The following is a 56,111-nucleotide window of genomic DNA, read 5'->3' as shown; positions in this document are numbered from 1 at the left end:
GTCGGCACCTCGTTTACCGTGCGTGAGAACGTCAAGCCGGCGCTCGACATGCTCTATGCGATCGCCGGCGGCGAAGAGAATTTTCGCGCGCGGCCTTTCGTCTCCAATTCGAACTGCTTCGTCGTGCCGCCGATGAAGTTTGCCGAGGACGCCTGCGGCGTGCTCGAAGTCTGCGTCGAGGGCGGCATTCCGATCCTGCTGCTGTCGGCAGGCCAGGCAGGTGCGACGGCACCGGCGGCGATTGCCGGTGCCGTGGTGCAGGCGGTCGCCGAAGTGCTGGTCGGCCTAATCTATGTCAATGCCATCAAGCCAGGCCACCCGGCAATCTTCGGCACCTGGCCGTTCGTCTCGGACCTCCGGACCGGCGCCATGTCGGGCGGTTCGGCCGAGCAGGCGGTGCTGACCGCGGCCTGCGCGCAGATGGCGCAATTTTACGACCTGCCGGGCGGGTCGGCCGCCGGCATGACGGATTCGAAACTGCCTGACATTCAGTCCGGGTACGAAAAGGGCATAACCGACGTGATGGCCGGTCTTGCCGGCCTCAACCTGGTTTACGAATCGGCCGGCATGCACGCCTCGCTGCTCGGCTTTTGCCTTGAGAGCCTGATCATCGACAACGACATGCTCGGCCACTGCCTGCGCTGCGTGCGTGGCATCGAGGTGACGGACGAGTCGCTGTCGATCGACACCATCGCCGATGTCTGCCTGAAAGGCCCGGGCCATTATCTCGGCAACGAGCAGACGCTGCGGCTGATGCAGACCGAATATTTCTACCCGGCCGTCGGCGACCGCTTTTCGCCGAAGGAATGGAATGAGAAAGGCAGGCCCGACATCTTGCAGCGGGCGATCATCGAGAAGAAACGCGTGCTTGCCGAACGCTTCCCGCGCCATGTGCCGAAGCCCGTCGACGACAAATTGCGCGCCCGTTTCGGCGATATGATCAAGCTGCCGCGCGGCAGAATGGGCGGCTGAGCGTTAGCCGCTCGCCGCCAGCAACAAGACGCCGGCCAGCGCCGATCCGGCAAGCGTCGGCAGCATGCCGATTTTCAGCTTCAGAATGGCGATCATCGAGGCACAGGAAAGCAGCGCCGCGCGCCAGTCTATCGATGAAAGCACCGGCACGTCCATTCCAAGCCCGACATTGCGCACTTCGCCGAAGATGACGTGCAAGCCGAACCATAGAGCGAGATTCATGATGACGCCGACGACGGCGGCGGTGATTGCGCCGAGCGCCGCCGACAGCGCCTTGTTGCCGCGCAGCGCTTCGATGTAAGGCGCGCCAAGGAATATCCATAGGAAACATGGGGTAAACGTCGCCCACAGCGTGAACAGCCCGCCAAACAACCCGGCAAGCAGCGGCGCCAGCGAGCCCGACTGGCGGAAGGCGGCGACGAAGCCGACGAACTGCAAGACCAGGATGAGCGGGCCCGGCGTGGTTTCGGCAAGTCCGAGGCCGTCGACCATTTCACCGGGTGCCAGCCAGCCGAAGTACTCGACCGCTGCCTGCGCCACATAGGCAAGGGCCGCGTAGGCGCCGCCGAAGGTAACGACCGCCATGACACTGAAGAAGCCACCGATTTGCGTCCAGACGCTGGCCGAGCCGGTGACAGCCCAGACCAGCAGAACAGGCCCGAGCCAGATCGGCAGCCAGATCGCCAAGATGCGCGGCGCGTGCCATCGCGTCGGCCTGACGTGGGTCAGTTCACCGCGCTCGAACATCAGATCGACCGCGCCCTTGATGTCGGGAACATCGCCCTTGCCATGCGAAGCGCCGGAAAAAAATGCCGGCGCACTACGGTTGCCGATCCAGCCTGCCAGGCCGGCAAGCAGGACGATCAGCGGAAACGGCACGTTCAACGCGTAGATGGCGATGAAGGCGGCGAGTGCGATCGACACCATGACGGGGTTTTTCAGCGCGCGTCTGCCGATCCGGATAACCGCCTCGATGACAATGGCGAGCACGGTCGCCTTGACCCCGAAAAACAGCGCCGCGACGAGTGGTACATCGCCGTAGAGCGCATAGAGGCTGCTCAGGACGAGCATGACAAGCGCGCCCGGCACGACGAAGAGAATGCCGGCAACAAGGCCGCCGACCGTTTTGTGCAGCAACCAGCCGATATAGATGGCAAGTTGCTGGGCCTCGGGGCCAGGCAGCAGCATGCAGTAGTTCAACGCATGCAGGAAACGCTGTTCGCCGATCCAGCGCCGTTCCTCGACCAATTCCTTGTGCATGAGTGCGATCTGCCCGGCCGGGCCGCCAAAGCTGAGCACGCCGATTTTCGCCCAGACTTTCACGGCCTGCCGGAAGCTCGGCACAACCGGCTCTTGGATCTCCGGCGGCCTTTTCGAAAGGACGGCGTTCACGAAGGTTTGCCCGCGCCGAGATTGCCCGTGCCGGCGGCCGGCCAGTTATGCGTCTCCTCGGTGGCATCGCGGCACCAACGGAAGAACGCATCGTAGAGCAGCATGCCGGCCTCGAGCTGTTCCAGGTCGTCGCGAAACATCCGCGACAGGCCAAGCGAGGCGGCCAGGAACCCGGCCGCCTGTGGGACAAGATCGAGGCTCGCAGTATCGGCAGCGCGTATGATCGTGGCGAGGCGATCGAGCGCTTCGGATTTTAGTCCGAACTCCTCGATCATGGTATCGAAGGTGCAGCGTTCGCCGCGGTGGCTCCAGAACACGTTCTCGATGTCGAAAGGCACGGCCTGAAAGCGATCGGCGACGGCCGCCACTTCGGCCGGCTCGACGAAGAGAAACACCGCGTGAGGATTGATGAAGCGCCGGATCAACCAGGGGCACGCGATGCGATCGACCTTCGGGCGCGTACGCGTCACCCAAACGGTGCGGCCCTTGGCATCGGCGGGCGGTATCTTGCCGGTGTGAACCAAAAGCCCCTTGGCATCGCGCCATGCCTCAAACCCGCCGTCGAGCGATTCGGCGGCAATGCCCTCGTGCCGCAGCCATGCGGCCACGCCTTGCGAGAGCTTTTTTCCCTGTTGGCAGACGACCGTCACTTGCTGGCCAGTGAATTCGCCAGCCCAGGTGGCGACAGCCTTGAAGTCACGCCGGGTTGAGCCCGGCAACAGGCGCGGATCGGCGTTGTAGTCATCATCGGTGCGAACATCGATGATTGCGGGCGCACCCGGCAGCCCAATCAGACGAGACAGTTGCGATACAGTGATAGCGGTTGTTGACGGCATGGCGTCCACCTCCTTGAAAGAGAAGCTTGGACGCGAACGTTGGGCTGACGCCTCACGGGGTCGTCGCGATGCACCCCTTACGATGATCGTGGATTTGTCACGCCCGCTTGTCAAGCATTCCCGTTCTCGCGGGAGCAATCGCTTTTGACAAATGACCGCGTCCAACTCTGTGGCGGGCATTTCTCCCCGTTAGCGGGTTGTTAACGGGGAGAAATGAGGTGACCGTTACGCTGGCGACCTGACGGCTCGTGCGACGGACCCTGGTCAGTGATTGTCCCTCGGCACGCCGCTTGTATGAGCCACATCCTGGTACTTCACCGCCGGCTTCAGCACCATGCCTTCGGAAAACTGGTCGACCATGCCGCGCTGGATTTCCTGCCACGGCGTCTGGTGCTTCGGATAGTGATAGCCGCCATTGTTCTGCAGCTCGGCGCGGCGCCGCGTGATCTCGTCGTCGCTGACGAGGATGTCGGCGGTACCCTTGCGCAGGTCGATGCGGACGCGATCGCCGGTCTTCAGCAGCGCCAGGCCGCCGCCGATGGCGGCTTCCGGCGAGGCGTTGAGGATCGACGGCGAGCCCGACGTGCCTGACTGACGACCGTCGCCGATACAGGCTAGCGCGTGGATGCCCTTTTTGATCAGATAGGCAGGCGGCTGCATGTTGACGACTTCGGCGCCGCCGGGATAGCCGATCGGGCCGGCGCCGCGCATGAACAGGATGGTGTGCTCGTCGATGCCCTGTGCCGGGTCGTCGATGCGGGCGTGATAATCCTCGGGGCCGTCGAAGACCATGGCGTTGCCCTCGAACGCTTCCGGGTCCTTCGGGTTCGACAGATAGCGTTCGCGGAATTCGGGCGAGATGCCACTGGTCTTCATGATCGCCGAATCGAACAGATTGCCCTTAAGGTTGATGAAGCCGGCATTGGCTTTCAGCGGCTCGGCAACCGTGCGGATGACGTCGAGGTTCTCGTTGACGGCGCCGCTGCAATTGTCGCCGATGGTCTTGCCGTTAGCGGTCATGGCTTCCGGATAGGGCAGCATGCCGCCCTTCATCAGTTCGGCGATCACAGCCGGCACGCCGCCGGCATGGTGATAGTCCTCGCCGAGATATTCGCCGGTCGGCTGCAGATTGACGATGAGCGGAATGTTGAGGCCAACCTTCTGCCAATCGTTGTTGTCGAGCGGCACGCCGAGGTGGCGGGCGATGGCGTTGAGGTGGATCGGCGCATTGGTCGAGCCGCCGATCGCCGAGTTGACGACGATGGCGTTCTCGAAGGCCTTGCGGGTCATGATGTCGGAGGGCTTCAGATCCTCATGCACCATGTCGACGATGCGCTTTCCAGTCTCATAGGCGATCTGGCCGCGTTCGCGATAGGGGGCGGGGATTGCGGCCGAGCCCGGCAATTGCATGCCGAGCGCCTCGGCCAGCGAATTCATCGTGGTAGCGGTGCCCATCGTGTTGCAATAGCCGGTCGACGGCGCCGAGGAGGCGACGATGTCCATGAACTCGTCATAGCCGATCTCGCCGGCCGACAGGCGCTGGCGCGATTCCCAGACGATGGTGCCGGAGCCGGTGCGCTTGCCCTTGTGCCAGCCGTTGAGCATCGGGCCGACCGAAAGCGCGATAGCCGGAATGTTGACGGTAGCCGCGGCCATCAGCATGGCCGGTGTCGTCTTGTCGCAGCCGATGGTGAGCACCACGCCGTCGAGCGGATAGCCGTAGAGCACCTCGACCAGGCTGAGATAGGCAAGGTTGCGGTCGAGCGCAGCTGTCGGCCGCTTGCCGGTTTCCTGGATCGGGTGGCAAGGAAACTCGAAAGGGATGCCACCCATCGAGACGATGCCTTCGCGCACGCGCTTGGCCAGTTCAATGTGATGGCGGTTGCAGGGCGACAGGTCCGAGCCGGTCTGGGCGATGCCGATCAGCGGCTTGCCGGACATCAGTTCGGCCCGCGTCAGCCCGTAATTCAGGTAGCGCTCCAGATAAAGTGCCGTCATGCCCGGATTGTCGGGATTGTCGAACCACTCTTGCGAGCGAAATTTTTTCTTGCTGGTGGGGGCGCCTGCCATCGTGGTCTCCGTATTTGTATGACAAATCGATATGACAACGCGCGGGAGCAGGCAAGGGGCACGCGTCATCCGAATCCACACTTTGGTGCGATAGACATACATCTGCCCCCGCGCCAGACGGGATCGTGGTTTGTCAGTCCGCTATCCCGGAAAAGTTGGAGCGTGTCGCCGCGGACCCCGCCCGGTCCTTCGGGCCACCCTCCGCTCAAAGGGGAGGGATATCCGCATCACTCGAACACGATGCTCGGCACTGCAGCCTCGGCCGCGCCGCGCTCTTCATTGACGCGGTGCCAGACCTTGGCGGCGATGTCGCGAAAGATTTTCGCCTCGGCGCTATCGGGCTTCGAGACTACCACCGGCGTGCCGGCATCGGAGCTTTCGCGGATGCCCATCTCGAGCGGCACTTCGCCAAGGAAGGTGACGCCGAGGCGCTCTGCCTCACGGCGCGCGCCGCCATGGCCGAAGATGTCGTAGCGTTTCCCCGTATCGGGGGCGAGAAAATAGCTCATGTTTTCGACGATGCCCAAAAGCGGCACGTCGACCTTTCTGAACATGTTGAGGCCTTTGCGCGCATCGATCAGGGCCAGGTCCTGTGGCGTCGAGACGATGACGACGCCGGCCAGCGGCACCTGTTGGGCCATGGTCAGCTGGGCGTCGCCGGTGCCGGGCGGCATGTCGACGACGAGCACGTCGAGCGGTCCCCATTCGACTTCGCGCAGCATTTGCGTCAATGCCGACATCACCATCGGCCCGCGCCAGATCATCGGCGTCTCCTCATCGACGAGGAAGCCCATCGACATGACCTTGAGGCCATAGTTCTGCATTGGCTTCAGGATCTTGCCGTCGACGGTCTGCGGCCGGCCATGAATGTTGAGCAGGCGTGGCATGGACGGGCCATAAATATCGGCATCGAGCACGCCGACCCGCAACCCGTTGGCGGCAAGGCCAAGGGCGATGTTGACGGCGGTGGTCGACTTGCCGACGCCGCCCTTGCCGGAAGCAACAGCGATGATGGCGTCGATGCCTGGTACGCCGCGCTTGCCCTGGCTGTGCGAGGCGGGCGCCTGCGGCGCTGGACGAGCAGGTGCGGCCGGCGGAGCGGGCCTCTGAGCCGGTCTTTGCGGAACCGGCGCCTCCATGCCGCCGCCCTTCTTTTCCGCCGTCAGCGCGACCACGGCGCCGGCGACACCGGGGATCGCCTTGACGACACGCTCGGCGGCCGCACGCAGCGGCTCCATCTCCTGGGCACGCGCAGCGGGAACGGTGATCGAGAAGAACACCTTGGCATCGGCAATGAAAATCTCGGAAACCATGCCGAGGTCGACGATGTTGCCGGTGAAATCCGGCCCGTTGACCGTCTTCAGGCGTTCGATGACGATTTCCTTGGTGACGGACATCAGATCTTCCTTATGCAAGCTCGCGCCTGAGATAGTGCAGTTTCCGGAGAGAACCAAGTCGTGGCGCAACAGCCGGCCTGGTGTGCCCCGGAAAACGGAACCGACGCAGTCGGATTTGCCTGATCGACGGTCGCCAACCATCCGTTACGACCTATCTGAGGGAGCAGCATGAGCACGACATCAAGGGAAGGAGACGATCATGCTCGCAAACAGCAACGCAACGGCCAATCTCGCAGTGAAGGACCTGGCCAGGGCCAGGGCTTTCTACGAAGGGACGCTCGGCCTGAAAGAGGTGCACAATGAAGGTGGCGAACTGATCGTCTATAAAAGCGGCGATACCAGCATCAACGTGTACCGTTCGAATTTCGCTGGGACCAACAAGGCGACGGCAGTGACCTGGACGGTCGGCGACGAGCTCGGCAAAATCGTTGAGGCGTTGAAATCGAAGGGCGTGGCCTTCGAGCATTACGACATGCCCGGCCTGACGCTGGAGGGTGACGTTCATGTCGGTCAGGGCATGAAGGTCGCATGGTTCAAGGATCCGGACGGCAACATCCTGAACCTTGTGGACAGGTAGATACGGCGTTCACGCACCGCCGCGCAGTGCTGCGGTGCTGTCACCTTGCCAGGCCGACCGCGAGGTAGGTGAGAGCCGCAATCGCCGCGGTTGCCGGCAGGGTGATAATCCAGGCAACCACGATGTTGCCGGCAATGCCCCAGCGAACGGCTGAGACGCGGCGGGCGGCGCCGACGCCAATGATGGCGCCGGTGATCGTGTGCGTGGTCGATACGGGAATACCGAGCCAGGTGGCGGCGAACAGGGTGATCGCACCGCCGGTCTCGGCGCAGAAACCCTGCATCGGGTTCAGCCGGGTGATCTTCGAGCCCATCGTGTGGACGATGCGCCAGCCGCCGAGCAACGTGCCCAGCGCCAGCGCCGACTGACAGGTGATGACGACCCACAGCGGCACGTAAAAATTCGCGCCGAGCATGCCTTGCGAATAAAGCAGCACGGCGATGATGCCCATGGTCTTCTGCGCGTCGTTGCCGCCATGGCCGAGCGAATAGAGCGAGGCGGAAAAGAACTGCATGACGCGGAAGGTGCTGTCGACGGCGAACGGCGTCTGCCGCAGGAACAGCCAGGAGACCGCGAGGATCAAGACGAGCGCCAGCAGAAAGCCTGCCGCCGGCGATAGCACGATGGCCGCCGTCGTCTTGCCCAATCCGGCCCAGACGATGGCGCCGGTGCCTGCCTTGGCAACGCCGGCGCCGACCAAACCGCCGATCAGCGCGTGCGAGCTGCTGGACGGAATGCCGACGAGCCAGGTGACGATATTCCAGACGATGGCGCCGACAAGTGCTGCGAAGATCACTGCCGGCGTGACGATGCTGGCGTCGATGATGCCGGTTCCCAGCGTCTCCGCCACGTGAAGACCGAAGAACATGAAGGCGATGAAATTGAAGAAAGCCGCCCAGAACACCGCATAATGCGGCCTCAGCACGCGGGTGGAGACGATTGTGGCGATGGAGTTGGCGGCATCGTGCAGGCCGTTGAGGAAATCGAAGAACAGTGCGACGGCGACAAGGCCGACCAGCACCGGAAAGGCTATCGCGGCTTCCACTATACGTTCTCGATGACGATGCCGCTGATTTCGTTGGCGACGTCCTCGAAGCGGTCGACCACCTTTTCCAGCTGGCCGTAGATCTCGCTGCCGATCAGATAGGCCATCGGATCGCTGCGGCCGTGCCGCTTGAACAGGTCCTTCAGGCCCTGTTCGTGCAGGTCGTCGGCCCGGCCTTCGGCGCGCATGACCTCCTCGGCGATGGCGTTGAGGCGCACCGTATGCGCCCCGACCTTGCCGAGCAGTGGGATCGCCTCGGCCACCAACTTGGCGGCCTCGACGATGACGGCCCCCATTTCCTGCATCAGCGGGTCGAATTCCTTCTTTTCGAACAACCTTACCGTCTTGACGGTCTTGTGCATCATGTCGATGGCATCATCCATCGACTGGATCAGGTCCTTGATGTCGCCGCGATCGAAGGGCGTGATGAAGGAGCGGCGCACGGCCAGCAGAACTTCCGCGGTGATCTGATCGGCTTCGTCCTCGAGATCGATGATCGTCTGACACCAGCGGTCGATGTCGTTGCCCTGCAAAAGCTGCTGCAGTGCCTCAGCGCCGCCGACCACAGTGCGGGAATGCCGCTCGAACAGGTCGAAGAAGCGATCTTCGCGCGGCAAAAGCTTGCGGAACCAGCCCAGCATGTTTCGGTCTCCCGTCGTGTCCAGTCCACGACCCCGTCCCATCCACATAGCGCCGCGTTCCATCGCGGGAAACAGTAAGCCGGCTGAAAGATGTGGATGCGGGCGATTTGCACAGGCGGCTTGCGGCCGAAGGCGATTTCCCCGACCTTGCGCGCTAAGATCGGACATAGCGTCCGTGACAGGCTCCCGACGGCATGATCGACAAGCTGGAATTCTTCATAGCACTCGCCAGGGAAGAACATTTCGGCCGCGCGGCGGAGGTGTGCGGCGTCACCCAACCGACGCTTTCGGCCGGCATCAAGCAGCTGGAGGGCCAGCTCGGCGTGATGCTGGTGCTGCGCGGCTCGCGCTTCCAGGGGCTGACGCCGGAAGGCAAGCAGGTGCTGGTGTGGGCGCGCCGCATCGTCGGCGATAGCAGGACCATGCGCGAGGAGATGCGGGCGGCACGCCACGGCCTGTCAGGACGCATCCGCATCGCCGCGATCCCGACGGCGCTGGCCATGGTGGCGCGATTGACGACGCCGTTTCGGGCAAAGCATCCCGGCGTCACCTTCTCGGTGCTGTCGCGGACATCGATCGAGGTGCTGTCGCTGCTCGGCAATTTCGACATCGACGCCGGCATCACCTATCTCGACAACGAGCCGCTCGGACGCGTCACCAGCGTGCCGCTCTACGACGAGCGCTACCAGTTGATCACCGCTGTCGGGAACCCCTATTTCGACCGCGACAAAGTGACATGGGCGGAACTCTCCCAGCTGCCGCTCTGCCTGCTGACGCCGGACATGCAGAACCGCCGCATCATCGACCAGCATCTGGCCGAAGCCGGCGTGCAGGTGCGGCCGACACTGGAATCCAACTCGATGATCGTGCTGTTCTCGCATATCCGCACCGGCAAATGGTCGTCCATCATGCCGCTTAACCTTGCGGAAACGTTCGGCTTTTCCGAGCCGATCCGGGCTATCCCGATCGTCGAGCCGGATGCCAGCCACACCGTCGGGCTGGTGGCGGCGCCGCGCGAACCGCACACGCCGCTGGTCTCGGCGCTGTTGGACGAGGCAATGGCGCTGGCGGACGATTTCCGCGCCCGCCGCTAGGCTAGATAATGCTGGTGATCGAGATCGATAGAAAATTTCTATCGAGCAACGGATCGGCTTTATTGATTTAGCGGGTTTCCTCTGATTTCCTAAGCACTTAGCGGAAGACCGCCACGACCAGGGAGGGCGCTGCATGACGATGCAGCCTGCAAGTACCGAGATCGCATCGCGCACGGCGGCGATCATCCACGAGCTGAAAGGCCTCGAAGGCCCGCTGTTGCCGATCCTGCACGGCATACAGGAAGAGTTCGGCTATGTGCCGCGGGACGCGCTGCCGGTCATTGCCGAGGCGCTGAACATCTCCAGGGCCGAGGTGCATGGCGTCGTCACCTTCTATCACGATTACCGCAGCCAGCCCGCCGGCCGCCATGTGCTGAAGCTCTGCCAGGCGGAAGCCTGCCAGTCGATGGGCTCGGATGCGATTGCCGCCAAGCTCAAATCAATGCTGGGCATCGGTTTCCACGAGACAGCCCGCGACGGTTCGGTGACGCTGGAGCCGGTCTATTGCCTTGGCCTTTGCGCCTGCTCGCCATCGGCGATGCTGGACGGCGAGGTGATCGGGCGGCTCGACGACGAAAAGCTCAATGAAATCGTTGCCGAGGTGCGCTCATGATCCCGCGCATCTATATTCCCGGCGATTCCGGCGCGCTGGCGCTGGGTGCGGAAAAGGTCGCCAAGGCGGTTCGGGCGGAACTGGCCGAGCGCGGCATCGAGGCCAAGATCGTGCGCAACGGCTCCCGCGGCGCCTATTTCCTCGAGCCGATGGTCGAAGTGGCGACAGCCACTGGCCGCGTCGCCTACGGGCCGGTGAAGCCCTCCGACGTCAAAAGCCTGTTCGACTGCGGCTTCCTCACCGGTGGCCACCACAAGCGCTGGCTGGGCGCGCCGGACAAGATCCCGTTCCTGGCCAGGCAGACGCGGCTGACGTTTGCGCGCTGCGGCGTCACCGATCCGCTGTCGCTCGATCACTACAAGGCGCATGGCGGGCTGAACGGGCTGCAGAACGCGGTGGCGATGACGCCGTCCGACATCGTCAAGCAGGTGACCGAGTCCGGGCTGCGTGGTCGTGGCGGCGCCGGCTTCCCGACCGGCATCAAATGGAAGACGGTCCTCGATACGTCGGCCGACCGCAAATACATCGTCTGCAATGCCGATGAAGGCGATTCCGGTACGTTCGCCGACCGCATGATCATGGAAGGCGACCCCTTCGTGCTGATCGAAGGCATGGCGATCGCCGGCATCGCCACCGGCGCGACCAAGGGCTTCATCTATATCCGCTCGGAATATCCGCATGCGGTGGCGGTGATGCAGAAGGCCGTCGAGATCGCCCGCAGGGCCGGCGTGCTCGGCGTCAATGTGCTCGGGTCACCCAATTCATTCGACATGGAAGTGCGCGTCGGCGCCGGCGCCTATGTCTGCGGCGAGGAGACCGCCCTGCTCGACAGCCTCGAAGGCAAGCGCGGGCAGGTGCGGGCCAAGCCGCCGCTGCCGGCGCATAAGGGCCTGTTCGGCAAGCCGACGGTAATCAACAATGTCATCTCGCTGGCCTCGGTGCCGGTGATCATGGACAAGGGCGCCGCCTTCTACAAGGATTTCGGCATGGGCCGTTCGCGCGGCACCATCCCGATCCAGATTGCCGGCAACGTCAAATATCCTGGTCTCTACGAGGCGGCGTTCGGCATGACGCTGGGTGAGATCGTCGACGATATCGGCGGCGGCGCGGCGACCGGGCGTCCGGTCAAGGCGGTGCAGGTCGGTGGCCCGCTCGGCGCCTATTTCCCGCGCGCCCTGTTCGACACGCCGTTCGACTACGAAGCATTTGCCGCCAAGGACGGGCTGATCGGCCATGCCGGCATCGTCGTTTTCGACGACAGTGCCGACATGCTGAAGCAGGCACGCTTTGCCATGGAATTCTGCGCCATCGAGAGCTGCGGTAAGTGCACGCCCTGTCGCATCGGCTCGACGCGCGGCGTCGAGGTGCTGGACCGGCTCGCTGAGAACATCGAACCGGAAAAGCAGATCGCACTGGTCACCGACCTTTGCAACACGATGAAGTTCGGCTCGCTTTGCGCTCTCGGCGGCTTCACCCCATATCCGGTGATGAGTGCACTCAACCATTTCCCGGACGACTTTCGGCCGACGCCGGTCGCCGAAGCAGCGGAATAGGAGCGGACAGGCATGAACGCGGCATTCGACATCAAATCGCTGGTCCAGGAAATCGACTACGGCACACCCGCCTCCGAAGCGGAACAGCAGGTGACGCTGACCGTCGATGGCAAGCCGGTGACGGTGCCGGCGGGTACCTCGATGATGCGCGCTTCGATGGAAGCGGGCGTTGAAATCCCGAAACTCTGCGCCACCGACATGCTGGACTCGTTCGGCTCCTGCCGGGTCTGCCTCGTCGAGATCGACGGGCGCGGCGGCACGCCGGCCTCGTGCACGACGCCGGTTGGCGAAGGCATGGTCGTGCATACCCAGAGCGACCGGCTGAACGCCATCCGTCGCGGCGTGATGGAGCTCTATGTCTCTGACCATCCGGCTGCGTGGGGCGAGACGGCCGGCACCGGCGCCAGCGAGTTCGACAGGGTCGTCAGGACGGTCGGCCTGACCGAGAACCGCTATGGCGTGGACGGCCGCAACCACGTCGAGCAAGAAAACGGCGTGGCGCCCGGCCATGGCTCGCTGACCATCGACTACATCGCCCGCGATGAATCGAACCCCTATTTCACCTATGATCCGGCGCAATGCATCGTCTGCTCGCGCTGCGTGCGCGCCTGCGAAGAGGTGCAAGGCACGTTCGCGCTGACCATCGAGGGCCACGGCTTCGAATCCAGGGTCTCGGCCGGCATGCACGAGGCGTTCGTCGATTCCGAATGCGTGTCGTGCGGGGCCTGCGTGCAGGCCTGCCCGACCGATGCGCTGAGGGAGAAAACCGTGCTGGCGAAAGGCCTGCCCGAGCGCTCGACCGTCACCACCTGCGCCTATTGCGGCGTCGGCTGCTCATTCAAGGCCGAGGTCAAGGGCGACGAGGTCATTCGCATGATGCCCTACAAGGCAGGCAAGGCCAACCACGGCCACTCCTGCGTCAAGGGCCGCTTCGCCTATGGCTATGCGACACACAAGGACCGTATCCTGAAGCCGATGATCCGCGAGCGGGTCAGCGATCCGTGGCGCGAAGTGTCGTGGGAAGAGGCGCTCACCCATACGGCGAATGAATTCCGCCGCATCCAGTACCAGTACGGCCGCACGTCGATCGGCGGCATCACCTCGTCGCGCTGCACCAACGAGGAGACCTACCTCGTCCAGAAGCTGGTCCGGCAGGGCTTCCGCAACAACAATGTCGATACCTGCGCCCGCGTCTGCCATTCGCCGACCGGCTATGGCCTGGGCCAGACCTTCGGTACCTCCGCCGGCACGCAGGATTTCGATTCGATCGAGCAGACGGACGTCATCCTGCTGATCGGCGCCAATCCGACCGATGCGCATCCGGTGTTCGCCTCGCGCATGAAAAAGCGCATGCGCCAGGGCGCCAAGCTGATCGTGCTCGATCCGCGCCGCACCGATATCGTGCGCTCGGCCCATGTCGAAGCGCAGTTCCATCTGCCGCTGAAGCCGGGCACCAACGTCGCCATGCTGACCGCACTTGCCCATGTCATCGTCACCGAAGGCCTGTTCGACGAGGCGTTCATCCGCGAGCGCTGCGACTGGGACGAGTTCCAGGACTGGGCATCGTTCGTGGCACTGCCGGAAAACAGCCCGGAGGTCGTCGGTCAGCTCGCCAATGTCGATCCCGACGACATACGCGGCGCGGCGCGGCTCTATGCGCGCGGCGGCAACGGCGCGATCTATTACGGCCTCGGCGTGACCGAGCACAGCCAGGGCTCGACCACCGTCATCGCCATTGCCAACCTCGCCATGGCGACCGGCAATATCGGCCGGCCGGGCGTCGGCGTGAATCCGCTGCGCGGCCAGAACAATGTGCAGGGCTCCTGCGACATGGGTTCGTTCCCGCACGAACTTCCCGGCTACCGCCACATTTCGGGCGACGCGGTGCGCGCCATCTATGAGAGCCTGTGGGGCGTCAAGCTCGACGACGAGCCCGGCCTGCGCATCCCCAATATGCTGGACGCGGCCGTCGACGGCTCGTTCAAGGGGCTCTATGTACAGGGCGAGGACATCCTGCAGTCGGACCCCGACACCAAGCATGTCGCCGCGGGTCTCGCCGCGATGGAATGTGTCGTCGTGCACGACCTCTTCCTCAACGAGACGGCCAACTACGCGCATGTGTTCCTGCCCGGCTCGACCTTCCTCGAGAAGGACGGCACCTTCACCAATGCCGAGCGCCGCATCAACATGGTGCGCAAGGTGATGGAGCCGAAATGCGGCTATGCCGACTGGGAGACGACGCAGGAGCTCGCCAAGGCGCTCGGCCTCGGCTGGAACTACACGCATCCCTCCGAGATCATGGACGAGATCGCCAAGACGACGCCGAGCTTCTCCGGCGTTTCCTTCGACCTTCTCGACCGGGTGGGCTCGGTGCAGTGGCCCTGCAACGAGAAGTCGCCGGAAGGCACGCCGATCATGCATATTCGCGGCTTCGTGCGCGGCAAGGGCAAGTTCATCCGCACCGAATATGTCGCGACCGACGAGAGGACCGGGCCGCGCTTCCCGCTGCTGCTGACCACCGGCCGCATCCTGTCGCAGTATAATGTCGGCGCGCAGACCAGGCGCACCGAGAACGTCGTGTGGCACAGCGAGGATCGGCTGGAGATCCATCCGCATGATGCCGAAAATCGCGGCCTGCGCGATGGCGACTGGGTGCGGCTGACCAGCCGCTCGGGCGAGACGACGCTGCGCGCGCTGATCACCGACCGGGTGTCGCCGGGCGTCGTCTATACGACCTTCCACCATCCCGACACCCAGGCCAACGTCATCACCACCGACTTCTCCGACTGGGCGACCAACTGCCCGGAATACAAGGTGACCGCGGTGCAGGTGGGTGCATCCAACGGGCCGTCGGAATGGCAGCGCGACTATGACGAGCAGGCAAAGCAAAGCCGCCGCATCGCCTCGCTACAAGCAGCGGAGTAACGTTTTGGCGTCGTGCCGGAGCACCCCCCTCTGGCCTACCGGCCATCTCCCCCTCAAGGGGGGAGATTGGATGTCATCTCGGCTTTCGCCAATCACCAGCGTCGAAGGGTGCCTTACGTCTGAACTGCCAATCTCCCCCCTTGAGGGGGAGATGGCCGGTAGGCCAGAGGGGGGTGCCGCGTGATGCCCAAACGTCGTGCTGTCACCCAGATCAGCCGCCTCGCGCGCCGCGCCGGCGGCACCGCGGCCGCCAACCGCATGGTGCCGGAAGAGACGCCGGTAGCATTCTCCTTTGCCGGCACCACGCATGCGGTGATGATGGCAAGCCCGGCCGATTTCGAGGATTTCGCGCTCGGCTTCTCGCTGACCGAAGGCATCATTGCCTCGCCAGACGAAATCGAAGCCATCGAGGTCGAGGATCACGGCGCCGGCATCGATATCCAGATCCGGCTGAAGGACCAGGCCAACACCCGTTTCGAGGCGCGTCGCAGACGGCTCGCCGGCCCGGTCGGCTGCGGGCTGTGCGGCATCGAATCGATCGAGGATGCGATGCGCTCGGTCGATCCGGTCGGTGCGTCGAAACTTACACTTCAGGCCGATGACATCGTCCGCTCGGTCAAGCTTTTGTCGAAGGTGCAGCCGCTGCACGCCGAGACCGGCGCGGTCCACGCCGCCGGTTTTTACCTCCCCGGCAAGGGCATCGTCATGGCGCGCGAGGATGTCGGCCGTCACAATGCGCTGGACAAGCTGGCCGGCGCGCTGGCCAAAGCCGGTATCGACGGCAGGTCGGGGGCCGTCGTCGTGACGTCGCGCGTTTCGGTCGAGATGGTGCAGAAGACCGCGGCGATCGGTGCTGCCTTCATCATCGCCGTCTCGGCGCCGACGGCACTTGCCATCCGCACCGCAGACGACGCCGGCATGACGCTGGTGGCGCTGGTGCGCGGCGATGATTTCGATATTTTCACCCATCCTGACCGCGTGGTTTCCGGAGTTGCCAAGCATGTCGCATGACGAAGGCCACCTCATGAGCACCAGCGAAAAGCTGGTTCGCATGGCCAACCAGATCGCTGCCTTTTTCCACTCCAAGCCGCGCGAGCAAGGCATTGCCGGCGTCGCCGAGCACATCAACAAGTTCTGGGAGCCGAGGATGCGCCGGCAATTGTTCGAGATGCTCGACAGCGGCGGCGAAGGCTTCAACGAGCTTGTCGTCGCGGCCGCCCCACACATCAAGCGGCCGGGCGCGCCGGAGGGCGCAGGTTTTAGCGTCGGCGGAGCGAGCACCGAGACTACGGCTGCGTCACAGAAGTAGGCGCCGCGGGCCTACATTCACACCCTCTAAGGTTTCATCTGCCGCAAGTCTCGCGGCTCTGCTATGATCCGGCGATAAGAAATCGTCGGGTCGGGCGGACAAACCTCGTGAGGCCGATCGAAACTCGCTACGCGCTCAGCGGCGACGTGCGGATCGCCTATCAGGTGGTCGGCCAGGGATCGCTCAATCTCGTCTTCGTGCCGGGTTTCATTTCCAATCTCGACCTGCACTGGGAAGACGAAGGCTACAGCCGGCTGTTGGCGTTCCTTGCGGAACACCGCAGTCATACATCGTCTCTTATGCAAGGTGGCGGCAGCCGGGGCAGCGCAAGCCTCCATGACTACGGAGAGGGAAACCCCCTACTCGCTCTCACCCTCCAGCGCCGGCACCGACACCCCGGCAAGCTCCGCCGCCAGCAACCGCGCGGCACCGGCGCGCGCGATCCTCAGCATCAGCGCCTTGCGCGTCGCCGCCGCCATCCGGTGCTCGGGCGCATCGCGCAGGACCTCGGCACCATAGCCGTCGGAGAGAATGAAGCCGCACTCTTCCGGAAAGATCTCCGCGGGCACGCCGGGATGGGTGGCGAAGAAGAAGCGGTCGGAGTGCAGCCGGTAATCCGGCCATTTGCGGTCGACCCTGAAATCCTCGATCGAGGATTTGATCTCGATGATCCAGATGTCGCCCTGGCGGGTCAGCGCTACGAGATCGGCGCGGCGCCCGGTGGCCAGCGACAGTTCGGGCAAGACATGCACACCCATCTGCTTGAGCAGCCGCTGCACGCCACGCCTGACCAGCATGGCACGCTCCGACTGGCGACCGTCGATGAGCGGGTTGAGGGGTAGAGGTGAGATGATCGGCATGGCCGCACCATGCCAGATTTTGTTCACGGTTTGAACCCGGTTTTTTGGGGCGATTATCTGGTTTAGCAAACCCAACCAGAACGGGACACCGCCGGTGCAGAACCCTGAAGCGCAAGCGACCCACCGTGGGTGTTTTCCTACGGGTATTTACTGCCTGCAAGCTGTCTGGCACGACCCTCGGCAGTGGTTGCCTTGCGGGTTAGTGGGCCGCACATTACCCTTTCTCCACCTGGTGTGTTTATATAATACGCACGCACACAGTATTTATTTGGAGTGTCCGGAAGACAAAGTTCACGCTTGTGGCCTGACCCCGGCTCAACATAGATTCTACAGGTTTTTTTACTCGTGTCATAAGGAACGTTCGCCTGGCTAGTGCATGCCGATGCACTGACGGCAATGGCTATAACGATGGCTATGCGGATCATGTTTTCCCCCAACACAACCGCATTTGAATCATGTTTTGTCGCCGCTGCCAAGGCGGGTTGCCAACCAGATAATCGCCTTTGTGCTGGGGCCAGTGCTGGTCTAGGAGCTCTTGTCTGTCGGATTAAGCCACTCACGCGCCTTCCGGTTTTTCAAATCAAATCGGTATAAGGAAAAGGCGAGCACCGCTGGAAGACCAATGCCTCCGACAATAACCAGCGCGACAGGGCCAAACCAGCGGTAGGCTAGAACCCCAACCAAACTGAGGATCATGGCTCCAATGAAACTACTAATAGGCGCGGGCGTCACGGCTGATTTGTAGCGGAGCTTTGGTCAGCGGTCATCCGGGTTTGTCAAATATATAGCCGCCTTTTTTGGGGCGATTCTATGGTTGACAAACCCAAACCGGAGAGGTAGAAAGATTCCAACAACTTAGGAACTTTCGCCATGTCCATCCTGTCCCGCCCCGAATTCCACGACGAAGCCAAGGCTTTCGAACACGTCGAGGCGATCTTGTGGCCGAATGGTCCGGTTTGCCCGAAGTGCGGTTCCGTGGACAAGCACTACAAACTGAAGGGCGTCCGCACGAAGCCTTCCAAGAAGAACCCAAACGGCGTTGAGCGTCACGGCCTGTACAAGTGCGCCGCTTGCCGCGCACAGTTCACCGTCCGCATGGGTTCGATCTTCGAAGAAAGCCATTTGCCGCTGACCAAGTGGCTCCAGGCCATCCACCTTATGTGCGCCTCAAAGAAGGGCGTCAGCGCTCACCAGATGCACCGCATACTCGAATGCACCTATGAGGCCGCTTGGTTCCTGTGCCACCGCATCCGCCTCGCAATGGCGTCTGGCGATCTCTCCCCGCTCGGCGGCAACGGCAAGACTGTTGAGGTTGACGAAACGTACACCGGCCGTCTGTCTGGCACGACTGTCAAGCGCGGCGGTGCCGCTCACAAGAACACTGTCGTTACGCTTGTCGAGCGTGGTGGCCGCGCCCGTTCCTTCCACGTCGATTACTGCCCGCATTGGAACGATCATGCCAATCGTGCGCGCCAACATCGCCAAGGAAAGCGCGTTGATGACGGATGAGGCTGGCATGTACCGCCGCGTGGGCCAGGAATTTGGCTCGCGTGATGTCGTCACGCATTCCAAGGACGAATACGTTCGCTACGAAGGCGAAAAGACCATCCATACCAACACGGTCGAAAGCTTCTATTCGATCTTCAAGCGCGGCATGAAGGGCGTTTACCAGCATTGCGGCGAACACCATCTGCACCGCTATCTGGCTGAATTCGACTTCCGCTATTCGAACCGGATTGCCATGGGCGTTGATGATGGCACGCGCGCTTTCATCGCCTTGAAGGGTACCGCCGGTAAGCGCCTGACATATCATAGACCTGCTTGACGAGAAGCGGACGCACTTCCGAAAGCCGGTGCAGCTAGAGCTTCCATTGTGGCGAATATGCGCGCCGACGACGCGACACATGATCGCAAAGTGGCGCCCTTGCCCGGGAATGTCATTTCGAACATAACGTGAATAACCGGAGACTATCGTCCAGTGATAGACTCTGGTTGCGTCAGATGCTATATCAGACGACAGAATCAGAGAGCGACGGCCATGACTGACATCAAGGAACTTATGCTGCTAACTCAAACTTCGATCAATGCCGCGATAGAAGAGGCATTTAAGATCGGGTTTGAAGCCGGCAAGAAGACAGGGGGGCGCGAAGCGGCGCAGGGCTTCAAGTCCCGGCTCGCGTCGCTTTTTGACGAAGATGTGTCCGCTCCATCGGCATCTACGGAAATTAATAGTTTGTTCACCAATTCGGCAGATAGTGCTGATACAAGCGAAACAGAACGCGCCACACCTGGAACTGTCAAACCCGCCATTCTCGGCGTGGTAGCAAAGGCCAATCACGGCATATCCACTAAGGACATCGCGAGGGCGACCAACTTTAAGTACAACTCTGTGCGTGGAACCTTGTGGACGCTGCACAAAGAAGGCGCCATCGAAAAGAACGAGAATGGCAAGTGGGTAGCGGCTCCCCCCATTCATAAAGAGGCTAAGCAAGCCGAGTTGGATGATTATGAAGCCGCGCGGAACGCGGCCAAGGACCAACCGCCTGAAGGCGGAAACGAAAACAGCGGCTCCAGTGAGGAGTCCGCTGCTTAAAGCATCGAGTGTGTCGCGGCGCGCTGGCCAGCAAAGCGCGACACAGAACCCTAACGAGAGAAAGGAGAGTGCGTCATGTGGTTCATGACCCGGAGAATACCGGAAGCCGCCTGACGGCGGTTCACCCTGCCCCCTTCCATAAGGGGTAAGAACGAGAGCGACGGTGTGTCCATAGCACCGGCGCTTTCGTGCTATTTGGTATCAGATTCACTCGAATCCGTCTAGGTTTATCGCCATGACCAAGGAAAAATCTCAGATCGACAAGTTCCGCGAAGCGTCGCGCGAGTTTAAAATCGATCAGTCGGACGCGACCTTTGAGGCCGTGGTGCAGAAGATCGCCAAGGCCAAGAAACTCACGCCCGAACAGATAAAGGAGTTTGTGCGTAGGGAGCGCGAAGAGACCAAGCGCTAGGTTCAGGCGAAGGCGTGCACGCGTTTCGGAAGAACCGGCTCGATGCACTCTATATCCCAGCCAAACTGAACCTTTGACTGCGCGGTCAGCGCACCAATCTCACGAGTGGCATTGTCAAGTTCCTTGCGGAGGTACTTGATAAGCTGCTCTTGCTGCTTAATGACCCGTTCCGTCGCCTCATGACGTTCTTTCGCGGCAGCGCGAACATGTTTTGCCATGTCGCCAGGCGCCGGGACATCGCGTCCTAGCGATGTGGCCTCATCGACCCACTCCAGAATTGCTGAGGCAATCTCTGAGACAGCCTGCTCGCGCGTTTCTCCATCGGCCATGCACCCATGAAGCTCGGGAACCATAGCGAGGTAACCACCCCCGTCCTTTTTCGAAAGGGGGACGACAACAACGGAGTATGAAGCATGTTCAGCCATTTTCTTCATCCTTTGCCGCGGCGGCGGTATGCGACAGACATAGTGCTACAAACTTCCTAACGTACGGTGGCTTGATTGGTTTCGCAGCCGGAACCGTTAGAATTCCGGGCAACCGAGGGCTGGACACCTTATAGTGGCTGCCTCGCGTAGGAGAGGTCATCGTCAAACCAAGCCCATCCGCAACGTTCTGCAAATCCCCAATGGCCCAATCGCCTTGAGGGTTCTTTCTCATCTTTTGCAGAATTTTGTCTGCTTTGGAAGCGGCTAATTTGGCCGCGACTGCGGCTGCAACCGCTTTGGCGGTTTCTGGTCTCGCCGGAACGCCAGCGCGCCGTTTTTCCATTCGTTGCAGCCCCCAAGGGCCTAATAGAGCTTAAATAAGAAGGCTGTCAACTCGCCACAAGCCGCCGTGGGTCATTAAACGCTACAGCTCGTGTAGCCATTCCCCCTACGGCTGGCCATCCGGGAATTGACACAGGTTGACTAAGCGCTGATGGATTGGGCATAGAGGCACCAAGGGTCTGAGGGCGGGACGGTGACGCATCGGTCTGCAAAACCGAGGTAGTGGGTTCAATTCCCACTCAGACCTCCAGCCATAGTGATGCCGGCCTGTCAGGCATACATTCCTATTTTCCTTGGGTTTGTCAACCATAGAATCGCCCAACCCCCTCTAACTAACCGGCATCATGCCCTCCAGAGCAATGATCCTCGTCTTTGCACAGCGTTCGCGGATGGCTTTGAGGCGGCCGTATTCCGGAGAGTCGTACCATGCGAGGAGCGAGGCCATGTCGGGAAATTCGACGATGACAAGGCGATGAGGCTCCCAATCGCCTTCCAGCACTTTGGTGGCTCCGCCACGAGCGATGTACCTTCCCCCGTAGCGGGCTTCGGTTGCAGGCACGTCCCGGCGGTATTCCTCGAAAACGGCGGCGTCGGTTATGTCGACATCGGCAATGAGATATGCGGCCATTGACCTTACTCCCCTTGGGAAAGGCAATTGAAACGGGTCTATTAGCGGTCCCGCAACTAAGCCAGCGGTACTACGCCTCGGAAACGACTCGCGTTCTCCCGGATTGGGGCGCTTAACTGTCATGGTGGGGGCAGCTCTGGGAGGAGACGAACCATGCCGATGTATCTCACGCGATTCAGCTACAGGCCCGAAACCTGGGCGCGCTTGATGGATAATCCCGAGGACAGACGCGAGGCTGCCCGTTCCTACATCGAGTCGGTCGGCGGAAAGCTGCACGGGTTCTGGTATGCCTTCGGAGAGTACGATGGCTGGAACCTATGGGAGGCGCCGGACAACGTGTCCATGGCCTCTGTCATGCTCGCCATCGGTGCGGGAGGCGCGCTCAGCTCGTACGAGACCACCGTCCTGTTAAGTGTCGAAGAGACGATGGACGCGCTTGGGAAAGCGAAGTCGATCCGGTATCGCCCACCGGGATCATGACGGCCGCCCGTGCTTTGCGGAGTGTCGAAGGCTGGTAACGCTTGCTCTCGGACGGCGCACGTTCCTAAACTTTTGCGCAAAAGAGTCCGCTGCACCCTCTTGGCAGCGCCGGCAGCTTGCGCTTTCAATGTCGGCCACGGGATTTTTACGAGGAGCATTAGATGACGGACGATGACGGACGTAAATCGGCGACACCGGAGGAAATCCGCTCGGCCGTCAGAGGATGGGCGGTGCTTGGGGCAATCATCGTTGCCGTGTTTGGTGCCGCATACGTCATGATCGATAGTTGAATGGCCGACGATCCTGGTCGCCCCGATGGACTGCCTGAAAAGATCGGCACGGTCCTTGGTGCATTGGTGGTGATCGGCACGTTCGGGCTTCTGGCCTGGACCGTGCTTCGCGGCGTTCTTTATTGAACCCGGCCTATTGAACCAGGCTTGTCAGGATTATCTCCTGCAGCGGCCGCGTCTCAGGCCGGATCAGGCCGATCTCCTCGTAGTAACGGATGGTCTTGGCCGGCAGGCCAGAGCGCCGGGCAGCGTCACCGACATTCATGGTGATTTCCCCGTCTCGGGGTTCTTGTTCTTGGCCCATTGATTTTGCAGCATAATCCTGCGGGGGCTGTTGCCGAAATGCCATAGTCGCAGGTTTACCAGCACGCAAGCCCAAGGATATAGGCATCGCCCGCTTGGCAAGCAAAGCAAATGCCAGCATGAATGAAGATGAAAAAAGCGGCCGACTCGAGCCGCTGTTGTTTGGGCAGGCATCGGACCTTTTCATGCGCATGAAGTCACTTGCAATCGTCGCGGCCCTGGCGGTGTCGACGGCTGTCGCCGGTTGCAGCACCATCGGCTCGCAGATCTTCACCAACAACTACGGCGCGGTGACCGATGCCGGCTATCATCTGCCGCGCATCCCGATCGAAAAGGTGCCGTTCAAATACCGCCGCCAGATCGTCGACTACGACACCAGGGAAAAGCCGGGCACCATCATCGTCGATACGCAGAACAAGTTCCTCTATTTCGTCATGGGCGACGGCGAGGCGATGCGCTACGGCATCGGCGTCGGCCGTGAAGGTTTCGAATGGCACGGCACCGCCCGTATCGCACTAAAGCGCGAATGGCCGACCTGGACGCCGCCGTCGCAGATGATCAGGCGGCAGCCGGAGCTGGCCAAGTTTGCCGGCGGCATGGAGCCGGGGTTGAAGAACCCGCTCGGCGCGCGCGCCATGTACCTGTTCAACAAGGGCGGCGACATGGGCTACCGCCTGCATGGCAGCCCGGAATGGAATTCGATCGGCAAGGCGATGTCGTCGGGCTGCATCCGGCTGATGAACCAGGACATTATCGACCTCTACGACCGCACCTCGGTCGGCGCCAAGGTCATTGTGCTGTAAGACCATGATCCCGAAAAGCGGGACCCGGTTTTCGGACAAGATCATGGTCAAACAAGAAGAGCTTTATACGCGGACCGTCTAGGCAACACACAGACGTCGCAAACAGAAAACCGGGCACTTTGGCCCGGTTTTTTGTTGTCGATCGACGTTGACGATGGAACGGCGCGTCAGGAGACCTGTTCGACGTGCTGCACTTCCGGCACAAAGTGCCGGAGCAGGTTCTGGATGCCGTGCTTCAGCGTCGCCGTCGAGGACGGGCAACCGGCGCAGGCGCCCTTCATGTGCAGGAATACGGTGCCGTTCTCGAAGCCGCGGAAGGTAATGTCGCCGCCATCCTGGGCCACCGCCGGGCGCACCCGCGTGTCGAGCAACTCCTTGATGGTGACGACCAGCTCCTCGTCGGCCTTGTCGTAGAATTCGCCGGTCTGGCTGGTCTCGGCGGCGGGGCCGGCCTTGGCCATCACCGGGGCGCCGGACATGAAATGCTCCATGATGGCGCCGAGGATAGCCGGCTTCAGATGCTGCCAGTCGGGACCGTCCTTGGTCACGGTGATGAAATCATAGCCGAAGAAGACGCCGGTGACGCCGGGGATCTCGAACAGACGGCCGGCCAGCGGCGAAGCCGTCGCGGCGCTGTCGGCATCACGGAAATCGGCGGTGCCTTCTTGCAGCACTTCCTTGCCGGGCAGGAATTTCAGCGTCGCCGGGTTTGGCGTCGACTCGGTCTGGATGAACATGGCCATCTCCGTGCCCGTTTCGGGCAGCTAGTTTGGAATAATTCTAATTAGGCTTTATCCGCCCGACATTCAAGCGAAAGGCATCGCGGGGAACGGCTGGCTGGTGGAATGTTTTGCTAGCTCGCTGAAACAATTGGAGATGTGTTGAGATTCAGGTCAGGCCGAGCCGAAAATGATGGTTTCCGAGAACCGGAGCGGAGCGTACTTTTGGTACGTGAGCACCGGAAGCGCAGGAAGCCGCCATTTGTAGGCCGGCCTCACCTGAATATCGGCACATCTCAGGCGAGGCTGTCGATCTCCTCGTCCGACAGGTTCTGCGGCACCACAGTCACTGGAATCGGAAAGGCGGCGCCCTTGCCGGCAACCGCGCCGACCAGCGGCCCAGGCCCTTCCTTGCCAGCGCCTGCCGCCAGCACCAGGATGGCGATGTCCTGGTCTTCCTCGATCAGCTTGTGGATCTCTTCGGTCGGCTTGCCTTCGCGCACCACCAGTTCCGGCTCGATGCCGAGCTTCTGGCGCACCTTGTTGGCGTAGCTGTCGAGCGCGGCGCGCGCCGTGGCGGTCGCCTCCTCGCGCATGATCTTCTCGACGCCCAGCCAGTGCTGGAAATCATCCGGCTCGATGACATAGAGCAGCACCAGCACGCCGCCCGTGCTTTGCGCCCGCTTCGAGGCGTAGGCGACGGCGCGCTCGCATTCCGGCGTGTCGTCGATGATCGCCAGGAACTTGCGGCGATGACCGGCTTCGCGGCTGAGGCGTTTGGAGACCATATTCACCCTGCTCGATGGTTTTCGGCCGCAATCTGCCACCGCCACAGCCCGCCCGCAAGCGACCGGCGGCTGTGGCGATGTTGGTGCAGCTTAAAGCGCGTCGCGTTCGACCGGCCTCATGCGACGCGCTTCAGGTTCTTGTTTTATGCATGTCGTTATCGCAAAACCGCTGCACACTTTTGCGCGACATAAATTAGCCTTGCAGCAGGCCGATAATGTCGCGCACGGTCTTCATCGTCGCTTCGGCCAATGTGCCGGCACGCTCGCCGCCATCCCGCAGCACCGCGTCGACATAGGCGCGGTCGCCGGAGATGCGGCGCATCTCGCCGGCGATCGGCGCCAGCTTTTCCACCGCGAGATCGGCCAGCGCCGGCTTGAACACCGAAAACTGCTGGCCGCCGAATTCCTTCAGCACCGCCTCTTTCGATATTTCGGCGAGGCCGGCATAGATGCCGACGAGGTTTTCCGCTTCCGGCCGGCCGGCAAGCCCGTCCAGTTCGCCGGGCAAAGCCTCCGGGTCCGTCTTGGCCTTGCGGATCTTCTTCGAGATGGCGTCGGCATCGTCGGTCAGGTTGATGCGCGACAGGTCCGACGGGTCGGACTTCGACATCTTTTTCGAACCGTCGCGCAGCGACATGATGCGCGCCGCCGGGCCGCCGATGACCGGCTCGGTCAGCGGAAAATAGCCGTTCACCGTCTCTTCGCCCACCTGCATCTCGACGCCGACGCCAAGCGCCGCGATACGGTCCGAAAAATCGTTGTTGAATTTCTGCGCAATGTCGCGGGTCAGCTCCAGATGCTGCTTCTGGTCGTCGCCGACCGGCACATGGGTGGCGCGGTAGACGAGGATATCGGCGGCCATCAGGGAGGGGTAGGCGAGCAGGCCGAGCGAGGCGTTCTCGCGGTCCTTGCCGGCCTTGTCCTTGAACTGCGTCATCCTGTTCATCCAGCCAATGCGCGCCACGCAGTTGAAGATCCAGGCAAGCTCGGCGTGCTGCATCACCCGCGACTGGTTGAAGACGATGTGCTTGGTCGGATCGATGCCGGAGGCGAGAAACGCCGCGGTGATCGAACGCGTCTGGTCCTGAAGATCCTCATAGACGAGCTGCGCGGTCAGCGAATGCAGGTCGACGACGCAGTAGATGCAGTCGGAGGTGTCCTGCAGGGCGACGAATTTCTTGATGGCGCCGAGATAATTGCCGAGATGCAGATTGCCGGTTGGCTGGACGCCGGAAAAGACGAGTGGCTTGAAGGCGGGCTGGTTGAGGCCGGTCATGGTGTATCCCTGGCTTGTGGAGGGCCGTTTCGCGCGCGGCGAAAGTCTTGCGACGGCGCGCTTATGGACGAGAGCGAGGAGACGATCAAGAGGGGTGTTGGCTAGGCCGCGCGGGGCTTTGACCGTGGCCGAGCAAGACGCCACAGAAGGCTGTTTGAAGGGGATGGCGCCGACCAGAATCAAAAACCCGCCTTGCGGCGGGGTCGTCGGCGCGAATCAGCACCATACGCAAATTAGTAGCATAGCTGCAGGCACAAAGCAAGAACAAAATTGGACCTGACGAATTTTCCGCCTCACGAATCCGGAGATTGCTCCTTGACCGGCTGGGAGCCTTTACGCCCGATATTGCGGCGGATCATGCCGAAATCCGCACCCCCGGTGGCAAACGCAGTGACGAAGTAAAGCAGCGCCCCGCCGGCGACGAGCGCAAGCAGCGTTACCGCCTTGATCACCAGCGGCGAGCCCGAGCCGAGACTTGCGGCGAACCAGTGCTCGGCAAAATAGAGCGCCGCCGCCATCACCGCCGCCGACAGCACCAGCCGCGGGATGCGTTTCATGAGCGGCAAGTCGCGGCCCCAGTGGCCGCGCCGGATCAGCACGGCCAGCAGCATCGCCGCATTGACCCAGCCGGCGACGGCGGAGGCAACGGCAATGCCGGGCGCGCCCATCGTCGGAAACAGCGTCAGTGCCGTCGTAATGTTAACCGCCACCGAGATGGCGGCGAAAATCATCGGCGTGCGCGTGTCCTCGCGGGCGAAATAGCCTGGGGTGAAGGCCTTGATCAGCACGAAGGCCGGCAGACCGAGGCCGAAGATCGCCAGGATTGCCGCGACCGTCGGCGTCGAATTGTTGGCGGCGAAGGCGCCGCGCTCATAGACCAGCCGCACGATCGGCTCGGACATGACCAGCAGGGCGGCCGCCGCCGGCAAGGTCATGAACAGGGTGAACTCGACCGAGCGGTTCTGCAGATTGGCCGCCTCGACCAGATTGCCTGACTTCAGCGCCCGCGACAGTTCCGGCAAAAGCACGATGGCGACGGCGACGCCGACAACGCCCAGCGGCAGCTGGTAAACGCGGTCGGCATAGGCCAGCGACGACACCGCGCTGTCCTGCGCCGACGCGATCGCCGTGCCAATCAGCTGGTTGATCTGGGTGATGCCGCCGGTGATCGCCGCCGGCAGTGCCAGGATCAGCAGCCGCTTGACGCTGGGCGTCATCTTCGGCCGGCGGAAGCCGATCGAAATGCCGGCATGGCGCACCGCCGCCCAGACGATCGCCAGCTGCACCAAGCCGGCCGCCAGTACGCCCCAGGCCAGCCCGAAACCGACGGTGCGGGCGTCCGAACCCTTGTACCAGGCATAGGCAAGCACGGCGATGAGGATGATGTTGAGGAACACCGGCGCCACCGCGGCGGCGAAATAGCGGCGCAGCGAATTCAGCATGCCGGCCATCATGGCGCCGAGCGACATGCAGATCAGGTAAGGGAACATGACGGTCGCCAGTGCCACCGTCATCTCGAATTTTCCGGGCGTGTCGGCAAAGCCCGGCGCCACCAGGTAGCGCACGATCAGCGGCATCGCCAATTCCATGGCGATGGTCAGCGCCAGAAGCGCGGTGAACAAGACGCCGAACACCTCTTCGGAAAAACGCTTGGCGCCGTCGGTGCCGTGCGTCTCGATCTCTTTGGCGAACAGCGGCACGAAGGCGGCGTTGAAGGCGCCTTCGGCGAACAGCCGGCGAAAGGTGTTGGGAAACTGGAAGGCGGCGTTGAAGGCGTCGGCGATCGGCCCGGTGCCGAGTGCGGCAGCCATCAGCATCTCGCGGCCAAAGCCGAGGGCGCGGCTCATCAGCGTGCCGGAAGCGACCGTGGCGAATTTCTTGACAAGGCTCATGCGCTTGAAGACTGCCTGTGGGATTGGGGCAAATGGAAGGTAACAGTCACTCGGCGGCCGTTTTGGTCTTGCCGCGCTCGGACGCCGTGCCCTCGAGCACCGCGATCAGCCTGTTGCGGATGGTCGCCGTACGCGACGGGCTGTCGATCTTCTGGCCGGTGAGATCGGTGACGTAGAACGTGTCGATGACCTTTTCGCCGAAGGTGGTGATGTGGGCCGAGGCGATGTCGAGCGACAGGTCCGACAACATGCCGGTGATCTCCGACAGAAGGCCCGGCCTGTCCAGTCCTTCGACCTCGATCACCGAGAACCGGTTCGACAGGGTGTTGCGGATCTCGGCGCGTGGCGGGATGCGGAAGACCTTGGCGCCGCGCCGTGGCTTGGTGCGCTTCTCGATCATTTCGGGCAGCCAGCTCTTGCCCGACAGCACGTCCTCGATCAGCCGGCCGACGCGCTCGGCACGGCGACGCTCGTCCTCGTCGCGGTCGAACTCCCTGGAGATCAGGATGGTGTCGAGCGCGCGGCCGTCCGAAGTGGTGAATATCTGCGCGTCGACGATGTTGCCGCCGGCCGCAGCACAGGCGCCGGCAATCACCGAGAGCAGGCGCGGATGGTCCTGCGCCAGCACCGTGATCTCGGTCACCGCCTCGAACTGGTGGGTCTTGACCATGGTGGCGAGCTTCTTGCCGGCGTGATCGGCCTCGCGGATGAATTCGGCATGGCGCAGCTGGTCGGGAAGATCGACCGCCAGCAGATAGTTCTCGTAGTGCTGGCCGACATAACGCTTGCGGGCCTTTTCCGGCCAGTCGGCAAGTGCCTCGGCCAGTTGTTCGCGCGCCGCCGCAGTCCGCTTGGCGCGCGACACCTCCGAAAACCCGCCGGTCAACAAAAGCTCGGTCTCGTAGTAGAGCGTACGCAGCAGCTGGCCTTTCCAACCGTTCCAGACCCCCGGCCCGACGCCACGGATATCGCAGACGGTAAGCACCAAAAGCATCTTCAGCCGTTCGACCGACTGCACGATGGCGGCAAAATCCTCGATCGTCTTGCGGTCGTTGAGATCGCGGGTCTGCGCCGTCATCGACATGACGAGGTGGTTCTCGACCAGCCAGGCGACCGTTTCGGTGTCGGCCGGCGAGAGCCCCATATGCGGGCAGATGCGCCGCGCGATTCTGGCGCCGGCTTGCGAATGGTCCTCAGGCCTGCCCTTGGCGATGTCGTGCAGCAGCACGGCGACATAGAGCGCCTCGCGGCTCTTCTTCAGCCCCGGCATCAGCGCGTGGGAAAGCGGATGCACCTTTTCGCCGTCGCCGCGCTCGATCTCGGCCAGCACGCCGATGCAGCGGATCAAATGCTCGTCCACGGTGTAGTGGTGATACATCGAGAACTGCATCATGGCGACGATCTTGCCGAAGTCCGGGATCAGCTTGGCAAGCAGTCCGGCCTCGTTCATTCGCCGCAGATTGAGCTCGGCGTTGCGGTCCGAGGTCAAGATGTCGAGGAACAGCCGGTTGGCCTCCTCGTCGCGCCTGAGCGCCTTGCCGACGAGGCCGAGAGAGCGGGTCAAAAGCTTCAGCGCATCGGGGTGGAATTCCAGGCCGTGCTTGTCGGCAAACCAGAACAGCCTGAGCAGGTTGACCGGATCGCGCTCGAACACCTCGTCGTCGGCAATGTTGATGCGGTGGTTGTCGACGATGAAATCGGCCGTGCCGGCGAGCTTGCGCTTGCGCCGCGAGAAGGTGAGGAAGATGCGGTTGAAGCCCGGCACATGCTTGGCCTGCTCCTCTTCCAGCGCGGCGCAGAAAATGCGGGTCAGGTCGCCGACATCCTTGGCGACGAGGAAGTAGTGCTTCATGAAGCGCTCGACCGCCGACAGGCCGGGATGGGTGGTGTAGCCGAGCCGCTCAGCGATGTCGCGCTGGATGTCGAAATGCAGCCGCTCCTCCGCCTTGCCGGTGAGGAAATGCATGTGGCAGCGCACCGCCCACAGGAAGTCCTCGGCCTTCTGGAATTCCCTGTATTCGGCGTCGGTAAAGACGCCCTTGTCGACCAGTTCCTCGCCGGTGCGCACCCGGTAGAAATATTTGGCGATCCAGAACAGCGTCTGCAGGTCGCGCAGGCCGCCCTTGCCGTCCTTGACGTTGGGCTCGACCAGATAGCGGCTCTCGCCGGCCTTGGCGTGACGCTCGTCGCGTTCGGCAAGCTTGGCCTGGACATATTCGGGGCCGGTGGTGCGCACCACTTCGTGATCGAAGCGCTGCAGAAGCTCGTCATAGAGCTTTTGCTCGCCCCACAGGAAGCGCGCCTCCAGGATCGAGGTGCGGATGGTGATGTCGGTGCGCGACAGCCTGAGGCATTCGTCGATGTTGCGGGTGGCGTGGCCGACCTTCAGGCCGAGGTCCCACAGCATGTAGAGCATGTATTCGACGATCTGCTCGCCCCATGGCGTCTGCTTGTAGGGCAGCAGGAACAGCAGATCGATGTCGGACCCCGGCGCCAGCGTGCCGCGGCCATAGCCACCGACGGCGACGACCGCCATGCGCTCGGCCGACGACGGGTTTTTGACGCGATAGACATGGGTGGCGGCGAAGTCGTAGAGCGCGCGGATGATCTCATCCATCAGATGCGACAGCCGGGCGGCGCAGGCGGTGCCGCTGCCATCCTCCATCAGCATGCGTTCGGCGACCGTGCGCCCGTCGGCGAGCCGGCTTTTGAGAAGCTTGAGGACGCCGCTGCGCGCGGCCTTGCCCGAACCGTCGCCTGCCGACGCCTCGGTCAGTTCGGTCATCTCGCGGCGCAAGGCTTCGCCGTCGATCAGTTCCTCGAGCTTCAGGGATATTCTTGCCATAAATGCCGTTCGGCCTCGCCGTTTCGGCGGCGTCTATAGCGCGTTTTCGCGGCGCTGGGTATGGGGCGGACGGACGCGTTCTCCCCAGCGGTGGAACGGGACGATCGTCTCGCGCCCGCAGCCGGTTCGGTTTGGGCTTAGGCGCGAAAAATCGAAAACAGCCCTTGACCTTCCAGCTACTGGAAGCACTACCTCCGCCCCAACATCGAAACACAGAGGCTTTCGGCATGACGCATTCCGACCACCATCATCACGCCCATGGCAGCTGTTGCTCGGCAAAGGGCCCCTCCTCTGCTGCGGATGCCGTCATCCGCGATCCGGTCTGCGGCATGACCGTCGATCCGGCCGTCGGCAAGCCGACCGCCGGGCATGACGGCCATCGCTATCATTTCTGCAGCGAAAGCTGCCGTTCGAAATTCGTCGCCGAACCCCAGAAATATCTGACCGCAACCGATCCCGTCTGCGGCATGCGCGTCGATCGCGCCACGGCCAAGCACTTTTTGCGCCACGAGGGCCAAGGCTTCTATTTCTGCTCCGCCGGCTGCAAGGCGAAGTTCGGGGCCGAGCCGGCAAAATATCTCGGCGACAAGCCGGCGCCGCAGGCGATGCCCAAGGGTACGCAATACACCTGCCCGATGCATCCCGAAATCATCCGCGACAAGCCCGGCTCCTGCCCGATCTGCGGCATGGCGCTGGAGCCGATGGGCGTGCCGACCGGCGACGAGGGGCCCAACCCCGAACTGGTCGATTTCACCAGGCGCTTCTGGGTGAGCGCGGTGCTGTCCGTGCCGTTGCTGGTCATCGCCATGGCACCGATGCTCGGCCTGACATTCCAGGCCTTCATCGACGACCGCGCGAAGGTCTGGCTGGAGCTGGCGCTGGCGAGCCCCGTGGTGCTGTGGGCGGCATTCCCGTTCTTCCACCGCGGCTGGGATTCGATCCTCAATCGCAGCCCCAATATGTGGACGCTGATTTCGCTCGGCGTCGGTGCCGCCTATCTCTACAGTGTCGTCGCCACACTGTTTCCGGGCCTCTTTCCGCACCAGTTCCGCGGCCATGATGGCACCGTGCCGGTCTATTTCGAGGCGGCGGCAGTGATCGTTGCGCTGGTGTTCCTCGGCCAGGTGCTGGAATTGCGTGCCCGTGAGAAAACCGGCTCGGCGATCCGCGCGCTGCTCGACCTGGCGCCGAAGACGGCGCGGCTGATCGGCGCGGACGGTTCCGAAAACGACGTGCCGCTCGAAACGGTCAAAGCCGGCCACCGCTTGCGCATCCGCCCCGGCGACGCCGTGCCGGTCGACGGCATTGTGCTCGAAGGACGCTCCTCCATCGACGAATCGATGATCACGGGCGAGCCGCTGCCGGTCGAAAAGACCGAAGGCGACAACCTCACCGGCGGCACGCTCAACAAGAATGGCTCACTGGTCATGCGCGCCGAAAAGATCGGCGCCGAGACGACACTGGCGCGGATCGTCGAGCTTGTCGCCAAGGCGCAGCGTTCACGCGCGCCGATCCAGGGGTTGGCCGACCGCGTCTCGTTCTACTTCGTCCCGGCCGTCGTGCTGGTCGCGATCATTGCGTTTATCGCCTGGGCGATCGTCGGACCGGAACCCAGCCTGGTGTTTGCCATCGTCGCGGCGGTCTCGGTACTGATTATCGCCTGTCCATGTGCGCTGGGCCTTGCGACCCCAATGTCGATCATGACCGCTACCGGGCGCGGCGCGCATGCCGGCGTGCTGATCAAGGAAGCGGCGGCGCTCGAGCGCTTTGCCTCGGTCGACACGCTGATCGTCGACAAGACGGGAACGCTGACCGAAGGCCGGCCGCGACTGACCGACGTCGTTGCCGTCGAAGGCATGGCGCAAGACGAGTTGCTGGCGCTCGCCGCCGGGCTGGAAAAAGGCTCGGAGCATCCGCTGGCCGAGGCGATCGTTGACGGCGCCCGCGGACGCGGGGTGAAGGTCCCCGACGCGAGCGGTTTCGAGGCTGTCACCGGCAAGGGTGTTTCCGGCACGGTTTCGGGACAGAAGGTGGCGCTTGGCAATGCCGCGATGATGGCCGATCTCGGCATCGATACGGCATCGGTCCTGGCCAGTGCCGAGGCGCTGCAGTCCGACGGCAAGACCGCGATGTTCGTCGCTGTCGCAGGCAAGCTCGCCGGCCTCGTCGCCGTCGCCGACCCGATCAAGGCGACCACCGCCGAGGCGATCAAGGCGCTGCATGACAGCGGGCTGAAGATCGTCATGGCGACCGGCGACAATGAGCGCACCGCCAAGGCCATCGCCGCCAAGCTCGGCATCGACGCGGTGCATGCCGGGCTTTTGCCCGAACAGAAGAACGCGCTGGTCGAGGAGTTGCGCGCCGGCGGTGCCGGCGTCGCCATGGCCGGCGATGGCGTCAACGATGCGCCGGCACTTGCCGCCGCCGATGTCGGCATCGCCATGGGCACCGGCGCCGATGTTGCGGTCGAAAGTGCGGGGATTACGCTGGTCAAGGGCGATCTCAACGGTATCGTCAGGGCCAGGACGCTGGCCCGCGCGACGATCCGCAACATCCGCCAGAACCTGTTTTTCGCTTTTCTCTACAATGTGCTTGGCGTGCCGGTGGCTGCCGGCGTGCTTTATCCGCTCACCGGCACGCTGTTGTCGCCGATGATTGCGGCGGCGGCGATGAGCCTGTCTTCGGTTTCGGTCATCGCCAACGCATTGCGGCTCAGGACATTGAAACTCTGAGTAAAACTTCCAGATACACCCTGTTCAAAAAAGGAGACGATGAATGACCTTGGCCAAGAAGATCGTGCTGCTGATGATGGCGGCGGGAATGCTGCTTGCTGTTTTCCTCGATCGTTCCTGCACAAGCCGAGGAGATGAAGCACGACATGGGCGCCATGGGCGCGCAGAGCCCCTCGACCGAGGGCTACAAGGCGGCGATGGACAAGATGCATACCGACATGATGGCGATCGAATATTCCGGCAATGCCGATGTCGATTTCGCCCGCGGCATGATCCCGCATCACCAGGCTGCCATCGACATGGCCAAGGTCGAGCTCGCCAATGGCAAGGATCCGGAAATCCGCAAGCTGGCCGAAGCGGTGATCGCGGCGCAGGAAGCCGAGATCAAGCAGATGCAGGACTGGCTCGCCGCCCATCCGGTGAAGTAGGCGTCACGCTGTCGAGTAATCCAGGCGAGAGGCTTCACCTGGATTTCTGCTTCACCTGGATTTCGCTTGGCGGCTATGGTGCTATCCGGGCCTCGGACTGGAGCATGCCATGCCATCGACGATACGAACGACCACCCTGCCCTGCGGCGAAGCCGTGCCGGTGCTCGGCCAGGGCACCTGGAAGATGGGCGAAGACGGCCGCCGCCGTACCGACCAGGTCAATGCCCTGAAGCTCGGGCTGGATCTCGGCATGACGCTGATCGACACCGCCGAAATGTATGCCAGCGGCGGTGCCGAGGAGGTGGTGGCGGAGGCCATCGCCGGTCGCCGCGACGAGGTTTTCCTGGTCTCCAAAGTGCTGCCGTCCAATGCCTCGCGCGCCGGCGTGAAACGGGCCTGCGAGAACAGCCTGAGGCATCTCGCCACCGACCGCATCGATCTTTATCTGCTGCATTGGCCGGGCAGCGTGCCCTTGACGGAAACGGTCGAGGCATTCGAAGCGTTGAAGGCAGCCGGCAAGATCCGCCATTGGGGCGTCAGCAATTTCGATACCGGCGAGATGGAAGAGCTGGTCCGATTGCCGGCCGGCGGCAACGTCCAGACCAATCAGGTGCTCTACAATCTGTCGCAGCGCGGCGTCGAGTTCGACCTCGCCCCGTGGAGCCGGCAACGCGGTATGCCGCTGATGGCCTATTCGCCGGTCGATCAGGGGGTATTGGCGCGCAATGCCAGGTTAGATGCCATCGCCGCTCGCCACGGTGCGACGCCGGCGCAGATCGCGCTTGCCTGGGTGATGGCGCAGGACGGGGTGATCGCGATTCCCAAAGCTAGCCGCCCGGAGCATATCCGGCAGAATATCGCGGCGTTGGACATCGAGCTCACGAGCGAAGATTTCGCCGAAATTGACCGCGCCTTCCCACCGCCGAGGCGGAAGTCGGGCCTGGCGATGATTTGAGGGGGTGGGGCGGAAGGCAAGCCAAAGCAGCGTTCCGTCACACCCCCCTCTGTCCTGCCGGACATCTCCCCCTCAAGGGGGGAGATTGGATCTCGCATCGGCTTTCGCCAACTTCGAACGTCGAAGGAAAAAGCGCTGTCAGCGAAACTGCCAATCTCCCCCCTTGAGGGGGAGATGTCCGGCAGGACAGAGGGGGGCGCCGTAGAGCGCTATCGGACGAGCACTACTTCCCCACAAGCCCCTTCAGCCGGTACAGCGCTTCCAGCGCCTCGCGTGGCGTCATCTCGTCGGGATTGATCTCCGCTAGCGCTTCACCCAGCCCATCACTCCTGGCCGGCTTCGACGCTTCCCGCTTCGCCGCCACGGAAAACAGCGGCAGGTCGTCGACCAGGCGGTTGGCCTTGCCCGAAACCTCTCCGGCTTCAAGCTGGTGCAGCACTTCTTTGGCCCGGCCGACGACGGCTTCCGGCAGGCCGGCAAGCCGCGCTACCTGGACGCCGTAGGAACGGTCGGCGGCACCCTTGCCGACCTCGTGCAGGAAGACCACGTCGCCCTCCCATTCCTTGACCCGCATGGTGACGTTGGAGAGCCGCGGCAGTTCTCCGGCGAGCGCCGTCATCTCGTGGAAATGCGTGGCGAAGATCGCCCGGCAGCGGTTCTTTTCGTGCAAATATTCGACTGCCGCCCAGGCGATCGAGAGGCCGTCGAAGGTGGCGGTGCCGCGGCCGATCTCGTCGAGGATGACCAGTGCGCGTTCGCCGGCCTGGTTGAGGATCGCCGCTGTCTCGACCATCTCGACCATGAAGGTCGAGCGGCCGCGCGCCAGATCGTCGGAGGCGCCGACCCGCGAAAACAGCCGGTCGACGACGCCGATATGGGCTGATGCCGCCGGCACGAAGGAGCCGGCCTGGGCAAGGATGGCGATCAGCGCGTTTTGCCTGAGAAAGGTCGACTTGCCGCCCATATTGGGGCCGGTCAGCAGCCAGATCGCGCCGGCCTTGGCATCGCCTTGCGGCGACAGATCGCAGTCATTGGCGACGAACGGGCCTTCGCCGGAACGCCGCAGCGCCTGTTCGACCACCGGATGGCGTCCACCCGAAATCTCGAAGGCAAGGCTCGCATCGACCAGCGGCCGGCACCAGGCCTCGCTTTCGGAAAGCAAGGCAAGTGCGGCCGAAACGTCGAGCACGGCAAGCGCTTCGGCGCCGGTGCGGATCGTGTCGGCCTGGCCGACGACTTCCGCCGTCAGCGCCTCGAAAGCGGCAAGCTCGATCGCCAGCGCCCGGTCGGCGGCATTGGCGATCTTCGATTCCAGCTCGGCGAGTTCCGTGGTGGTGAAGCGCATGGCGTTGGCCATGGTCTGGCGGTGGATGAAGCGCGCCTTGGCGCCGTCGCTGCCGGTCATCAGCGCATGGTGGTTGGCGGTGACTTCGATGTAGTATCCCAGCACATTGTTGTGCCTGATCTTCAGCGAGCGGATGCCGGTCTCGTCGATCAGCGAGCGCTCCAGCCCGGCGATCACTTTTCGCGACTCGTCGCGCAGTGCCCGCATCTCATCGAGTTCGGCGTGGTAACCGGAACGGACGAAGCCGCCGTCGCGCTTGAGCAGCGGCAGCTCGTCGCTGAGCGCCTGTGCCAGATGCGTCGCCAGCGCGCCGGGCAGTGCCTTGATGGCCGCTAGCGCCGCCGCCAGTTCGGCGGGCAAGGCGGTTTGCCCGAACAGTCCGGCGATGGCGCCGGCCGCTTCGAAACCGGCGCGCAGCGCGCCGAGATCGCGCGGACCGCCGCGGTTGAGCGCCAGCCTGGACAGCGCGCGCGGCATGTCGGCGACGCTCTTCAGGCTGGCCCGCACCGCCTGGCAGAGGCGCGTCTCGGAGCGGAAGAACGACACCGAATCCAGCCTTGCAGCGATTGCCGCCGGGTCGGTCAGCGGCGCCATCAGCCGGTCAGCGAGCAGCCTTGCGCCGCCACCGGTCACCGTGCGGTCGATCGCCTTGAACAGCGACCCCTCGCGGCTGCCGGACAGCGTGCGCAGCAGCTCCAGATTGGCGCGCGTCGCCGGGTCGATGAACAGTGTCGATCCCTGCTCCTCGCGCTCCGGCCGCGACAGCGGCGGCCGCTCCGCTTTCTGCGTCTTCTCGACATACGCGATGACGCCTGAGATCGCCGACAGCTCGGCGCGCGAAAACGAGCCGAAACTGTCAGGCGTCGCCACCTCGAAGAAGCGGGCGATGCGGCCGGCGGCCGAAGCCGAATCGAACAGCGACGGCGGCTGCGGACTGGCGACGCGGCCGAGCACGTCGAACACCGGTTTCAGCTCCGGGTCGTAAAACACCGGTTCGGCGACGATCAGCTCGCGCGGATCGACACGGAAGACGTCGGCGAGCAGCCGGTCGGCGGTGGTTTCAGCGACGCGGAAGACACCGGTCGAGATCTCGATCCAGGCCAACGCGAAGGAATGCTCGGCGCCGCCCTTGACCCGTCCCAGCGCCATCAGAAAACTCGATTCCGACGGCGCCAGCAGTTTGTCCTCGGTGATGGTGCCTGGCGTCACCAGCCGCACAACATCGCGGCGCACCACCGATTTGCCGCCGCGCTTCCTGGCCTCGGCTGGATCCTCGATCTGCTCGCAGACGGCGACGCGGAACCCCTGGCCGATCAGCTTCTGCAAATAATCGTCGGCGGCGTGCACCGGCACGCCGCACATCGGGATGTCGAGCCCCTGGTGCTTGCCGCGCTTGGTCAGCACGATGCCGAGCGCCCGGCTTGCCTTCTCGGCATCGTCGAAGAACAGCTCGTAGAAATCGCCCATGCGGTAGAACAGCAGCGAATCCGGGTTCGCCGCCTTGATCTCGATGTACTGCTCCATCATCGGCGTCGCCGGCGCGAAGGCCGGCGTGGCGTTGTCGCTTCGAATGGGCGTCTCGTCGTTCAAAAAGCTGCTTCCAAAATTTTCCAAGCCATGCTTGGCGGTTTACAGCGGCGAAGTGTAGCCTTAATCCCGAACCTTCCACAAAAGAAAGCATGCGCACCCATCTCAAGCGGTGCCGTACGGGCGAGGAAACCAAGAGTACCATGGCCAAGAAAACCGAAAGCAACGGGCCCTCAGTCAGCGCCCAGGAGGCGCTGGAATTCCACGCCATGGGCCGTCCGGGCAAGCTGGAGATCGTCGCCACAAAACCGATGGCGACGCAGCGCGATCTCAGCCTCGCCTATTCGCCGGGCGTCGCGGTTCCGGTTCTCGCCATTGCCGAGGACCCGAGCCGCGCCTTCGACTACACGGTTCGCGGCAACATGGTCGCCGTCATCTCCAACGGCACCGCTATCCTCGGCCTCGGCAATCTCGGCGCGCTGGCCTCGAAGCCGGTGATGGAAGGCAAGGCGGTGCTGTTCAAGCGCTTCGCCGATGTCGATTCCATCGACCTCGAGGTCGACACCGAGGATGCCGACGAATTCATCAACTGCGTGCGTTTCCTTGGACCCTCCTTCGGCGGCATCAACCTCGAGGACATCAAGGCACCGGAATGCTTCATCATCGAGCAGCGGCTGCGCGAATTGATGGACATACCGGTGTTCCATGACGACCAGCACGGCACCGCCATCATCTCGGCCGCCGGGCTGATTAACGCGCTGGAAATCACCGGCCGCGACATGAAGACCACGAAAATGGTCTGCAATGGCGCCGGTGCTGCCGGCATCGCCTGCATCGAATTGATGAAGGCGATGGGCTTTGCGCCTGAGAATATCATCCTTTGCGACACCAAAGGCGTCGTCTTCCAGGGCCGCACCGAAGGCATGAACCAGTGGAAATCGGCGCATGCCGTCAAAACCGGCGCGCGCTCGCTGGCCGAGGCGTTGGACGGCGCCGACGTGTTCCTCGGCCTCTCGGCCAAGGGCACGCTGACCACCAGCATGGTGCAGTCGATGGCCAAGAACCCGATCATCTTCGCCATGGCCAATCCCGACCCCGAGATCACACCGGAGGAGGTCGCCGAGATCCGCACCGACGCCATCATGGCGACGGGACGGTCCGACTATCCCAACCAGGTCAACAACGTGCTTGGCTTCCCCTACATCTTTCGCGGCGCACTGGATGTGCGGGCGACCACCATCAATGACGACATGAAGATCGCCGCCGCCCGGGCGCTGGCGGAGCTGGCGCGCCAGGACGTGCCCGACGACGTCGCCGCCGCCTATCAGGGCAACCGGCCGAAATTCGGCCCCAACTACATCATCCCGGTGCCGTTCGACCCGCGGCTGATCTCGGCGATCCCGATCGCGGTCGCCAAGGCGGCGATGGACTCCGGCGTCGCGCGCAAGCCGATCCTCGATCTCGACCGCTACGCGCAGGAGCTTTCCGCCCGCCGCGACCCGATCGCCTCGACGCTGCAGCGCATCTACGACCGCGTGCGCCGCCAGCCCAAGCGCATCGTCTTTGCCGAGGGCGAGGAGGAGCAGGTGATGCGCGCCGCCGTCTCTTATGTGAACCAGCGGCTCGGCACCGCCATCCTGCTCGGCCGCGACGACATCATCAAGGAAAACGCTCGGAATGCCGGCATCGACCTCGGCAAGCAAGGCATCGAGATCATCAATGCGCGGCTGTCGCGGCGCAACTCCGTCTACACCGATTATCTCTACGAGCGCATGCAGCGCAAAGGCTTCCTGTTCCGCGACTGCCAGCGGCTGATCAACAACGACCGCAACCATTTCGCCGCCTGCATGGTGGCGCTGGGCGATGCCGACGGCATCGTCACCGGCGTTACCCGCAACTATTCGACGGCGCTCGACGACATCCGCCGCGTCATCGACGCAAGGCCCGGCCATTGCGTCATCGGCGTGTCGATCGTGCTGGCGCGGGGTCGCACCGTGCTTGTCGCCGACACCGCCGTGCACGACATGCCGAACGCTGAACAGATCGCCGACATCGCCGAGGAGGCCGCCGGCTTCGCCCGCCGCATGGGCTACGAGCCGAGGCTCGCTATGCTCGCCTATTCGACCTTCGGCCATCCGCAGGGCGAGCGCTCCGAGCGCGTCCAGGAAGCGGTGCGCATCCTCGACAAGCGCCGCGTCGATTTCGAGTATGACGGCGAAATGGCCGCCGACGTGGCGCTCAACGCCCGCGCCATGGCGCAGTATCCGTTCATCAGGCTGACCGGCCCCGCCAATGTGCTGATCATGCCGGCGTTCCACTCGGCCTCGATCTCGACCAAGATGCTGCAGGAGCTCGGCGGCTCGACCGTCATCGGCCCGCTGCTGGTCGGCCTGAACAAGCCGGTTCAGATCGTCTCGCTCAACGCGAAGGATTCGGATATCGTCAATATGGCCGCGATCGCGGCGTATAGCGCGGGGGCTTGAGGAGCGAGCTTACCCTCCTCTCGGTGGGGAGGGTCATGCGAAGGCGATGCCCATCGAGGGCACGGCTATCACATAAGGGGGTCCCCCTCATCCGGCCGCTTCGCGGCCACCTTCTCCCCGCAGGGGAGAAGAGGCTGGCATCAACGCTGGCGACCTCCTCTCCCGTCGGGGAGAGGTCGGATTGCCCCGAATTGCTCTTCGCAATTCGGTTGGCAATCCGGGTGAGGGGGCACTTGCCGATCTGCGATTGCCCTGCCATCGAGCGAGACCGAGCGCCCCTACAACAACCCCGCCTGCTCGGCCTCTCGGCGCAGATTCTGCCGTGGCCTTGGGCCGATCTGCTGGATGACCAGTCCGGCCGCCAGCGAGCCGAGATCACCGCACTGCTTCAGGCCGCGGCCTTGCGTGTAGCCGTAGAGGAAGCCGGCGGCGTAGAGGTCGCCGGCGCCTGTCGTGTCGACCAGCTCGCGGATCCTGGTCGCCTCGATGGTGACGGTCTCGTCGCGGCGCACGATGACCGAGCCCTTTTCCGAACGGGTGACAATGGCGATCTTGCAGTCCCTGCGGATCTGCGCCAGCGCCTCGTCGAAGGACGCGGTCTGGTAGAGCGACTTGATCTCGTGGCTGTTGGCAAAGACGATATCCACGGTGCCGGAGCGCATCAGGTCGAGGAATTCGTCGCGGTAACGGTCGACGCAGAACGAGTCCGACAATGTCATCGATACTTCGCGCCCGGCGGCATGGGCGAACTTCGCCGTCTGCCGGAACGCTTCCTTGGCGCGCGGCGGGTCCCAGAGATAGCCCTCGAAATAGGTGACGGCGGCGCCCGACGCCTTGTCGGCCTCAACATCCTCCGGGCCGAGCTCGACGCAGGCGCCGAGATAGGTGTTCATCGAGCGCTCGCCGTCCGGCGTGACGAAGATCATCGAGCGCGCCGTCGGCGGTTCGCCATCGAGCGGTTTTGTGTCGAAGGCGACGCCCTGGGCATGCATGTCATGCGCGTAGATTTTGCCGAGCGCGTCGTTGGAGACCTTGCCGAAGAAAGCGGCGCGACCGCCGAAGGAGGCGACGCCCGCCGCCGTGTTGCCGGCGCTGCCGCCCGAGGCTTCAATGGCCGGGCCCATGCGGCTGTAGAGCAGTTCGGCGCGCCTCGTGTCGATCAAATTCATCGCGCCCTTGATGATGCCGTTGGTCTCCAGGAACGCCTCATCGCACTGGGCGATGATGTCGACGATGGCATTTCCGATACAAAGCACGTCATAGTCCGGCATCAATTCATGTCTCCGCCAAAAACCCACCGGCTTTCTGCCATGCCGGGCGCGGGCGGGTCTAGCGGTTTGATGCGGCTTTGCCTAGTCGACAATGCGACGATCCGACGAATGTCAGCATAGCCACCATCGTTGGATGGCGGCCGAAGCATTTCTCGCGTGCCTGGCTTACAAGCATGGCTGAGATGAGCGATGCCCAGAGGTCCCCGCCGGCCATGTCTATGAAAACCGACACGAGGATCGAGCTGGTGCTGCTCGTCGTGTTGGCAGTGCTCTGGGGTGCATCCTACAGCTTCATCAAGATCGGCGTTGCGACGATCCCGCCGGTGACGCTGATCGCCGCGCGAACCCTGATCGCGGGTGGCATCCTGCTTGCCCTGATCCGCTGGCGCGGGCTGACCTTGCCGGGTGATGCCACAAGCTGGCGCCGGTTGCATTCCAGGCATGCCTCAACAGCGTCGTGCCGTTCACGCTGATCGCTTGGGCCGAGCGCTCGCTGGATGCCGGGCTGGCCACGATCCTGAACGCGACCTCGCCGATCTTTACCTTCTTGCTGACCGCCCTCATCACCCGCCACGAACCGTCGACCATGCGCAAGCTGTTTGGCGTCGCGGCGGGAATAGCCGGAATATGCCTCGTTGTCGGCGCCCCGGCGCTTGGCGGCCTCGGACAGCAATTGTTACCGCAACTTGCCGTGATCGCGGCGACGATCTGCTATGCCGGCGCGGCCGTTTTCGGCCGCGGCTTCAGGGGGCTCGACCCGATGGTGCCGGCCGCCGGTTCGATGCTCTGCGGCGCCGCGATGCTGATCCCCTTGAGCCTTGCGTTCGACCAGCCATGGACCTTGGCGCCGTCGACAGCTTCGATCCTTGCGCTGCTCGGGCTTTCGGTGTTTTCAACCGCGCTGGCCTTTTGCATCTATTTCCGTCTCCTCCACACGCTGGGCTCCGTCGGCACCACCTCGCAAGCCTATCTGCGGGTGCCGATCGGCGTTGCTATCGGAGCCGTGTTCCTTGGCGAAAGCCTTGGTCCGAGCGCGTGGTGGGGAATGGCCCTGGTCGTCGTCGGCGTGGCGGCGATGACCATTCCCCAGGCAAAGGTCGCGCGCTAGGGCGCTTGCAGCCTACGCTGTCTCCGCCTATTCGGAGATATCAGCCACGGGCATGTTTGACATGGAATTGGAAACGCCGTGATCCTCGACGCCGCCCGCGCCGCCTTGAGCCGGCTGTTCTCGCCCGAATTCCGTTCCGTGTTCGTGAAGACGCTGGGGCTGACCTTGCTGACGCTGGCGGCACTTTGGTTCGGGATCAAGGGCCTGTTCGACTGGCTGGCCTGGCCATGGATCGATGCATGGCTGCCCAGCCTGCCCTCCTGGGCCGGATGGCTGGGCGCCGTCGTCGCCGGCATCGGCCTTGCGCTGGGCTTGGCGCTGCTCATCGCGCCGGTGACGGCGATCATCGCTGGCCTGTTCCTCGACGACGTCGCCGAAGTCGTCGAGCGCACCGACTATCCCAACGATCCGCCCGGCCGCGCAGTGCCGGCGCTGCGCTCGCTGGTGCTGGCGATCAGGTTCTTCGGCGTCGTCATCCTCGGCAACATCGTCGCCCTGCTGCTTCTGCTGGTGCCAGGCATCAATATCGCCGCCTTCTTCGTCGTCAACGGTTATCTGCTCGGGCGCGAGTTCTTCGAGTTCGCCGCCATGCGTTTTCGCCCGGAGGCCGAGGCCAAGGCGCTGCGCAGGAAGCACGCGGTCACCGTGTTCCTGGCCGGGCTGGTTGTCGCCGCCTTCCTCGCCGTGCCGCTGCTCAACCTTCTGACGCCGCTGTTCGCCGCCGCCATGATGGTGCACCTGCACAAGGCGATCTCGGCGCGGGATGATGCTTAGCGCAGCAGAAAGCCGCGCCCCAGTTCGTCGTCGTCCTCGACAATGAATTCGGCCCGCCCTGAGTAGTAAGCGCGGCCGCCGACGCGGGCGATGATGGCGTCATGCGGCCCGGCTTTGGCCGTGCGCACGACCGCGCCGGAAAAGCGCGAGCCGGCGATGCTCTCGAACAGCCGTGTCCGGCCAATCTCGATCTGGCCCTTGGCGTGCATGGCCGCCAGCCGCGCGGTGACGCCCGAGCCGGTCGGCGAACGGTCGACCTCGGCTTCGGCGAAAACGCAGATGTTTTTGGTCGGCGTATCGGAGATCGCATCCTGTCCGTCGGTCAGGATGGTGCCGTAGAGAAAGGCGAGATCGGCATGGTCGGGATGCGACAGCGGCAATTCGGCCTTGAGCTTATTGGTCAGCGCCGTCGCTGCATCGACGAAATCGCGCACCCGGTTCCTGCCGAATTCCAGCCCGAACTGGCGGCAGTCGGCCAGCGCATAGAAGGCGCCGCCATAGGCGATGTCGAAGCCGACTGCGCCGTAGCCCGGCAGCTCGATCCGCTGGTCGCGGGCAAACAGAAACGCCGGCACGCTTTCGAATGACACCGCACCGGCCTTGCCATCCCTTACCTCGACCGCAGCCGAAATCAGCCCGCATGGCGCCTCGATATTGACCGTCGTCATCGGCTCGCGTGGCGCCACCAGCCGCTCGTCGACGGCATAGCGGCCGAGCGCGACGATGGCGTGGCCGCACATCGTCGAATAGCCTTCATTGTGCATGAACAGCACCGCGAGGTCGGCGCCCGGCAGGTCAGGCTCCACCAGCAGCGCGCCATACATGTCGTAATGGCCGCGCGGCTCGAACATCAGGATCTTTCTGAGATGATCGAGATGGTCGCGCACATAGGCACGCCTTTCGAGAATCGTGCCCTTGGGAATGTCGGGGTAGCCGCCGGTGACGATCCGCAGTGGCTCGCCGCCGGTGTGCATGTCGACGACGGTGAGCGTCATTCGCCGGGGCCTACCTAGGCTGAAGATTTGGCAAACAGCGCCTGCAGCTTGCCGAATGGCATGGCGGCGCGGGTGAAGCCGAACGTGCCGTCCTGCTGGATCTCGCGCGCCGCGGTCTCCAGCATGCCGAAGGCGAAATTGGTGAGCCATGGGCCGAGCGAGACGCGCTTTACCCCCGCCATGGCCAGGTCGGCGATGGTGAAGCCAGGCCGGGCCATGACGTTGACCGGCCTGGTCAGCGCCGAGCAGACGGTCCGCACCGTCTCGATGTCGCTCAGCCCTGGTGCATAGAGCACGTCGGCGCCGGCTTTCTCGAACGCCTGCAGCCTCTTGATCGTATCGTCGAGGTCGGGCTTGCCCCACAGGAAATTCTCGGCCCGCGCGGTGAAGACGAAATCGCGTTTCAGCGCCCGTGCCGCTTCCGCCGCCGCCGCGACGCGCTCGACCGCATGCGAAAAATCATAGATCGGCTTGTCGGGCTCGCCGGTATGGTCCTCGATCGAGCAGCCGGCGAGGCCAGCCGCCTCGGCGGCGAAGATCGTCTCGCCGGCACTTGTCGCGCTGTCGCCCTTGCCCTTTTCGAGATCCGCCGAAACCGGCAGCCCGGTCGCCGCCGACACTTCACGGCAATGGTGGATCATCGCCTCGAACGTCACCGCGCCATCGGGCAGGCCGCGCGAAAAGGCAAAACCGGCGCTGGTCGTCGCCAGCGCCTTGAAGCCGAACGAGGCCAAAAGCTTGGTCGTGCCGACGTCCCAGGAATTGGCCATCACGAAGATCGAGGCATGCAGGTCGCGAAAAATCTTGCCCTTATCCATGGATGCTCCCCTCCAGTGCAGAATGTGAGGCAAATTCTAGCCCGGCGGAACGCGCCGGGCAAACAAATGCGGTTGGCTCAGAAGCGTTTGGCGTTCTCTTCTGCCAATCGGTCCAGCGCGTCGGAATCCTTGACGTAGTGCGAAGCGTTTTTGTCCCAATGATAGGTGACGGAAATGTTGCGCGAAGACGCCGCTGGCGGCTGCTGGCCGTCGCAGCTTTCTTCGCCCGGTACCGTCGCGTCGGTCACCGTAACCTTGATGGCTGCATAGGGCTGGCCGTCAGCAATCGCCTGGAACGCCGCATTCTGCGTCCTTCGGTTGGTGCAGAGGTTTTCGTCGAACGTATAGATCATGTCGATCAGCTCGAACCTCTCGCTGCGGACCATGATCAGCGGCGTGATCCCATAGCCCTGACTCGAATTGAAGTGCGTGCTCATGCTGATGATGGCGTCGTCACCAGGCCCGATCGGCAGCTTGCCCGGATCGCGAAGATAGGTGATGCGGTCGACAGCGACATTGACCGCGTCGAGCAGGGCCGGCTTGCCGGTGATGTCGTAGAGTGCCAGCACCGCATAGCCCTCGGCACTGTCAGGCGAGTCGCCGAGGTCGAACAGCATGGTCAGCCGCTCCTTGCCGCCGGCCTTGATGCCGAGCACGCCGGCGTTGGAAAGACCCGACGTCGCCGGCGGCGAGCCGTCGTAGTCCAGACCAGCGATGTGGCGCATCTCGATCGGCATCGAACCCCGGAAAAAGCCGTCCTTGTCCGCGGCCAGATCGGGAATGACCATCCTGGCGAGATCGAGATAGGTGACATCGCCGTGGCCAGGGACGGCGCTGCCGAGCTCCGGCAAGCTGACGGCCTCCGCTCTGCCCGTCCAAAGACAAGGCAGCAGCAGGCAGGCAAAGATGAAACGAAGCAGGGAGAAGGTCATGCGCGCGCTCGTTATGTCGGGCGCGCGCAAGCTAGAGCATTTTGCGGCCAAGGGGAAACACCTGGCGTTGCCTCACTATGTTGGCTTGGCTTCGGTCGCCAGGGTCTGCTGGAAAACCGGCACCAGGTGATCCATGGCGGCTGCGAGCCACGCGCCGAGTTCGTCGGGCAGAGTGTCGTGGATCCAGACCAGGCGGCTCCGGCCCTCGCCCTCGGCAAAGACCTCCATGGAAGTGTTATCGTGGGTGACCTCGTCGCCGAGCCATCCCCACACGATCCGCCGGCTCTGCTCGTCGCGAGCGATGAGCCGCTCTCGCACAATCTTGCCGTCGGCGAACATAAGGGCCCGCACGTCGCCCTCCTCCACCCGGCAGTCGACGAAAACGCCTGGGGCTATCCGTTGGGCGCCGCCGGCGAAGTCGCCGACTGTCGCCCATACGCTTTCCGGTGGAGCATCTACGATGATTTCCCTGACTATCGAAGCCATGTTTCGCCTTCCTTCGTTAACAGGTAGACCTGTCTGTCTACATGGCATCCTAAGGGATCTGCTGATCGCGGACGCAAATTCCCATCCGGACCGCACCGCGGACGCGCTAACGGTGGCGGCCGACGGCCTCCTTGTCGTCAGTCATCTCGACAGGCCGGCCAATCTGCGCAGTCTTATACGCGACACGGTCGACCGAGTACTTGGAGCGTCACGCCCGGTCTGAGATCGAGCGCGTACAGCCTGCGCAAAGGCGATTAGTGGATCGGCACCAGCCCGGCCAGTTCACGCATGTCGTCGAACAGGATGCCGCCGGCTTCGCTCAGTCCGTCGCGGTCGGAAAGCGGGTCGCCGTGGTAGGAATAGACGCGCATGCCGGCGGCGATGCCGGCTGCCGTCCCGGCGACGCTGTCCTCGATGACGATGCAATCGGCGGGCGCGAAGCCCATCGTCGCTGCCGCATGCAGGAAGAGGTCGGGGAACGGCTTGCCACGCGAGACCATGGTCGAGCTGAACAGCGCATGCTCGAACAGCGGCAGCAGCCCGGTCAGACCGAGTGTGATGTGCATTTTCGATACCCGTGCCGACGAGGCGACGCAGGTGGCGATGCCGGCGGCGTGCACGGTTTCGATGAACTCGCGAACGTAGGGGATGGCCTCGACGCCATGCGCGAACAGGTCCGGCAGGCCGGCGTTCCAGCGCTCGACAAAATCGGCGCCGAGGCTGACGCCGGTCGCCTCGACTTCCTTCTGCACCGAGACCATGCTGCGGCCGGAGAAATTCTTGCGGCAATATTCGAAGCTGGCCGGAAAGCCTGCCGCGCTCAACCATTCGGCGAGGCGCCGGTTGGCCAGGTTCTCGGTGTCGACCAGAACCCCGTCGCAATCGAAGATGACGAGCTTGGGGATCTTCATTTCGCCGCGCTCATCAGGCCGTGCCGGTCGATCCGAAGCCACCGGAGCCGCGCGTTGTGCCGCCGGCCAATGTGCGCTCCTCGACGGTCGCCTGCGTCACCGGGGCGAAGACGATCTGGGCAATCCGCATGCCGCGCGTTACCGCGAAATCCTCGTCGCCGAGATTGATCAGCAGCACCTTGACCTCGCCGCGATAGTCGCTGTCGATGGTGCCGGGCGTGTTGAGGCAGGTGAGCCCGTGCTTGAAGGCGAGGCCCGAACGCGGCCGGACCTGGCCTTCGACGCCCTCGGGAATTTCCAGGACCAGGCCGGTCGGCACCAGTGCGCGCTTTCCCGGCAGGATCAAGAGCGGCCTGTCGTCCGGGACGGCGGCGCGCAGGTCCATGCCGGCGGCGCCCGAGCTCTCATAGGCGGGAAGCGGCAATCCCTCGCCATGCGGCAGCCTGACGAAGCCGACAGCCGGACCGATGACGGAGGTGGGATAAAGTGCTACGCGCATAAGGCTGATCCTATCGTCGCGAACGCCGGTCCAGTCAACTCGGCGACAATGCTATCAACGGCTTTCTTTCAGCGCAGTTCCGCCTCAGCGCAGTTCCATCGGAACGATCGTGGTCTCCTTGATCTCTTCCATGACGAACGAGGCCGAAACGTCCGACAACGCCACCTTGGCGATCAACCGCTGATAGAGCCGGTCATAGGCTTTGACGTCGGCGACACGGGCGCGCAAGACATAGTCGAGATCGCCGGACATGCGGTAGGCGCCGGTGATCTCGGCAAAGCCGGTCACCGCCGCCCGGAATTTTTGCAGCCAGTCGGGATCGTGATTCGAGGTGCGGATCAGGATGAACACGGAAAGGCCGAGCCCGAGCTTGTCGGCGTCGACCAGCGCCACGCGGCCGGTGATGACGCCGTCTTCCTCCAGCCGCTTGACCCGGCGCCAGCAGGCATTGCGCGACAGCGATATTCTTGCCGAGAGCTGGTCGACGGACAGCGTGCCGTCGCGCTGCAGCTCGGCCAGCAATCTCCGGTCTATTTCGTCGATTTCCGGCGTCATGTGGGATGTTTGTCCCAAAATTCAGCCTTTCACAAGGACAATTTGGGACCGATGAACCGAACACCCATGCCAGGATATTCATCGTCGGCTCTTCATGCTGGCAGGAGGGACCGACATGACCGCACGGCTCGCAAGACTTTTCACCTCTCACCCGGCTGCGGTCGGCGAGAGTTATTTCGGCCATATGGCTTTCGCCGCATGGTTCTCGTCGCGATTGTTCATGGCGGCTTTTGCCGCGCTCATTCATGCTTTCTTGCCGTTTCTGTTCGAGACCACGGCAAGCGGCATCATCCGTGAGCTCTACGAGCGGACGCATAACAGGGGACGTTAGGCGCTATGTGCCGGTGGGCCGCCTATCTCGGCGAAGCCGTCTTTCTCGAAGACATCGTCACGGCGCCCTGCCACTCGCTGATCGCCCAGAGCCACTGCGCCCAGGAAGCCAAATCGCCGACCAATGGCGATGGTTTTGGCTTGGCCTGGTATGGCGACCGACCGGAGCCCGGCCTCTATCGCGACATCCTGCCGGCCTGGTCGGACCCCAATCTGAAAAGCCTGTGCCGGCAGATCAAGTCAGGCCTGTTCCTCGCCCATATCCGGGCTTCGACCGGTGGCGCCACCAGCCGCATGAACTGTCATCCGTTCATTTCGGGCCGCTGGTCGTTCATGCACAATGGCCAGATCGGCGGCTTCGAAAAGATCCGTCGCGCGCTGGAGAATTCGCTCTCCGACGCCGCCTTCGACCAGCGTGAGGGCGCCACGGATTCGGAACTGTTCTTTCTGATGATGACCGAAGAGGACCTGGCAGGTGATCCGCAGGGCGCCGTATCGCGCGCCACCAGCCGCGTCATCGACGCCTCGCGCCGCGGCGGCTTCGAGCCGGCGCTGAAATTGACGGCGGCTTTTTCCGACGGACAATCGCTTTACGCGGTGCGCTATACGAGCGACGGCCACGCGCCGACGCTCTACACGTCCGCCTTCCGCAATGGCGGAGGCCGTTGCGTCGTGTCGGAACCCTTCGACCGCGACGGCAGCGACTGGCAGGCGATTCCGCCCTCGAGCTTCGTCACCATCGGCAGAGACGGCATGAGCATTCGTCCGTTTGTGCCCGCCGCGGCAAAGCTGGCGCTGGCCGTGTAGATTCCTCGCTACGCGTCGCAGGACAGCGCCGATTGCAGCAGGCAGCGCAATTCCGATCAAGCACCGCCTGTCCTCGAATGCTGAACTCGGCTTGAAGACGCGCCGTTGCCCGCCATTTGGTGAGGCTGGCGCCGCTGGCAAGCCGGAGTATTGGTCATGGACCTCGCCTTTTCCTCCGCCACAGAATTGGTTGCCGCCATTCGTGACCGCAAGATTTCCGCTGTGGAAGCGCTGGACGCGCATCTGGCGCAGATCGACAGGCACAATGAGGCGGTCAATGCCGTCGTAACCCTCGATCGGGAAGGTGCGCGGCAGCGCGCCGGCAAGGCCGACGAAGCGCAGGCGCGCGGCGAAGCCCTTGGGCCGCTGCACGGCGTGCCGTTCACACTGAAGGACACGCACGAAACCGCGGGCATGAGAACCACTGTCGGCTTCCCGGCCTTCGCCGACTATGCCGCGAGGGCAGACAGTCCAGTCGTTGCACGGCTGAAGGCGGCAGGCGGCATATTGGTGGGCAAGACGAACGTGGCGACAATGCTTAGTGACTGGCAGTCGAGCAATCCGCTGTTCGGCCGTACCGGCAATCCTTGGGACCTCCAGCGCACCGCCGGCGGCTCCAGTGGCGGTGCGGCGGCGGCGCTCAGCGCTGGAATGACGCCGTTCGAGGTCGGCACCGACATGCAGGATTCGATCCGGCTGCCCGCTGCCTTTTGCGGCGTCTACGGCCTCAAGCCGACCGAGCACCGCGTCTCGCTCGCCGGCGCCTTCCCCGATCCAGGCGGCGCGCCGCGCAGCGTCCGGCGGATCTCCTGCCTCGGACCGATGGCGCGCAGCGTCGAAGACCTGGTACTGATCTACCGCCTCATTGCCGGGCCGGATGGAAGCGACACCGACCTTGCGCCGGTACCGGTCGAAAGCATGCCGGAGTTGGATCTCAGGAATTTGCGCATCGCCATCGCGCCGTCCTTTCCGGGCTTTCCGGTGGTCGGCGAGATCAGCGCGGTGGTCGAAAGTCTGGCAAAAGAGCTTCAGGCCGCGGGCGCCATCGTCGAGGAAGCCAAATTGCCGGAGCTCGACCTGCACGACGACCTGGAGCAGGGCGGCGTCCTGATCGGCATGATGCTGGAGGCGGCGCAGCCCGAACCACCGGAGAAGCCGACGCCGGTCTCGCGCTGGTTCGAGGCGCTCGCCCGCCGCGACCGCTCCATCCTGGCGTGGGATCGGTTCTTCGACGGTTGCGACGCCTTGCTGTGCCCGGTCGCAATGGTCACCGCCTTCCCGCATTGCGAGCCGGGAACGCCGATCGAGGTCGACGATAGCGAGCAAAGCTACTGGATGCTGCCGGCCTATGGCGCGGTGTTCAACTACAGCGGCCATCCCGCACTGTCGCTGCCCCGCGGACAGGACAGCAATGGCCTGCCCATCGGACTACAGCTTGTTGGCAAACGCTGGTCGGAGTCGCGCCTGCTCGGGATCGCCAGGGCAATCGAGCCGCTGGCCGGCGGCTTTCGCCGCCCGCCCGGTTATTGAGTAAACCGCGCCAGCCCGTAGGGATCAAGCAGCGGATCGCGATCGCCGTCGAGGATCTCGCGGGCGGCGAACAGGCCGACGGCCGGTGCCAGCGTGATGCCGGAATGCATAACGGCGACGTAGACGCCGCCCCCGCCTTCGGCGCGGCCGATGATCGGAAAGCCGTCGACCGGCGTCGGCCGGTAGCCAATGGTGTGGAAATCGAGTTCCAGCCCATCTGCGCCGCGCAGCATGGCCTTCATCGCCGCAAACAGGTCGCGGGCGGTCGCCGCGGCATCCATGCCGGGATCGGCGCCGCCGAAATCCGAGCCGGCGATGATGCGGCCTTCCGCGGTCTGGCGCATATGCAGTCGGTCGCCGATCACCAGGCCGTTGAGCAGCTTTTGGTAGGGGCGCGAATGCACGATCAGGCCGGGCGGTGTCCCGATCGGCAGTTCTATCCCGGCTGTTGCCGCTAGTGCCGGAGAGCCGGCTCCGGCCGCGATCACCACCTCGTCGGCAACAATCCGCCCGGCGGATGTGTCGACACCGGAGACCTGGCCGTTGGCCCGCACAAGCGCGGTCGCGGTAACTCCTGTCAGCAGCCGCGCGCCGCGCCGTTCGACGTCGGCCAGCAGTGCTTGCGTGGCGGCGACCGGCTCGGCGACACCTTCCTCGGCGACATAAAGGGCGAAATCGGGAAGTTCGGTCAGATTGGGCTCGATGCGCGCAGCGCCGGCACGGTCGACACGCTCGATGCCGTAGCCCCAGGCGGGGTGCTCGGCCGCATAGGCCTCAAGTTCGGGACGTGGCAGGTCCCAGCACAGGCCGCCGCACCATTGCAACGGGATGCCGGGCACCTCGTTCGCCAGTCGCGTCCATTCGGCCATCGACCGAATGCGCAGCCGGAAATAGGGCTCCGGATTGCCCCAGCTGGCATTGATCCAGGCAAAGGAATTCGGCGTCGCGACGCCGCCGGCGCCGCTGCCGGCAATGACCGTCACCTTTGCTCCGGCCTTGGTCAGGTGCCAAGCGATGGAGGCGCCCATGATGCCGGCGCCGGTGACAATCACTTCTTTCGCCTCTGTCATGCTTCACTCCTCGTTCCAACGCCACCACCGCGATGCCATTGCCCGTGGGTTCTGCCAAGAGCGCGCGGTATCAAATATGCTTCTTGACTTTAATACGTACGTACGTATTGTATCGATATGGCCAGACATTCACTTCGCGAAAAACTTCTCGACGCCGGTTTCAAAACCATCTGGAATTCCGGCTATTCGTCCGCCGGCGTACGCGACATCGTCGCCGCGGCCGATGCCCGCCCGGGGTCCTTCACCAATCATTTTGCCTCCAAGGAGGCGTTCACCGGCGAGGTGCTGGACCGCTATTTCGCCTATGTGAGCGGCTTGGTGGAGCAGGCCCTCGCCCGAGACGGCACGCCCCCGGTCGGGCGCTTGCGCCGCTATCTCGAAATCATCACGTCGAAGCTGGAGGCGCATGATTGGGCACGGGGCTGCATGATCGGCAATCTCAGCCTCGAGACGGCGGCTCACAGTGAGGCGCTGAGGCTGCAACTCGTCGCCATTTTCGAACGTTGGCGTAAGCCCTTTGCCGAATGCATCGCCGAAGGCCAGGCGGCCGGCGATATCACCGACGCGTTCGATGCCGAGGATCTCGCCGATTTCCTTTTGAGTTCCTGGCAAGGCGCGATGCTGTGCATGAAGGTGGAGCGCAGTCCCGAACCGCTCGAGCGTTTCAAGAATATCGTCTTCAAAACAGTCTTCGCAAAAAGGAGCTGATCCGATGAACCCGAAACTCGAAAAGCAGCAATCCCGCACAATGTTGCCGCGCTCGCAAGTCGCGGTACTCGATTCAACCATGTCCTATGTGGAGGCAGGCACTGCCGGTCCGACGGTGCTCTTCCTGCACGGCAACCCGACGTCGTCCTACATCTGGCGAGACATCATCCCGCATGTGGCGCCGTTCGGCCGCTGCATAGCGCCCGACCTGATCGGCTATGGCCAGTCCGGCAAGCCGGACATCGACTATCGCTTCTTCGACCAGGTCCGTTATCTCGATGCTTTCATCGAGACGCTTGGCGTCGCCGATATGGTGGTCGTCGCGCAGGACTGGGGCACCGCACTCGCCTTCCATCTCGCAGCCCGGCGATCGCAGCGGATGCTCGGCCTCGCCTTCATGGAATTCATCCGCCCCTTCGAGAGCTGGGACGATTTCCACCAGCGTCCACAGGCGCGCGAACTGTTCAAGGCAATGCGCACTCCTGGCGTCGGTGAGAAGCTTGTTCTGGAAGACAACGTCTTCGTCGAAAAGGTGCTGCCGGCCGCTGTGCTGCGCACGATGAGCGATGAGGAAATGGCCGCCTACCGGGCGCCGTTCCCGACACCGCAATCGCGCAAGCCGATCCTGCGGCTGCCGCGCGAACTGCCGATCGAAGGCCAGCCTGCCGATGTCGCCGCCATCAGTGAGCACGACCATTGGGCGCTCCGGGCTTCCTCCTACCCGAAGCTGCTTTTCTCAGGCGATCCCGGCGCCCTCGTCTCGCCGCAGGCGGCCCGGGAATTCGCGGCTGGGCTGAAGAATTGCCGCCTGATCGATCTCGGACCCGGCGCGCATTATCTGCAGGAGGACCATGCCGACAAGATCGGCACCGCAATTGCCGAGTGGATTCCCGAGATAGCCACTGAGAGCCGTGCGACCGAACCGGCCTGACGCCGGAGCATGGCCACTGCCGCCGGAGAGGTCGACAGCTCTGCACTCTGCTGCTAGAAGCCCGGCCTCACACGGAAATCCTGAAAAATGTCCGAAATGATTACAGAAGCGGTATCGCGCCGCCGCACTTTCGCGATCATTGCCCACCCCGACGCCGGCAAGACCACGCTCACCGAAAAGCTGCTTTTGTTCGGCGGCGCCATCCAGCTTGCCGGCGAGGTCAAGGCCAAGAAGGACCGCATCCAGACCCGGTCCGACTGGATGAAGATCGAGCGCGAGCGCGGCATTTCGGTGGTCACCTCGGTGATGACCTTCGAATACGAGGACACCGTCTTTAACCTGCTCGACACGCCCGGCCACGAGGATTTCGCCGACGACACCTATCGCACGCTGTCGGCGGTCGACAGTGCGGTCATGGTCATCGACGCCGCCAAGGGCATCGAGCCGCGCACGCTGAAACTGTTCGAGGTCTGTCGGCTGCGCGACATCCCGATCATCACCTTCGTCAACAAGATGGACCGCGAAAGCCGCGACCCGTTCGATATCCTCGACGAGATCGAGCAGAAGTTGGCGCTGGACACAGCACCGATCACCTGGCCGATCGGCCGCGGCAAGACCTTTTCCGGCACCTACCATCTGGCGCTGAACGCGGTGCGCAAGGGCGACGCCGAAAAGGAGCGCACGCCGGTCCACGGCCCCGATTCCAACCGCGTTGCCGGCCTGCTGCCGGAGAACGAGCGCGAGGCTTTCATCGAAGAGCTGGAGCTGGCGCGCGAAGCCTGCCGCCCGCTCGACCTCGATGCCTTCCGCGAGGGCCATCTGACGCCGGTCTATTTCGGCTCGGCGCTGCGCAATTACGGCGTGCGCGACCTGATCGAGGCGCTCGGCGCCTATGGGCCGCCGCCGCGTGCGCAGGAGGCCGACAGCCGCAAGGTCGAGGCGACCGAGGACAAGATGACGTCCTTCGTCTTCAAGATCCAGGCCAATATGGACCCCAACCACCGCGACCGCATCGCCTTCGTCCGGGTCTGCTCCGGCAAGCTCGAGCGCGGCATGAAGGCCAAGCTGGTGCGCACGGGCAAGCCGATGAGCCTGTCGGCGCCGCAATTCTTCTTCGCCCGCACCCGCGTCACCGCCGACGAGGCGTTTGCCGGCGATGTCGTCGGCATCCCCAACCACGGCACGCTGCGCATCGGCGACACGCTGACCGAGGGCGAGGAGATCCTGTTTCGCGGCGTGCCGAATTTCGCGCCTGAAATCCTGCGCCGCGTTCGCCTCGGCGACGCGATGAAAGCCAAGAAACTCAAGGAGGCGCTGCATCAGATGGCCGAGGAAGGCGTCGTGCAATTGTTCTCGCCGGAGGACGGCTCGCCGGCCATCGTCGGTGTCGTCGGCGCCCTGCAGCTCGACGTGCTAAAGGAGCGGCTGAACTTCGAATACACGCTGCCGGTCGATTTCGAGATGTCGCGCTTTTCCGTCTGCCGCTGGATATCGGCCGACGACAGGGCCGAACTCCAGCGCTTCATCGAAGCGCATCGCGGCGACATCGCCCGCGACCTCGACAATGATCCAGTGTTCCTCGCCCAGCACGCCTTCTCGCTAAACTACGAAGCCGAACGCTGGAAGGCGATCCGCTTCGCGGCGGTGAAGGATTACCAGGTCCGCGACAGAGCGGCTTGATGCGGCGCTTTCCTTCTCCCCTTGCGGGCCTGTTGCGTAATTCGCTGATTGTGATTCTCTGAGGTGGACGGTCTGAGGGAATCGCGATGGCAGTGAAGCAGACGGGCCAGTTGAGCTTGGCGGAGGCTTTTCTAGGCACCAAGCTTGTGGGCGGCA

Annotated in this window: 50 protein-coding genes, 1 tRNA gene and 4 pseudogenes (1 of these 55 running past the window's edge); 28 read left to right on the top strand and 27 right to left on the bottom strand. The window is 63.5% G+C overall.

Going from position 1 to position 56,111, the window contains the following annotated elements; translation table 11 throughout:
• Positions 1-972, top strand: the 3' portion of a protein-coding gene (locus tag NKH43_RS07945; protein ID WP_352857352.1) for a trimethylamine methyltransferase family protein. The gene continues 618 nt to the left of window position 1, outside the view; 972 of the gene's 1,590 nt are visible here — the last part of the coding sequence; its start codon lies off the left edge, out of view; its stop codon occupies positions 970-972.
• 3 nt (positions 973-975) lie between these two features.
• On the opposite strand, the gene chrA is transcribed toward NKH43_RS07945, so the two are convergent.
• From chrA to NKH43_RS07925, 4 genes are all read right to left on the bottom strand, one after another.
• Positions 976-2,364, bottom strand: coding sequence for a chromate efflux transporter (chrA, locus tag NKH43_RS07940; RefSeq protein ID WP_352857350.1), 1,389 nt, complete (start codon positions 2,362-2,364; stop codon positions 976-978).
• Positions 2,361-3,200 carry a chromate resistance protein ChrB domain-containing protein gene (locus tag NKH43_RS07935; RefSeq protein ID WP_352857348.1) on the bottom strand — a complete coding sequence of 280 codons (840 nt, stop codon included), beginning with the start codon at positions 3,198-3,200 and terminating at the stop codon, positions 2,361-2,363. Before NKH43_RS07935 ends, chrA begins: the two co-directional genes overlap by 4 nt.
• 264 nt (positions 3,201-3,464) lie before the next feature.
• Positions 3,465-5,270 (bottom strand): IlvD/Edd family dehydratase, encoded by a 1,806-nt coding sequence (locus NKH43_RS07930; RefSeq protein WP_352483298.1) that lies wholly within the window; start codon positions 5,268-5,270, stop codon positions 3,465-3,467.
• A gap of 227 nt (positions 5,271-5,497) precedes the next feature.
• On the bottom strand, positions 5,498-6,670 hold the full coding sequence (locus NKH43_RS07925; RefSeq protein WP_352857494.1) for an Mrp/NBP35 family ATP-binding protein: 1,173 nt from the start codon (positions 6,668-6,670) through the stop codon (positions 5,498-5,500).
• A 196-nt stretch (positions 6,671-6,866) separates the two neighbouring features.
• Between NKH43_RS07925 and NKH43_RS07920 the strand changes: the two genes are divergently transcribed.
• The gene (locus NKH43_RS07920) at positions 6,867-7,244 is read left to right on the top strand and encodes a VOC family protein (RefSeq protein WP_352483299.1); all 378 of its coding nucleotides are present in this window, start codon (positions 6,867-6,869) and stop codon (positions 7,242-7,244) included.
• Positions 7,245-7,284: 40 nt separating this feature from the next.
• Here NKH43_RS07920 and NKH43_RS07915 read toward each other — a convergent pair whose 3' ends face one another.
• Entirely contained in the window at positions 7,285-8,289 is a 1,005-nt protein-coding gene (locus NKH43_RS07915) for an inorganic phosphate transporter (RefSeq protein ID WP_023717895.1), read from the bottom strand.
• Positions 8,289-8,930, bottom strand: a complete 642-nt coding sequence (locus NKH43_RS07910) for a DUF47 domain-containing protein (RefSeq protein WP_023717896.1) — start codon at positions 8,928-8,930, stop codon at positions 8,289-8,291. Before NKH43_RS07910 ends, NKH43_RS07915 begins: the two co-directional genes overlap by 1 nt.
• Positions 8,931-9,124: 194 nt before the next feature.
• On the opposite strand from NKH43_RS07910, the gene NKH43_RS07905 reads away from it, so the two are divergent.
• The 6 genes from NKH43_RS07905 (at position 9,125) to NKH43_RS07880 (ending at position 16,424) form a co-directional block, all read left to right on the top strand.
• Positions 9,125-10,024 carry a LysR family transcriptional regulator gene (locus tag NKH43_RS07905; RefSeq protein WP_023717897.1) on the top strand — a complete coding sequence of 300 codons (900 nt, stop codon included), beginning with the start codon at positions 9,125-9,127 and terminating at the stop codon, positions 10,022-10,024.
• A gap of 133 nt (positions 10,025-10,157) precedes the next feature.
• Positions 10,158-10,637, top strand: coding sequence for a formate dehydrogenase subunit gamma (locus tag NKH43_RS07900; protein ID WP_352857346.1), 480 nt, complete (start codon positions 10,158-10,160; stop codon positions 10,635-10,637).
• Positions 10,634-12,190 carry a formate dehydrogenase beta subunit gene (locus NKH43_RS07895; RefSeq protein ID WP_352857345.1) on the top strand — a complete coding sequence of 519 codons (1,557 nt, stop codon included), beginning with the start codon at positions 10,634-10,636 and terminating at the stop codon, positions 12,188-12,190. The genes NKH43_RS07900 and NKH43_RS07895 overlap by 4 nt, the downstream gene beginning before the upstream one ends.
• Before the next feature lie 12 nt (positions 12,191-12,202).
• Entirely contained in the window at positions 12,203-15,115 is a 2,913-nt protein-coding gene (fdhF, locus tag NKH43_RS07890) for a formate dehydrogenase subunit alpha (RefSeq protein ID WP_352857344.1), read from the top strand.
• 183 nt (positions 15,116-15,298) lie between these two features.
• Positions 15,299-16,126, top strand: coding sequence for a formate dehydrogenase accessory sulfurtransferase FdhD (gene fdhD / locus NKH43_RS07885; protein ID WP_502906457.1), 828 nt, complete (start codon positions 15,299-15,301; stop codon positions 16,124-16,126).
• Positions 16,116-16,424: a formate dehydrogenase subunit delta gene (locus NKH43_RS07880; RefSeq protein ID WP_352483304.1), complete on the top strand. Its 309-nt coding sequence runs from the start codon at positions 16,116-16,118 to the stop codon at positions 16,422-16,424. Before fdhD ends, NKH43_RS07880 begins: the two co-directional genes overlap by 11 nt.
• A gap of 26 nt (positions 16,425-16,450) precedes the next feature.
• Here the strand turns inward: NKH43_RS07880 and NKH43_RS07875 are convergent, their stop codons facing one another.
• Both NKH43_RS07875 and NKH43_RS07870 read right to left on the bottom strand, forming a co-directional pair.
• Positions 16,451-16,711 (bottom strand): hypothetical protein, encoded by a 261-nt coding sequence (locus tag NKH43_RS07875; protein WP_198030469.1) that lies wholly within the window; start codon positions 16,709-16,711, stop codon positions 16,451-16,453.
• A 72-nt stretch (positions 16,712-16,783) separates the two neighbouring features.
• The gene (locus tag NKH43_RS07870) at positions 16,784-17,284 is read right to left on the bottom strand and encodes an MmcB family DNA repair protein (protein WP_352857492.1); all 501 of its coding nucleotides are present in this window, start codon (positions 17,282-17,284) and stop codon (positions 16,784-16,786) included.
• A gap of 870 nt (positions 17,285-18,154) precedes the next feature.
• On the opposite strand from NKH43_RS07870, the pseudogene NKH43_RS07865 reads away from it, so the two are divergent.
• From NKH43_RS07865 to NKH43_RS07855, 3 genes and pseudogenes are all read left to right on the top strand, one after another.
• Positions 18,155-19,109 (top strand): annotated as a pseudogene (locus tag NKH43_RS07865) (IS1595 family transposase).
• 213 nt (positions 19,110-19,322) lie between these two features.
• Positions 19,323-19,877 (top strand): hypothetical protein, encoded by a 555-nt coding sequence (locus NKH43_RS07860; protein WP_352857341.1) that lies wholly within the window; start codon positions 19,323-19,325, stop codon positions 19,875-19,877.
• A gap of 235 nt (positions 19,878-20,112) precedes the next feature.
• Entirely contained in the window at positions 20,113-20,289 is a 177-nt protein-coding gene (locus NKH43_RS07855) for a hypothetical protein (RefSeq protein WP_352857339.1), read from the top strand.
• A 2-nt stretch (positions 20,290-20,291) separates the two neighbouring features.
• Here NKH43_RS07855 and NKH43_RS07850 read toward each other — a convergent pair whose 3' ends face one another.
• Both NKH43_RS07850 and NKH43_RS07845 read right to left on the bottom strand, forming a co-directional pair.
• Positions 20,292-20,714 carry a type II toxin-antitoxin system HicB family antitoxin gene (locus tag NKH43_RS07850; RefSeq protein WP_352857337.1) on the bottom strand — a complete coding sequence of 141 codons (423 nt, stop codon included), beginning with the start codon at positions 20,712-20,714 and terminating at the stop codon, positions 20,292-20,294.
• A complete protein-coding gene (locus tag NKH43_RS07845; RefSeq protein WP_352857336.1) occupies positions 20,707-21,057 on the bottom strand; it encodes a hypothetical protein in 351 nt (116 codons plus the stop codon). The genes NKH43_RS07850 and NKH43_RS07845 overlap by 8 nt, the downstream gene beginning before the upstream one ends.
• A 175-nt stretch (positions 21,058-21,232) precedes the next feature.
• On the opposite strand from NKH43_RS07845, the gene NKH43_RS07840 reads away from it, so the two are divergent.
• Positions 21,233-21,306: transfer RNA gene (locus NKH43_RS07840), tRNA-Cys, on the top strand.
• 78 nt (positions 21,307-21,384) lie between these two features.
• On the opposite strand, the gene NKH43_RS07835 is transcribed toward NKH43_RS07840, so the two are convergent.
• Positions 21,385-21,684, bottom strand: coding sequence for a DUF1330 domain-containing protein (locus tag NKH43_RS07835; protein WP_023717905.1), 300 nt, complete (start codon positions 21,682-21,684; stop codon positions 21,385-21,387).
• A 153-nt stretch (positions 21,685-21,837) separates the two neighbouring features.
• Here NKH43_RS07835 and NKH43_RS07830 point away from each other — a divergent pair, with 153 nt between their 5' ends.
• The 3 genes from NKH43_RS07830 (at position 21,838) to NKH43_RS07820 (ending at position 22,580) form a co-directional block, all read left to right on the top strand.
• Positions 21,838-22,164, top strand: a complete 327-nt coding sequence (locus tag NKH43_RS07830) for a GYD domain-containing protein (protein ID WP_023717906.1) — start codon at positions 21,838-21,840, stop codon at positions 22,162-22,164.
• Between the two features lie 161 nt (positions 22,165-22,325).
• The gene (locus tag NKH43_RS07825; RefSeq protein WP_352483307.1) at positions 22,326-22,454 is read left to right on the top strand and encodes a hypothetical protein; all 129 of its coding nucleotides are present in this window, start codon (positions 22,326-22,328) and stop codon (positions 22,452-22,454) included.
• A complete protein-coding gene (locus tag NKH43_RS07820; RefSeq protein WP_352467528.1) occupies positions 22,455-22,580 on the top strand; it encodes a hypothetical protein in 126 nt (41 codons plus the stop codon).
• 55 nt (positions 22,581-22,635) lie between these two features.
• Here the strand turns inward: NKH43_RS07820 and NKH43_RS07815 are convergent.
• Positions 22,636-22,719 (bottom strand): annotated as a pseudogene (locus NKH43_RS07815) (MerR family DNA-binding transcriptional regulator); the annotation flags it as partial.
• Between the two features lie 223 nt (positions 22,720-22,942).
• Here NKH43_RS07815 and NKH43_RS07810 point away from each other — a divergent pair.
• Positions 22,943-23,560, top strand: a complete 618-nt coding sequence (locus NKH43_RS07810; protein ID WP_352857158.1) for a L,D-transpeptidase — start codon at positions 22,943-22,945, stop codon at positions 23,558-23,560.
• Between the two features lie 167 nt (positions 23,561-23,727).
• Here NKH43_RS07810 and NKH43_RS07805 read toward each other — a convergent pair whose 3' ends face one another.
• The 5 genes from NKH43_RS07805 to NKH43_RS07785 all read right to left on the bottom strand — a co-directional run bounded on the left by NKH43_RS07805 (position 23,728) and on the right by NKH43_RS07785 (position 31,080).
• The gene (locus NKH43_RS07805) at positions 23,728-24,297 is read right to left on the bottom strand and encodes a NifU family protein (protein ID WP_023676386.1); all 570 of its coding nucleotides are present in this window, start codon (positions 24,295-24,297) and stop codon (positions 23,728-23,730) included.
• A 278-nt stretch (positions 24,298-24,575) separates the two neighbouring features.
• Positions 24,576-25,067: a universal stress protein gene (locus NKH43_RS07800; RefSeq protein ID WP_023717912.1), complete on the bottom strand. Its 492-nt coding sequence runs from the start codon at positions 25,065-25,067 to the stop codon at positions 24,576-24,578.
• A gap of 193 nt (positions 25,068-25,260) precedes the next feature.
• Complete coding sequence (trpS, locus tag NKH43_RS07795; protein WP_352493729.1) at positions 25,261-26,343, bottom strand: tryptophan--tRNA ligase; 1,083 nt, start codon at positions 26,341-26,343, stop codon at positions 25,261-25,263.
• 293 nt (positions 26,344-26,636) lie between these two features.
• A complete protein-coding gene (gene murJ, locus NKH43_RS07790; RefSeq protein WP_352493727.1) occupies positions 26,637-28,235 on the bottom strand; it encodes a murein biosynthesis integral membrane protein MurJ in 1,599 nt (532 codons plus the stop codon).
• A 46-nt stretch (positions 28,236-28,281) separates the two neighbouring features.
• On the bottom strand, positions 28,282-31,080 hold the full coding sequence (locus NKH43_RS07785; protein ID WP_352857333.1) for a [protein-PII] uridylyltransferase: 2,799 nt from the start codon (positions 31,078-31,080) through the stop codon (positions 28,282-28,284).
• Positions 31,081-31,307: 227 nt separating this feature from the next.
• Here NKH43_RS07785 and NKH43_RS07780 point away from each other — a divergent pair, with 227 nt between their 5' ends.
• The 3 genes and pseudogenes from NKH43_RS07780 (at position 31,308) to NKH43_RS07770 (ending at position 35,195) form a co-directional block, all read left to right on the top strand.
• Positions 31,308-33,812 carry a heavy metal translocating P-type ATPase gene (locus NKH43_RS07780; protein WP_352857331.1) on the top strand — a complete coding sequence of 835 codons (2,505 nt, stop codon included), beginning with the start codon at positions 31,308-31,310 and terminating at the stop codon, positions 33,810-33,812.
• Between the two features lie 43 nt (positions 33,813-33,855).
• Positions 33,856-34,240: pseudogene (gene copM, locus NKH43_RS07775) on the top strand (CopM family metallochaperone).
• Between the two features lie 109 nt (positions 34,241-34,349).
• Positions 34,350-35,195: an aldo/keto reductase gene (locus NKH43_RS07770; protein ID WP_352857329.1), complete on the top strand. Its 846-nt coding sequence runs from the start codon at positions 34,350-34,352 to the stop codon at positions 35,193-35,195.
• A gap of 223 nt (positions 35,196-35,418) precedes the next feature.
• Here NKH43_RS07770 and mutS read toward each other — a convergent pair whose 3' ends face one another.
• Entirely contained in the window at positions 35,419-38,130 is a 2,712-nt protein-coding gene (gene mutS / locus NKH43_RS07765; protein WP_352857327.1) for a DNA mismatch repair protein MutS, read from the bottom strand.
• 140 nt (positions 38,131-38,270) lie between these two features.
• Here mutS and NKH43_RS07760 point away from each other — a divergent pair, with 140 nt between their 5' ends.
• Entirely contained in the window at positions 38,271-40,550 is a 2,280-nt protein-coding gene (locus NKH43_RS07760) for an NADP-dependent malic enzyme (protein WP_352857325.1), read from the top strand.
• Positions 40,551-40,828: 278 nt separating this feature from the next.
• Here NKH43_RS07760 and NKH43_RS07755 read toward each other — a convergent pair whose 3' ends face one another.
• Positions 40,829-41,821, bottom strand: a complete 993-nt coding sequence (locus tag NKH43_RS07755) for an adenosine kinase (protein WP_352484921.1) — start codon at positions 41,819-41,821, stop codon at positions 40,829-40,831.
• Positions 41,822-42,039: 218 nt separating this feature from the next.
• On the opposite strand from NKH43_RS07755, the pseudogene NKH43_RS07750 reads away from it, so the two are divergent.
• Both NKH43_RS07750 and NKH43_RS07745 read left to right on the top strand, forming a co-directional pair.
• Positions 42,040-42,929, top strand: a pseudogene (locus tag NKH43_RS07750) (DMT family transporter).
• Between the two features lie 78 nt (positions 42,930-43,007).
• Entirely contained in the window at positions 43,008-43,703 is a 696-nt protein-coding gene (locus tag NKH43_RS07745; RefSeq protein WP_352484924.1) for a sulfate transporter family protein, read from the top strand.
• On the opposite strand, the gene NKH43_RS07740 is transcribed toward NKH43_RS07745, so the two are convergent.
• The 7 genes from NKH43_RS07740 to NKH43_RS07710 all read right to left on the bottom strand — a co-directional run bounded on the left by NKH43_RS07740 (position 43,700) and on the right by NKH43_RS07710 (position 48,899).
• Complete coding sequence (locus NKH43_RS07740; RefSeq protein WP_352484926.1) at positions 43,700-44,698, bottom strand: proline racemase family protein; 999 nt, start codon at positions 44,696-44,698, stop codon at positions 43,700-43,702. The two genes, NKH43_RS07745 and NKH43_RS07740, sit on opposite strands and share 4 nt — an antisense overlap.
• Positions 44,699-44,712: 14 nt before the next feature.
• Positions 44,713-45,516, bottom strand: a complete 804-nt coding sequence (locus tag NKH43_RS07735; RefSeq protein WP_352484928.1) for an isocitrate lyase/PEP mutase family protein — start codon at positions 45,514-45,516, stop codon at positions 44,713-44,715.
• A gap of 77 nt (positions 45,517-45,593) precedes the next feature.
• A complete protein-coding gene (locus tag NKH43_RS07730) occupies positions 45,594-46,448 on the bottom strand; it encodes a hypothetical protein (RefSeq protein ID WP_352857322.1) in 855 nt (284 codons plus the stop codon).
• Positions 46,449-46,523: 75 nt separating this feature from the next.
• The gene (locus tag NKH43_RS07725; protein ID WP_352857320.1) at positions 46,524-46,934 is read right to left on the bottom strand and encodes an SRPBCC family protein; all 411 of its coding nucleotides are present in this window, start codon (positions 46,932-46,934) and stop codon (positions 46,524-46,526) included.
• A 254-nt stretch (positions 46,935-47,188) separates the two neighbouring features.
• Positions 47,189-47,845: an HAD family hydrolase gene (locus NKH43_RS07720; RefSeq protein ID WP_023717929.1), complete on the bottom strand. Its 657-nt coding sequence runs from the start codon at positions 47,843-47,845 to the stop codon at positions 47,189-47,191.
• A gap of 13 nt (positions 47,846-47,858) precedes the next feature.
• Positions 47,859-48,344 (bottom strand): dUTP diphosphatase, encoded by a 486-nt coding sequence (gene dut, locus NKH43_RS07715; RefSeq protein ID WP_352857318.1) that lies wholly within the window; start codon positions 48,342-48,344, stop codon positions 47,859-47,861.
• A gap of 84 nt (positions 48,345-48,428) precedes the next feature.
• Complete coding sequence (locus NKH43_RS07710; protein ID WP_023717931.1) at positions 48,429-48,899, bottom strand: Lrp/AsnC family transcriptional regulator; 471 nt, start codon at positions 48,897-48,899, stop codon at positions 48,429-48,431.
• Positions 48,900-49,014: 115 nt separating this feature from the next.
• On the opposite strand from NKH43_RS07710, the gene NKH43_RS07705 reads away from it, so the two are divergent.
• From NKH43_RS07705 to NKH43_RS07695, 3 genes are all read left to right on the top strand, one after another.
• Positions 49,015-49,230 carry a DUF6356 family protein gene (locus NKH43_RS07705; RefSeq protein WP_023717932.1) on the top strand — a complete coding sequence of 72 codons (216 nt, stop codon included), beginning with the start codon at positions 49,015-49,017 and terminating at the stop codon, positions 49,228-49,230.
• Between the two features lie 5 nt (positions 49,231-49,235).
• Positions 49,236-50,036 (top strand): class II glutamine amidotransferase, encoded by an 801-nt coding sequence (locus NKH43_RS07700; protein ID WP_352484936.1) that lies wholly within the window; start codon positions 49,236-49,238, stop codon positions 50,034-50,036.
• Between the two features lie 156 nt (positions 50,037-50,192).
• On the top strand, positions 50,193-51,566 hold the full coding sequence (locus NKH43_RS07695) for an amidase (protein ID WP_023717934.1): 1,374 nt from the start codon (positions 50,193-50,195) through the stop codon (positions 51,564-51,566).
• Here the strand turns inward: NKH43_RS07695 and NKH43_RS07690 are convergent.
• Positions 51,560-52,636 (bottom strand): NAD(P)/FAD-dependent oxidoreductase, encoded by a 1,077-nt coding sequence (locus NKH43_RS07690; RefSeq protein WP_352857316.1) that lies wholly within the window; start codon positions 52,634-52,636, stop codon positions 51,560-51,562. The two genes, NKH43_RS07695 and NKH43_RS07690, sit on opposite strands and share 7 nt — an antisense overlap.
• 117 nt (positions 52,637-52,753) lie before the next feature.
• On the opposite strand from NKH43_RS07690, the gene NKH43_RS07685 reads away from it, so the two are divergent.
• The 3 genes from NKH43_RS07685 to NKH43_RS07675 all read left to right on the top strand — a co-directional run bounded on the left by NKH43_RS07685 (position 52,754) and on the right by NKH43_RS07675 (position 55,955).
• Positions 52,754-53,344, top strand: coding sequence for a TetR/AcrR family transcriptional regulator (locus NKH43_RS07685; protein WP_023717936.1), 591 nt, complete (start codon positions 52,754-52,756; stop codon positions 53,342-53,344).
• Positions 53,345-53,348: 4 nt separating this feature from the next.
• Positions 53,349-54,275, top strand: a complete 927-nt coding sequence (locus tag NKH43_RS07680; protein WP_352857314.1) for a haloalkane dehalogenase — start codon at positions 53,349-53,351, stop codon at positions 54,273-54,275.
• Positions 54,276-54,362: 87 nt separating this feature from the next.
• Positions 54,363-55,955: a peptide chain release factor 3 gene (locus tag NKH43_RS07675; protein ID WP_352484942.1), complete on the top strand. Its 1,593-nt coding sequence runs from the start codon at positions 54,363-54,365 to the stop codon at positions 55,953-55,955.
• The last annotated feature ends 156 nt before the right edge of the window (positions 55,956-56,111 follow it).

The sequence above is a fragment of the Mesorhizobium sp. M1163 genome (assembly GCF_040318415.1).
Taxonomy (GTDB): Bacteria; Pseudomonadota; Alphaproteobacteria; order Rhizobiales; family Rhizobiaceae; genus Mesorhizobium.
Note: the sequence above shows the minus strand (reverse complement) of the source record. Positions and strands in the feature narration are given on the sequence as shown.

Excerpts from the sequence above, each read along its gene's own strand:
- NKH43_RS07730 (WP_352857322.1), bottom strand. The coding sequence starts at position 46,448 with ATGACCTTCTCCCTGCTTCGTTTCATCTTTGCCTGCCTGCTGCTGCCT.
- fdhD (WP_502906457.1), top strand. The coding sequence starts at position 15,299 with ATGCCCAAACGTCGTGCTGTCACCCAGATCAGCCGCCTCGCGCGCCGC.
- NKH43_RS07810 (WP_352857158.1), top strand. The coding sequence starts at position 22,943 with ATGCGCATGAAGTCACTTGCAATCGTCGCGGCCCTGGCGGTGTCGACG.
- NKH43_RS07920 (WP_352483299.1), top strand. The coding sequence starts at position 6,867 with ATGCTCGCAAACAGCAACGCAACGGCCAATCTCGCAGTGAAGGACCTG.
- murJ (WP_352493727.1), bottom strand. The coding sequence starts at position 28,235 with ATGAGCCTTGTCAAGAAATTCGCCACGGTCGCTTCCGGCACGCTGATG.
- NKH43_RS07800 (WP_023717912.1), bottom strand. The coding sequence starts at position 25,067 with ATGGTCTCCAAACGCCTCAGCCGCGAAGCCGGTCATCGCCGCAAGTTC.
- NKH43_RS07835 (WP_023717905.1), bottom strand. The coding sequence starts at position 21,684 with ATGGCCGCATATCTCATTGCCGATGTCGACATAACCGACGCCGCCGTT.
- NKH43_RS07710 (WP_023717931.1), bottom strand. The coding sequence starts at position 48,899 with ATGACGCCGGAAATCGACGAAATAGACCGGAGATTGCTGGCCGAGCTG.
- NKH43_RS07905 (WP_023717897.1), top strand. The coding sequence starts at position 9,125 with ATGATCGACAAGCTGGAATTCTTCATAGCACTCGCCAGGGAAGAACAT.
- NKH43_RS07735 (WP_352484928.1), bottom strand. The coding sequence starts at position 45,516 with ATGGATAAGGGCAAGATTTTTCGCGACCTGCATGCCTCGATCTTCGTG.
- NKH43_RS07755 (WP_352484921.1), bottom strand. The coding sequence starts at position 41,821 with ATGCCGGACTATGACGTGCTTTGTATCGGAAATGCCATCGTCGACATC.
- NKH43_RS07880 (WP_352483304.1), top strand. The coding sequence starts at position 16,116 with ATGTCGCATGACGAAGGCCACCTCATGAGCACCAGCGAAAAGCTGGTT.
- NKH43_RS07700 (WP_352484936.1), top strand. The coding sequence starts at position 49,236 with ATGTGCCGGTGGGCCGCCTATCTCGGCGAAGCCGTCTTTCTCGAAGAC.
- NKH43_RS07900 (WP_352857346.1), top strand. The coding sequence starts at position 10,158 with ATGACGATGCAGCCTGCAAGTACCGAGATCGCATCGCGCACGGCGGCG.
- NKH43_RS07875 (WP_198030469.1), bottom strand. The coding sequence starts at position 16,711 with ATGACTGCGGTGTTCCGCAAGGAACGCCAACAGCCGGCTGTAGCCTTC.
- NKH43_RS07695 (WP_023717934.1), top strand. The coding sequence starts at position 50,193 with ATGGACCTCGCCTTTTCCTCCGCCACAGAATTGGTTGCCGCCATTCGT.
- NKH43_RS07690 (WP_352857316.1), bottom strand. The coding sequence starts at position 52,636 with ATGACAGAGGCGAAAGAAGTGATTGTCACCGGCGCCGGCATCATGGGC.
- NKH43_RS07935 (WP_352857348.1), bottom strand. The coding sequence starts at position 3,200 with ATGCCGTCAACAACCGCTATCACTGTATCGCAACTGTCTCGTCTGATT.
- dut (WP_352857318.1), bottom strand. The coding sequence starts at position 48,344 with ATGCGCGTAGCACTTTATCCCACCTCCGTCATCGGTCCGGCTGTCGGC.
- NKH43_RS07850 (WP_352857337.1), bottom strand. The coding sequence starts at position 20,714 with ATGGCTGAACATGCTTCATACTCCGTTGTTGTCGTCCCCCTTTCGAAA.
- fdhF (WP_352857344.1), top strand. The coding sequence starts at position 12,203 with ATGAACGCGGCATTCGACATCAAATCGCTGGTCCAGGAAATCGACTAC.
- NKH43_RS07830 (WP_023717906.1), top strand. The coding sequence starts at position 21,838 with ATGCCGATGTATCTCACGCGATTCAGCTACAGGCCCGAAACCTGGGCG.
- NKH43_RS07725 (WP_352857320.1), bottom strand. The coding sequence starts at position 46,934 with ATGGCTTCGATAGTCAGGGAAATCATCGTAGATGCTCCACCGGAAAGC.
- NKH43_RS07770 (WP_352857329.1), top strand. The coding sequence starts at position 34,350 with ATGCCATCGACGATACGAACGACCACCCTGCCCTGCGGCGAAGCCGTG.
- NKH43_RS07910 (WP_023717896.1), bottom strand. The coding sequence starts at position 8,930 with ATGCTGGGCTGGTTCCGCAAGCTTTTGCCGCGCGAAGATCGCTTCTTC.
- NKH43_RS07845 (WP_352857336.1), bottom strand. The coding sequence starts at position 21,057 with ATGGAAAAACGGCGCGCTGGCGTTCCGGCGAGACCAGAAACCGCCAAA.
- NKH43_RS07820 (WP_352467528.1), top strand. The coding sequence starts at position 22,455 with ATGGCCGACGATCCTGGTCGCCCCGATGGACTGCCTGAAAAGATCGGC.
- NKH43_RS07805 (WP_023676386.1), bottom strand. The coding sequence starts at position 24,297 with ATGTTCATCCAGACCGAGTCGACGCCAAACCCGGCGACGCTGAAATTC.
- NKH43_RS07720 (WP_023717929.1), bottom strand. The coding sequence starts at position 47,845 with ATGAAGATCCCCAAGCTCGTCATCTTCGATTGCGACGGGGTTCTGGTC.
- NKH43_RS07780 (WP_352857331.1), top strand. The coding sequence starts at position 31,308 with ATGACGCATTCCGACCACCATCATCACGCCCATGGCAGCTGTTGCTCG.
- NKH43_RS07705 (WP_023717932.1), top strand. The coding sequence starts at position 49,015 with ATGACCGCACGGCTCGCAAGACTTTTCACCTCTCACCCGGCTGCGGTC.
- NKH43_RS07760 (WP_352857325.1), top strand. The coding sequence starts at position 38,271 with ATGGCCAAGAAAACCGAAAGCAACGGGCCCTCAGTCAGCGCCCAGGAG.
- NKH43_RS07785 (WP_352857333.1), bottom strand. The coding sequence starts at position 31,080 with ATGGCAAGAATATCCCTGAAGCTCGAGGAACTGATCGACGGCGAAGCC.
- trpS (WP_352493729.1), bottom strand. The coding sequence starts at position 26,343 with ATGACCGGCCTCAACCAGCCCGCCTTCAAGCCACTCGTCTTTTCCGGC.
- NKH43_RS07685 (WP_023717936.1), top strand. The coding sequence starts at position 52,754 with ATGGCCAGACATTCACTTCGCGAAAAACTTCTCGACGCCGGTTTCAAA.
- NKH43_RS07895 (WP_352857345.1), top strand. The coding sequence starts at position 10,634 with ATGATCCCGCGCATCTATATTCCCGGCGATTCCGGCGCGCTGGCGCTG.
- NKH43_RS07675 (WP_352484942.1), top strand. The coding sequence starts at position 54,363 with ATGTCCGAAATGATTACAGAAGCGGTATCGCGCCGCCGCACTTTCGCG.
- NKH43_RS07860 (WP_352857341.1), top strand. The coding sequence starts at position 19,323 with ATGACTGACATCAAGGAACTTATGCTGCTAACTCAAACTTCGATCAAT.
- NKH43_RS07680 (WP_352857314.1), top strand. The coding sequence starts at position 53,349 with ATGAACCCGAAACTCGAAAAGCAGCAATCCCGCACAATGTTGCCGCGC.
- NKH43_RS07855 (WP_352857339.1), top strand. The coding sequence starts at position 20,113 with ATGACCAAGGAAAAATCTCAGATCGACAAGTTCCGCGAAGCGTCGCGC.
- NKH43_RS07740 (WP_352484926.1), bottom strand. The coding sequence starts at position 44,698 with ATGACGCTCACCGTCGTCGACATGCACACCGGCGGCGAGCCACTGCGG.
- NKH43_RS07870 (WP_352857492.1), bottom strand. The coding sequence starts at position 17,284 with ATGCCGATCATCTCACCTCTACCCCTCAACCCGCTCATCGACGGTCGC.
- NKH43_RS07825 (WP_352483307.1), top strand. The coding sequence starts at position 22,326 with ATGACGGACGATGACGGACGTAAATCGGCGACACCGGAGGAAATCCGC.
- NKH43_RS07930 (WP_352483298.1), bottom strand. The coding sequence starts at position 5,270 with ATGGCAGGCGCCCCCACCAGCAAGAAAAAATTTCGCTCGCAAGAGTGG.